Annotated in this window: 47 protein-coding genes (2 of these 47 only partly in view); 22 read left to right on the top strand and 25 right to left on the bottom strand. The window is 66.4% G+C overall.

The features are described 5' to 3' along the window. The 5 genes in view from K3A84_RS00700 to fdhD are tightly spaced (each overlapping or abutting the next) and all read left to right on the top strand, a layout consistent with a single transcriptional unit that may run on beyond the window. A protein-coding gene (locus tag K3A84_RS00700) for an NADH-ubiquinone oxidoreductase-F iron-sulfur binding region domain-containing protein (protein ID WP_225007145.1) crosses the window boundary here: on the top strand, positions 1-1,494 show its 3' portion. It extends 36 nt beyond the left edge of the window; only the last 1,494 of its 1,530 coding nucleotides appear in the window; its start codon lies off the left edge, out of view; the stop codon is at positions 1,492-1,494. Further along, positions 1,491-2,021, top strand: coding sequence for a molybdenum cofactor guanylyltransferase (gene mobA / locus K3A84_RS00705; RefSeq protein ID WP_225007146.1), 531 nt, complete (start codon positions 1,491-1,493; stop codon positions 2,019-2,021). Before K3A84_RS00700 ends, mobA begins: the two co-directional genes overlap by 4 nt. Further along, positions 2,011-4,842 carry a formate dehydrogenase subunit alpha gene (gene fdhF / locus K3A84_RS00710; protein WP_225008103.1) on the top strand — a complete coding sequence of 944 codons (2,832 nt, stop codon included), beginning with the start codon at positions 2,011-2,013 and terminating at the stop codon, positions 4,840-4,842. The genes mobA and fdhF overlap by 11 nt, the downstream gene beginning before the upstream one ends. Continuing rightward, positions 4,839-5,039, top strand: coding sequence for a formate dehydrogenase subunit delta (locus K3A84_RS00715; RefSeq protein WP_225007147.1), 201 nt, complete (start codon positions 4,839-4,841; stop codon positions 5,037-5,039). Before fdhF ends, K3A84_RS00715 begins: the two co-directional genes overlap by 4 nt. Next, positions 5,032-5,808 carry a formate dehydrogenase accessory sulfurtransferase FdhD gene (gene fdhD, locus K3A84_RS00720; RefSeq protein ID WP_225007148.1) on the top strand — a complete coding sequence of 259 codons (777 nt, stop codon included), beginning with the start codon at positions 5,032-5,034 and terminating at the stop codon, positions 5,806-5,808. The genes K3A84_RS00715 and fdhD overlap by 8 nt, the downstream gene beginning before the upstream one ends. A gap of 3 nt (positions 5,809-5,811) precedes the next feature. Here fdhD and K3A84_RS00725 read toward each other — a convergent pair whose 3' ends face one another. Then, entirely contained in the window at positions 5,812-6,234 is a 423-nt protein-coding gene (locus K3A84_RS00725) for a PilZ domain-containing protein (RefSeq protein WP_225007149.1), read from the bottom strand. 185 nt (positions 6,235-6,419) lie between these two features. Between K3A84_RS00725 and K3A84_RS00730 the strand changes: the two genes are divergently transcribed. Next, the gene (locus K3A84_RS00730; protein ID WP_225007150.1) at positions 6,420-6,653 is read left to right on the top strand and encodes a hypothetical protein; all 234 of its coding nucleotides are present in this window, start codon (positions 6,420-6,422) and stop codon (positions 6,651-6,653) included. 61 nt (positions 6,654-6,714) lie between these two features. Here the strand turns inward: K3A84_RS00730 and K3A84_RS00735 are convergent, their stop codons facing one another. Further along, positions 6,715-7,425: a pirin family protein gene (locus tag K3A84_RS00735; RefSeq protein ID WP_225007151.1), complete on the bottom strand. Its 711-nt coding sequence runs from the start codon at positions 7,423-7,425 to the stop codon at positions 6,715-6,717. Positions 7,426-7,557: 132 nt separating this feature from the next. Here K3A84_RS00735 and K3A84_RS00740 point away from each other — a divergent pair, with 132 nt between their 5' ends. After that, the gene (locus K3A84_RS00740) at positions 7,558-8,508 is read left to right on the top strand and encodes a LysR family transcriptional regulator (RefSeq protein ID WP_225008104.1); all 951 of its coding nucleotides are present in this window, start codon (positions 7,558-7,560) and stop codon (positions 8,506-8,508) included. A 71-nt stretch (positions 8,509-8,579) separates the two neighbouring features. Here K3A84_RS00740 and K3A84_RS00745 read toward each other — a convergent pair whose 3' ends face one another. Genes K3A84_RS00745 through K3A84_RS00770 form a run of 6 tightly spaced genes read right to left on the bottom strand, consistent with a single transcriptional unit; the run spans position 8,580 to position 15,611 of the window. Next, positions 8,580-9,425: a hypothetical protein gene (locus K3A84_RS00745; protein WP_225007152.1), complete on the bottom strand. Its 846-nt coding sequence runs from the start codon at positions 9,423-9,425 to the stop codon at positions 8,580-8,582. Positions 9,426-9,483: 58 nt separating this feature from the next. After that, on the bottom strand, positions 9,484-11,070 hold the full coding sequence (locus tag K3A84_RS00750; RefSeq protein WP_225007153.1) for an acyl-CoA dehydrogenase family protein: 1,587 nt from the start codon (positions 11,068-11,070) through the stop codon (positions 9,484-9,486). Further along, entirely contained in the window at positions 11,070-12,281 is a 1,212-nt protein-coding gene (locus K3A84_RS00755; protein WP_225007154.1) for an acetyl-CoA C-acetyltransferase, read from the bottom strand. The genes K3A84_RS00750 and K3A84_RS00755 overlap by 1 nt, the downstream gene beginning before the upstream one ends. Before the next feature lie 4 nt (positions 12,282-12,285). Beyond that, a complete protein-coding gene (locus K3A84_RS00760) occupies positions 12,286-13,494 on the bottom strand; it encodes a CoA transferase (RefSeq protein ID WP_225007155.1) in 1,209 nt (402 codons plus the stop codon). A gap of 5 nt (positions 13,495-13,499) precedes the next feature. Then, positions 13,500-14,681, bottom strand: a complete 1,182-nt coding sequence (locus K3A84_RS00765) for an acyl-CoA dehydrogenase family protein (protein ID WP_225007156.1) — start codon at positions 14,679-14,681, stop codon at positions 13,500-13,502. Positions 14,682-14,693: 12 nt separating this feature from the next. Further along, positions 14,694-15,611: an SDR family NAD(P)-dependent oxidoreductase gene (locus K3A84_RS00770; RefSeq protein ID WP_225007157.1), complete on the bottom strand. Its 918-nt coding sequence runs from the start codon at positions 15,609-15,611 to the stop codon at positions 14,694-14,696. 101 nt (positions 15,612-15,712) lie between these two features. Between K3A84_RS00770 and K3A84_RS00775 the strand changes: the two genes are divergently transcribed. After that, a complete protein-coding gene (locus K3A84_RS00775; RefSeq protein ID WP_225007158.1) occupies positions 15,713-16,465 on the top strand; it encodes an IclR family transcriptional regulator in 753 nt (250 codons plus the stop codon). Between the two features lie 91 nt (positions 16,466-16,556). Then, positions 16,557-17,861: an HD-GYP domain-containing protein gene (locus K3A84_RS00780; RefSeq protein WP_225007159.1), complete on the top strand. Its 1,305-nt coding sequence runs from the start codon at positions 16,557-16,559 to the stop codon at positions 17,859-17,861. A 202-nt stretch (positions 17,862-18,063) separates the two neighbouring features. On the opposite strand, the gene K3A84_RS00785 is transcribed toward K3A84_RS00780, so the two are convergent. From K3A84_RS00785 to K3A84_RS00795, 3 genes are all read right to left on the bottom strand, one after another. Continuing rightward, positions 18,064-19,716 carry an NAD(P)/FAD-dependent oxidoreductase gene (locus tag K3A84_RS00785; protein WP_225007160.1) on the bottom strand — a complete coding sequence of 551 codons (1,653 nt, stop codon included), beginning with the start codon at positions 19,714-19,716 and terminating at the stop codon, positions 18,064-18,066. 40 nt (positions 19,717-19,756) lie between these two features. Beyond that, positions 19,757-20,059 (bottom strand): PilZ domain-containing protein, encoded by a 303-nt coding sequence (locus K3A84_RS00790; RefSeq protein WP_225007161.1) that lies wholly within the window; start codon positions 20,057-20,059, stop codon positions 19,757-19,759. Between the two features lie 88 nt (positions 20,060-20,147). Then, positions 20,148-21,191, bottom strand: coding sequence for an aldo/keto reductase (locus K3A84_RS00795; protein WP_225007162.1), 1,044 nt, complete (start codon positions 21,189-21,191; stop codon positions 20,148-20,150). A gap of 139 nt (positions 21,192-21,330) precedes the next feature. Between K3A84_RS00795 and K3A84_RS00800 the strand changes: the two genes are divergently transcribed. Together K3A84_RS00800 and K3A84_RS00805 are read left to right on the top strand one after the other, a co-directional pair. Beyond that, positions 21,331-22,536, top strand: a complete 1,206-nt coding sequence (locus K3A84_RS00800) for a dipeptidase (protein WP_225007163.1) — start codon at positions 21,331-21,333, stop codon at positions 22,534-22,536. Between the two features lie 109 nt (positions 22,537-22,645). Then, a complete protein-coding gene (locus tag K3A84_RS00805; RefSeq protein ID WP_225007164.1) occupies positions 22,646-23,104 on the top strand; it encodes a hypothetical protein in 459 nt (152 codons plus the stop codon). Between the two features lie 259 nt (positions 23,105-23,363). On the opposite strand, the gene K3A84_RS00810 is transcribed toward K3A84_RS00805, so the two are convergent. Next, the gene (locus K3A84_RS00810; RefSeq protein ID WP_225007165.1) at positions 23,364-24,845 is read right to left on the bottom strand and encodes a Ppx/GppA family phosphatase; all 1,482 of its coding nucleotides are present in this window, start codon (positions 24,843-24,845) and stop codon (positions 23,364-23,366) included. Positions 24,846-24,865: 20 nt separating this feature from the next. Then, positions 24,866-27,049, bottom strand: coding sequence for an RNA degradosome polyphosphate kinase (locus K3A84_RS00815; protein WP_225007166.1), 2,184 nt, complete (start codon positions 27,047-27,049; stop codon positions 24,866-24,868). A 280-nt stretch (positions 27,050-27,329) separates the two neighbouring features. Between K3A84_RS00815 and K3A84_RS00820 the strand changes: the two genes are divergently transcribed. Beyond that, a complete protein-coding gene (locus K3A84_RS00820) occupies positions 27,330-28,787 on the top strand; it encodes a calcium-binding protein (protein ID WP_225007167.1) in 1,458 nt (485 codons plus the stop codon). Between the two features lie 169 nt (positions 28,788-28,956). Here K3A84_RS00820 and K3A84_RS00825 read toward each other — a convergent pair whose 3' ends face one another. Beyond that, entirely contained in the window at positions 28,957-30,351 is a 1,395-nt protein-coding gene (locus tag K3A84_RS00825) for a calcium-binding protein (RefSeq protein WP_225007168.1), read from the bottom strand. A 341-nt stretch (positions 30,352-30,692) separates the two neighbouring features. Here K3A84_RS00825 and K3A84_RS00830 point away from each other — a divergent pair, with 341 nt between their 5' ends. The 6 genes from K3A84_RS00830 (at position 30,693) to K3A84_RS00855 (ending at position 37,193) form a co-directional block, all read left to right on the top strand. Beyond that, entirely contained in the window at positions 30,693-31,727 is a 1,035-nt protein-coding gene (locus K3A84_RS00830) for a sulfate ABC transporter substrate-binding protein (RefSeq protein WP_225007169.1), read from the top strand. A 35-nt stretch (positions 31,728-31,762) separates the two neighbouring features. Next, the gene (gene cysT / locus K3A84_RS00835; RefSeq protein WP_225007170.1) at positions 31,763-32,626 is read left to right on the top strand and encodes a sulfate ABC transporter permease subunit CysT; all 864 of its coding nucleotides are present in this window, start codon (positions 31,763-31,765) and stop codon (positions 32,624-32,626) included. After that, complete coding sequence (cysW, locus tag K3A84_RS00840) at positions 32,623-33,459, top strand: sulfate ABC transporter permease subunit CysW (RefSeq protein ID WP_225007171.1); 837 nt, start codon at positions 32,623-32,625, stop codon at positions 33,457-33,459. The genes cysT and cysW overlap by 4 nt, the downstream gene beginning before the upstream one ends. Then, the gene (locus K3A84_RS00845) at positions 33,456-34,421 is read left to right on the top strand and encodes a sulfate/molybdate ABC transporter ATP-binding protein (RefSeq protein ID WP_225007172.1); all 966 of its coding nucleotides are present in this window, start codon (positions 33,456-33,458) and stop codon (positions 34,419-34,421) included. Before cysW ends, K3A84_RS00845 begins: the two co-directional genes overlap by 4 nt. 21 nt (positions 34,422-34,442) lie before the next feature. After that, the gene (locus K3A84_RS00850) at positions 34,443-34,619 is read left to right on the top strand and encodes a YezD family protein (protein ID WP_225007173.1); all 177 of its coding nucleotides are present in this window, start codon (positions 34,443-34,445) and stop codon (positions 34,617-34,619) included. A 93-nt stretch (positions 34,620-34,712) separates the two neighbouring features. Then, on the top strand, positions 34,713-37,193 hold the full coding sequence (locus tag K3A84_RS00855) for a TonB-dependent receptor (protein WP_225007174.1): 2,481 nt from the start codon (positions 34,713-34,715) through the stop codon (positions 37,191-37,193). A gap of 36 nt (positions 37,194-37,229) precedes the next feature. On the opposite strand, the gene K3A84_RS00860 is transcribed toward K3A84_RS00855, so the two are convergent. The 10 genes from K3A84_RS00860 to K3A84_RS00905 form a co-directional block, all read right to left on the bottom strand. Beyond that, positions 37,230-39,275 (bottom strand): MGH1-like glycoside hydrolase domain-containing protein, encoded by a 2,046-nt coding sequence (locus tag K3A84_RS00860; protein ID WP_225007175.1) that lies wholly within the window; start codon positions 39,273-39,275, stop codon positions 37,230-37,232. 146 nt (positions 39,276-39,421) lie between these two features. Continuing rightward, a complete protein-coding gene (locus K3A84_RS00865; RefSeq protein WP_225007176.1) occupies positions 39,422-42,217 on the bottom strand; it encodes a TonB-dependent receptor in 2,796 nt (931 codons plus the stop codon). A 197-nt stretch (positions 42,218-42,414) separates the two neighbouring features. Next, positions 42,415-43,812: a glycoside hydrolase family 43 protein gene (locus tag K3A84_RS00870; protein WP_225007177.1), complete on the bottom strand. Its 1,398-nt coding sequence runs from the start codon at positions 43,810-43,812 to the stop codon at positions 42,415-42,417. A gap of 27 nt (positions 43,813-43,839) precedes the next feature. Then, the gene (locus K3A84_RS00875; protein ID WP_225008105.1) at positions 43,840-44,787 is read right to left on the bottom strand and encodes an arabinan endo-1,5-alpha-L-arabinosidase; all 948 of its coding nucleotides are present in this window, start codon (positions 44,785-44,787) and stop codon (positions 43,840-43,842) included. 47 nt (positions 44,788-44,834) lie between these two features. After that, positions 44,835-45,467 carry a 2-dehydro-3-deoxy-6-phosphogalactonate aldolase gene (locus K3A84_RS00880; protein WP_225007178.1) on the bottom strand — a complete coding sequence of 211 codons (633 nt, stop codon included), beginning with the start codon at positions 45,465-45,467 and terminating at the stop codon, positions 44,835-44,837. Beyond that, entirely contained in the window at positions 45,464-46,360 is an 897-nt protein-coding gene (locus tag K3A84_RS00885) for a 2-dehydro-3-deoxygalactonokinase (RefSeq protein WP_225007179.1), read from the bottom strand. Before K3A84_RS00885 ends, K3A84_RS00880 begins: the two co-directional genes overlap by 4 nt. Next, positions 46,357-47,922 (bottom strand): alpha-N-arabinofuranosidase, encoded by a 1,566-nt coding sequence (locus K3A84_RS00890; RefSeq protein ID WP_225007180.1) that lies wholly within the window; start codon positions 47,920-47,922, stop codon positions 46,357-46,359. Before K3A84_RS00890 ends, K3A84_RS00885 begins: the two co-directional genes overlap by 4 nt. A 22-nt stretch (positions 47,923-47,944) precedes the next feature. Further along, positions 47,945-48,871, bottom strand: a complete 927-nt coding sequence (locus tag K3A84_RS00895; RefSeq protein ID WP_225007181.1) for a Gfo/Idh/MocA family protein — start codon at positions 48,869-48,871, stop codon at positions 47,945-47,947. Positions 48,872-48,876: 5 nt separating this feature from the next. After that, positions 48,877-49,875, bottom strand: coding sequence for an AraD1 family protein (gene araD1, locus K3A84_RS00900; protein ID WP_225007182.1), 999 nt, complete (start codon positions 49,873-49,875; stop codon positions 48,877-48,879). A gap of 14 nt (positions 49,876-49,889) precedes the next feature. Next, a complete protein-coding gene (locus tag K3A84_RS00905) occupies positions 49,890-51,416 on the bottom strand; it encodes an aldehyde dehydrogenase (NADP(+)) (RefSeq protein WP_225007183.1) in 1,527 nt (508 codons plus the stop codon). A 181-nt stretch (positions 51,417-51,597) separates the two neighbouring features. Here K3A84_RS00905 and K3A84_RS00910 point away from each other — a divergent pair, with 181 nt between their 5' ends. Next, the gene (locus K3A84_RS00910) at positions 51,598-52,335 is read left to right on the top strand and encodes a FadR/GntR family transcriptional regulator (RefSeq protein WP_225008106.1); all 738 of its coding nucleotides are present in this window, start codon (positions 51,598-51,600) and stop codon (positions 52,333-52,335) included. A 99-nt stretch (positions 52,336-52,434) separates the two neighbouring features. Here the strand turns inward: K3A84_RS00910 and K3A84_RS00915 are convergent, their stop codons facing one another. Continuing rightward, on the bottom strand, positions 52,435-53,739 hold the full coding sequence (locus K3A84_RS00915; protein WP_225007184.1) for a sugar MFS transporter: 1,305 nt from the start codon (positions 53,737-53,739) through the stop codon (positions 52,435-52,437). Between the two features lie 145 nt (positions 53,740-53,884). Here K3A84_RS00915 and K3A84_RS00920 point away from each other — a divergent pair, with 145 nt between their 5' ends. The 3 genes in view from K3A84_RS00920 to K3A84_RS00930 are tightly spaced (at most 21 nt apart) and all read left to right on the top strand, a layout consistent with a single transcriptional unit that may run on beyond the window. Then, complete coding sequence (locus K3A84_RS00920; RefSeq protein WP_225007185.1) at positions 53,885-55,036, top strand: aldose epimerase family protein; 1,152 nt, start codon at positions 53,885-53,887, stop codon at positions 55,034-55,036. A gap of 21 nt (positions 55,037-55,057) precedes the next feature. Further along, a complete protein-coding gene (locus K3A84_RS00925; RefSeq protein ID WP_225007186.1) occupies positions 55,058-56,854 on the top strand; it encodes an IlvD/Edd family dehydratase in 1,797 nt (598 codons plus the stop codon). After that, on the top strand, positions 56,854-57,671 hold the 5' portion of the coding sequence (locus K3A84_RS00930) for an SMP-30/gluconolactonase/LRE family protein (protein WP_225007187.1). 52 nt of this gene lie beyond the right edge of the window; the window shows 818 of its 870 coding nt (coding positions 1-818); the start codon lies at positions 56,854-56,856; its stop codon lies beyond the right edge, outside the window. Before K3A84_RS00925 ends, K3A84_RS00930 begins: the two co-directional genes overlap by 1 nt.

The raw sequence follows: 57,671 nt of genomic DNA on the forward strand, positions 1-57,671 counted from the left end.
ATCGCCTGCGGGGCAGACGCGGTCGCGGCCGCCTTCGCCGCCGCCGGTTGCGCGGTCGAGCGCGTTTCCAGCTGGGGAATGCACTGGCTCGAGCCGCTGGCGGAGATCGACGGGCAGGGCTTCGGCCCGCTGACGGCAGCCGATGTCGCGGCGGTGCTAGCAGGCTCCAGCGACAAGGCGATCGGTCCGGTTGCCGAACACCCCTTCCTCGCCCGCCAGCAGCGCTTCACCTTCAGTCGCGCTGGCAAGACCCGCCCGCTAAGCCTTGAAGACTATGCCCAATCAGGCGGCTGGTCGGGGCTGCGCGCGGCCGACCTGATGACGCCTGAAGCGATCATCGAGGCGGTGACCGCGTCGGGCCTACGCGGGCGTGGCGGGGCCGGATTTCCCACTGGCATCAAGTGGAAGACGGTCGCGGACGCCGCATCGAACCCCAAGTACATCGTCTGCAATGCCGATGAAGGCGATAGTGGCACCTTCGCCGATCGCATGGTGATGGAGGGCGACCCCTTCATGCTGATCGAGGGCCTCGCGATCGCAGGCCTCGCGGTCGGTGCAGGCAGGGGCTACGTCTATATCCGCAGCGAATATCCGCACGCCATCGCGAAGATGCAGGCGGCTATAGCCGCCAGCGCGGACCTGATCGCCCCGTTCGAGATCGAGGTGCGCGTCGGCGCGGGCGCCTATGTCTGCGGTGAGGAAACCTCGCTGCTCAACAGCCTGGAAGGAAAGCGCGGCGAAGTGCGCGCCAAGCCGCCGTTGCCCGCGCTCGAAGGCTTGTTCGGCAAGCCCACCGTCGTCAACAACGTGCTGACGCTGGCCGCCGTGCCGTTCATCCTCGCCAATGGTCCGCAGGCCTACGCCGATGTCGGCTTTGGCCGTTCGCGCGGCACTATGCCGGTCCAGCTGGCAGGCAACATCCGCCACGGTGGCCTGTTCGAAACCGGCTTCGGCATCACACTGGGCGAGCTTGTCAACGAAATCGGCGGCGGCACCGCTTCGGGCCGCCCTGTGCGCGCGGTGCAGGTGGGCGGGCCGCTCGGCGCGTACCATCCGCCCTCGGACTTCGCGGTGCCGATCGACTACGAAAGCTTCGCCGCCGCCGATGGTCTGATCGGCCACGCCGGGATCACCGTGTTCGACGACAGCGCCGACATGGCCATGCAGGCGCGGTTTGCCATGGCGTTCTGCGCAGCGGAAAGCTGCGGCAAGTGTACGCCCTGCCGCATCGGCTCTACGCGCGGGGTCGAATTGATCGACCGTATCCGCGCAGGGGCAGGCCGCGCAGCGGACGCCGTGGAAACGCTGCCGCAGATGCGCAACGCCCGCAAGGCACCGCGGACCGTGGCGGAGGACGTCGCGCTGCTCGAAGACCTGTGCGAGACGATGAAGTTTGGCTCGCTCTGCGCGCTGGGCGGCTTCACCCCCTATCCGGTGCTGTCGGCGTTGAAGCACTGGCCGGAACACTTCGGCGTCATGGAGGCGGCGGAATGATCTTGGGCGCAATTCTGGCGGGTGGCCAATCGCGCCGTTTCGGCAGGGACAAGGCCTTGGCCGAGCTTGGCGGACAGACCTTGCTGGCGCGGGCGGTGGATGCGTTGGCGCCGCTGTGCGATGCGGTCGTTGTGGTGGGCCGTTCCGTAGCGCCTGCCCCCACGCTGCCCGACTGGCCGGGTCCCGGCATGGGGCCGTTGGGCGGGATCGCCGCCGCGCTCCACCACGCAACCGATGCCGGTTACGACGCCGTGCTGACATGCGCGGTCGACAGCGTCGGAGTGGGTGAGGGGCTGCTGGCCGACCTTTCGCCAGCGCCTGCCTATAGTGCCGACCAGCCGGTCATCGGCTTGTGGCCTGCAAGTGCGACGGCCATTCTCGACGCGCTGCTGGAAGGCGACGGTCGCCGTTCGATGCGCGTCTTCGCCGAAGCCATTGGCGCGCGTGCCGTGACGCTTTCTTGCCCGCCCGCCAATATCAATACGCTCGAAGACCTTGCCGCAGCCGAGCGTCGCCATGGGCTATGAACCCCAAGCCGATTTCGGCACCCCCGAAAGCCGTTCGAGCGAGCAGGTCAGCCTGACCATCGACGGGCGCAGCGTGACCGTTCCCGCCGGCACCAGCGTGATGCGCGCGGCGGTGCAAAGCGGCGGCTCGATACCCAGGCTGTGCGCGACCGACAGCGTCAAGGCGTTCGGCTCGTGCCGCTTGTGCCTCGTCGAGATCGACGGGATGCGGGGCACGCCTGCCAGCTGCACCACCCCGGTCGCGCCGGGGATGCATGTCCGCACCCAGACGCCGCGCCTCGAAAAGCTGCGGCGCGAGGTGATGGAACTGTACATCTCCGACCACCCGCTCGATTGCCTGACGTGCAGCGCCAACAACGACTGCGAATTGCAGGATGCCGCCGCGCAGGTGGGCCTGCGCGACGTGCGCTTCGGCTATGAAGGCGCGAACCATCTTGCCGCCCCGGCCGATGCTTCCAACCCCTATTTCGACTTCGATCCGTCGAAGTGCATCGCCTGTTCGCGCTGCGTGCGCGCGTGCGACGAAGTGCAGGGCACGCTGGCGCTGACCATCGACGGTCGTGGCTTTGCCAGCAAGGTTAGCGCAGGCAGCGCCTCGGACGATTTTCTTGGCTCCGAATGCGTCTCTTGCGGGGCCTGCGTGCAGGCCTGCCCGACCGCCACCTTGCAGGAAAAGGCGGTCAAGGAGATCGGTAAGCCCGAACGCAGCGTGATCACCACTTGCGCCTATTGCGGCGTCGGCTGCACCTTCCGCGCCGAGATGCGCGGTGAACAGCTGGTGCGCATGGTGCCGTGGAAGGACGGCAAGGCCAATCGCGGCCACTCCTGCGTCAAAGGCCGCTTCGCCTGGGGCTACGCCAACCACGCCGACCGCATCACCACGCCGATGATCCGCGAACGCATCGACCAGCCATGGCGCGAGGCCAGCTGGGAAGAGGCGCTGGCCCACGCCGCTTCCGAACTGAAACGCATCGGCGCGAAGTACGGTCGCAATGCGCTGGGCGGCATCACCTCCAGCCGCTGCACCAACGAGGAGACGTTCCTCGTGCAGAAGCTGGTGCGCACCGGCTTTGGCACCAACAACGTCGATACCTGCGCCCGCGTCTGCCATTCGCCCACCGGCTACGGCCTGAAGCAGACCTTCGGCACCAGCGCGGGTACACAGGATTTCGACAGCGTCGAACACAGCGACGTGATCCTGGTTATCGGTGCGAATCCAACCGATGGGCACCCGGTCTTCGCAAGTCGCATGAAGAAACGCCTGCGTGAAGGGGGCAGGCTGATCGTCATCGACCCTCGCCGCATCGACCTCGTGCGCAGCCCGCACATCGAGGCCGCCCACCACCTGCCGCTGCGCCCTGGCACCAACGTTGCGGTGCTGACCGCGATGGCGCACGTGATCGTCACCGAAGGCCTCGCCGACGAAGGTTTCGTGCGCGAACGCTGCGACTTCGACGAATACCGACACTGGGCCGATTTCGTTGCCGACGAACGCCACAGCCCCGAAACGCTCGCACCCGTCACGGGCGTCGATCCGCAAGACCTGCGCGCTGCTGCGCGCCTGTTCGCCACCGGCGGCAACGGCGCGATCTACTATGGCCTTGGCGTTACGGAGCATAGCCAAGGCTCGTCCACGGTCATGGCCATCGCCAACCTTGCCATGGCGACAGGCAACATCGGCCGCGCCGGCGTCGGGGTGAATCCCTTGCGCGGGCAGAACAACGTGCAGGGCGCCTGCGACATGGGCAGCTTCCCGCACGAACTGTCGGGCTATCGCCACGTCTCGGACGCTGCCACCCGCGCGCTGTTCGAGGCTGAGTGGGGCACGCCCATCGATCCCGAGCCGGGCCTGCGTATCCCCAACATGCTGGATGCTGCCGTCGATGGCACGTTCAAGGCGATCTATATCCAAGGCGAGGACATCCTCCAGTCCGATCCCAACACCCGCCACGTCGCCGCCGGTCTCGCAGCGATGGAATGCGTCATCGTCCACGACCTTTTCCTAAACGAAACAGCGAATTACGCGCATATTTTCCTGCCCGGTAGCACCTTCCTCGAAAAGGATGGCACCTTCACCAATGCCGAACGGCGCATCCAACTGGTGCGCAAGGTGATGGAGCCGCTGAACGGCTATGCCGACTGGGAAGTGACGCAGGAGCTCGCCCGCGCGATGGGGCTCGACTGGAACTACAGCCATCCGGCCGAGGTCATGGACGAGATCGCGCGCCTCACGCCCACGTTCGCTGGCGTCAGCCACGCCCGCCTCGACGTGGAAGGGTCGCTGCAATGGCCGGTCAACGAAGCGGCCCCCCACGGCACCCCGATCATGCACGTCGACGGATTCGTGCGCGGTCGCGGCAAGTTCGTCGTTACCGAATACGTGCCTACCGATGAGCGCACCGGCCCGCGCTTTCCGCTGCTGCTGACCACGGGCCGCATCCTCAGCCAGTACAACGTCGGCGCACAGACACGTCGCACCGCGAACGTCGTTTGGCATGAGGAAGACCGGCTGGAGATCCACCCTTCCGATGCCGAGAACCGCGGCGTCGTGACCGGCGACTGGGTGCGCCTCGCCAGCCGCGCCGGGGAAACCACGCTGCGCGCGCTGGTGACCGACCGCGTTGCGCCGGGCGTGGTCTACACCACGTTCCACCACCCGTACACGCAAGCCAACGTCATCACCACCGACAATTCGGACTGGGCCACCAACTGCCCCGAATACAAGGTGACGGCGGTGCAGGTCACGCCCTCCAACGGCCCCAGCGAATGGCAGCGCGACTATGCCTTGCAGGCAAGCCGCGCGCGGCAGGTGGCGCCGTGAGTGGCACCGACCATCTCGTCCGCATGGCCGAGCAGATCGCCGCCAACCTTGCCACCGCGCCCGACCCGGCAGGCGAGACCGCGCAGCACATCGCCAAATTCTGGACTCCGGTCATGATCGCCGACCTCGCCGGCGCAAAGGCCCGCCTGGGCCCGGTCGCCGCCGCCGCGCTGGATCAGTTGCGCGCCCATGGGTGAAGGCGCGCGTCCGCATCGCTTCGTCGAACACTTTGCCGATGGCCGCGCGCCGGGCCTGCGCGAGCGTCCGCTCGCGATTGAAGCGCCCATTGCGCTCGACATCAATGGCGTCGCCTATGCGGTAATGATGGCTACGCCGACCGACCTTGATGACTACGCGCTTGGTTTCTGCCTGTCGGAACAGTTGGTACAACGCCCCGCGCAGTTCCGCTCGGTCGAACCCGTCGCGCTCGACAACGGCGGCTGGATTGCGCGCATCGACATCGAAACCGCCAGCTCCCTGCTCGAACGCGCCCGGCTGCGCCTGTCCGAAGGCAGTTGCGGCCTGTGCGGGATCGAGAGCCTGGAACAGGTGCTGCGTCCGCTTCCGCCGGTCACCGCCCGGCTCGACCTGACCGACGCCGCCCTGTTCCGCGCGGTGCAGGCGCTGCCCGATCACCAGAAGCTGGGGCGCGAGACCCGCGCGGTCCACGCCGCCGCCTTCTGCTCGCCCGATGGGGAGATCCTGACGCTGCGCGAGGACGTCGGCCGCCACAACGCCTTCGACAAGCTGATCGGCGCGCTCGCGCGGGAAGGGCGCTCGCCCGCCACCGGCTTCGTGCTGCTTTCCGCCCGGTGCAGCTATGAACTGGTGCAGAAGGCGGTGCTGGCGGGCGTCCCGGCGCTGGTGACGCTCTCGGCGGCCTCGACGCTGGCGGTGGACCGCGCCCGCGCGCACGGCCTTGCGTTGTTCACGCTGGCCCGCGACGACAGCGTGCTGGAAAGCTAGAGCCTAGACCCGGCGCAGCGTGGTCGGATCGACGCGCGGCGTGTAGACCTTGTGCCGCGCTTCGACTTCCCACGAGGAGTCGGTCGAAGGGGTCGTGATACGGCGCTGCAACGCGCCTTCGATCACTGCGATGTCGAGATCCTGATCCAGCGCGACTCCGAACGCCTGGCCCTTCACCCAACGGACGACGCCGTGCGCGGCAACCTCGCCGGGCAGGTGGATGGTGACATGCTCGCCCTTCATCGGCGCGAGGCTGCGGCAGGTTGCGCCAAGGCCGCAGGTCGAAAGGTTGCGTACGATCACGTCCCGCTGCTCGCCATCGGGCAGAGCCAGCATGGCACGAATGATGCGCGCACTGCGCACGGCGCGGGTTGCGCCGCCTTGAGGCGCCAAGCCATCCCCCGAGTCACCCATCGCCGTCGACATGTCCGATCCTCGCGCGGGAGCGTCCCGCCAGCTGTTGCAATAATCCACCGGAATGGACCTGAAAACAACAGAATATCATTAAGATACGGTAACTTGGGGAAAAAGCGCGTCGTTTCGGAACGTTGGACGGTCTGGATCGTTTGTGCGGCACAGCCGCTCATATGCCTCACCCGGAAAGAATACCCATGGCCTGGACCTATCGCATCGTCGACCACGGACAGCATTTCGTCCTTCACGAAGTCGAACTTGATGAAGACGGAGCGGTGCGAGGCTGGGTGCGCAAGGCGATCGATTTCGCCTGCGACCACGATCTTGGCGCGCGCGGCATTATCGCGTCGCTGGAAGAAGCCCTGGCCGAAGCCCGCCGCGCGCCCGTGCTGAAGCTGGGTGACGACGGCGCGCTCCTGCCCGCGGCCTGACGGCCCTTTCCCCTCCCGCAAGCGGGAAGGGGTGGGGGGCCTGGCAGGGCAGTGACCGGGCTCAGGCCGCGTCCACGAGCACGATCTCGCTTTCCTCCAGAGCCGTCACGCGCAACACGTCGAGGCCCTCGATCGCCACGCCATCGCGGGCATTGGCGGTCACGTCCTCGATCCGCACCTTGCCGGTAGCGGGGACGAGGTAGCCCTTGCGCGCCGCGCCCAGCGGATATTCCGCCGTGTCACCAGCCTTGAGCGTCGCCGCGACGACGCGGGCGTCGGTGCGGATCGGCAGGGCATCGCCATCGCCTTCGTAACCGGAAGCCAGGGTCACGAACTGGCCGGTGCGCTCGCCCTTGGGAAACGGGCGCGAGCCCCAGCTCGGTTCCTCTCCCTCGCGGGTGGGGATGATCCAGATCTGGAAGATCCGCGTGACGCTGTCTTCCATGTTGTATTCCGAATGGCGGATGCCGGTGCCTGCGCTCATCACCTGCACGTCGCCCGCTTGCGTGCGGCCCTTGTTACCCAGGCTGTCCTGATGCGTGATCGCGCCTTCGCGCACATAGGTGATGATCTCCATGTCGCGGTGGGGGTGCGGCGGAAAGCCGGTGCGGGGGGCGATGGTGTCGTCGTTCCACACGCGCAGGTTGCCCCAGTGCACGCGCGCCGGGTCATGATAACCTGCGAACGAGAAGTGGTGCTTGGCGTCGAGCCAGCCGTGGTTTTCACCGCCAAGGCTGGCGAAGGGGCGCAGTTCGATCCTGGGTTCGGTCATGGCTGTATCTCCTGTTGCAGCGCGGAGCGATTGCTTCCGCCGCTGCTGATGAACGCCAGATAGGGCTTGCGCACCTTTCTGTTCAGAGGGATAAATTGCACTGAAACGTTCGAATGAATGGAACGCATCCCCATGGCCAGTCCCGGCACACCGACCTTCGATCAACTCCGCATCTTCCTTGCCATCGTCGATACGGGCAGCTTCGCGGCGGCCGGTCGGAAGCTCAACCGTGCCGTATCGGTCATCAGCTACGGCGTGGCGAACCTTGAGGCGCAACTGGGGCTCAGCCTGTTCGATCGCGAAGGCACGCGCAAGCCTACGCTCACCGTCGCCGGCCGCGCGCTGCTCGCCGAGGCTCGCTCGATCGCCGAGGGGATGGATGGGTTGCGCGCCAAGGTGAAGGGCATGCTCGACGGGCTGGAGGCAGAGATCGACGTTGCCGTTGACGTGATGGTACCGCCAGATCGCCTGGGCAAGGTGCTGCGCGCCTTCGCGCAAGAATTCCCGACCGTTCAATTGCGCCTGCATGTCGAGGCATTGGGTGCGGTCACGGCTATGGTGCTCGACGGCAAGGCGATCGTGGGCGTGTCCGGCCCGATCACCGATGGGGTGGAGCGCGTGGCCGCAGGCTCGACGCTGATGGTGCCCGTCGCTGCGCCCGATCATCCGCTCGCGCGCATGGACCCGATCCCGCCCGGCGCGGGCCGCGATTACACCCAGCTCGTCCTGTCGGACCGTTCGCGCTTCACCGAGGGCCGAGACTTCGCCGTGGTCAGCCCCAAGACCTGGCGCCTGGCTGATCTTTCCGCCAAGCACGCGCTGCTCAGGGAAGGCATCGGTTGGGGCAACATGCCCTGGCCAATGATAGAGGGGGACCTGCAATCAGGCGCGCTCGTGCGGCTGGCGATGCCTGATAGCACCGAAGGGGTCTACGGCTTCTGGGGCATCTGGCGCCGCGATCAGCCACCTGGCCCCGCCGCGCAATGGCTGCTCGACCAGTTCGTTGCCTCGGCCGCGCTATGCCCGAAAGTGGGCGAAGCCGCCAATGTGCTGAATGCCATTCCGACGATCGGGGCAGGGTAACCTCTGCAAGCAACCGGATCGCCTCGGGGACCCACCACGATCGCGCACCACGCTGGCGTGCGCAGAGCCGCTCAGGCCACCTGAGCGCTTGCGTCCATCACCTGCCGCCCGTCGCGGGCGAAGGCCCCCAGCGCCAGCGTCTCGCCGTCATGCCGCAGCGCCAGATGCAGAGTCTCGCCACAGATCGCGGGTGACGTCCCGCGAAAGGCGAAGTGCGCCAGCGCGTTTTCGCCGAGCTCCCGCCGGGCCAGATCGAGCAGCAGCGTCGCCGTCAGCGGCCCATGCACCACCAGCCCGCGATAGCCTTCCTCGCCGGTGGCATAAGGCAGGTCGTAATGGATGCGGTGGCTGTTGAAGGTCAGCGCCGAAAAGCGGAACAGCAGCGGCGCCGATGGCGTCAGCGTGCGCACCGCGTCCCAGGCGCTCGCATCGAAATGCCCATCCCCCGGCGGTGGCGGGGCAGGGGGTGCATCGGCGGGCGCGGCTGCGCGATAGACCAGCGACTGTACCTCACGCACGGCTGCAATGCCGTTCGCCCGCGTCTCATGTTCCACGTCAACAAAGACCAGCAACCCGCTGCCGCCGGTCTTTTCCTTGATCGAAACCACCCGGCTGACGCGCTCGATCGCGGCATCACGCGGCAGGGGCTTGAGGAAATCGACCTTGCTCGAAGCCCACATCCGGCGCGGCAGCGGCACGGGCGGCAGGAAGCTGTCCGGGCTTTCATCGCGCAGGGGATGGCCATCTTCGCCCAGCCCGGATGTCGGCGCATCGGGCAGGCACAGGCACCAGTGCACACCCTGCGGCACGGCTTCGCCGAAAGGCCGATCCAGCGTCGCGCACCAGCGCGTAAGTAGCCCATCGGAAACTGCGTCAAACCGCCGCTCCTCGCGCCCGATCCACGCGTCGAAGCTCACCGGTTCCTCCCGTGAAAGCGGAGGAGGACAATGCGAAGCATGGTGGAGGGACAATGGTTCAATTCCGCCCTCCGACCAGTCCACGCGCGATCACTTGCGCCTGAATCTCCGCTGCGCCTTCGAAGATGTTGAGAATGCGCGCATCGCACAGCACGCGGCTGATCTCGTATTCCAGCGCATAGCCATTGCCGCCGTGGATCTGCAGCGCGGCATCGGCATTCGACCAAGCCACGCGTGCGGCCAGCAGCTTGGCCATGCCCGCTTCGATGTCGCAGCGCTTGCCCAGGTCCTTGGCGCGGGCCGCGTCATAGGTCAGCTCGCGCGCGACGACGAAATCGACGAGGCTCATCGCCAGCTTGTCCGCCACGCGCGGGAAGTGGACGATCGCCTTGCCGAACTGCTTGCGGTTCAGCGCGTAGTCGAGGCCCAGTTCCAGCGCGCGGCGCGCCACGCCCACCGCGCGCGCGGCGGTCTGGATGCGCGCGCCTTCGAAGGTGCGCATCAACTGCTTGAAACCCTGACCTTCTTCGCCGCCCAGCAGGGCGTCTTCGGGTGCGGTCATGCCATCGAACTGCAGCGCATATTCGCGCATTCCGCGATAGCCCAGCACCTCGATCTCGCTGCCAGTCATGCCGGATGCTGGGAACGGTTCGGCCTCTGTTCCGCGCGGCTTGGGTACCAGCAGCATCGAAAGGCCGGCATAGCCCCTGGCATCGGGTAGGGTGCGCGCCAGCAGCGTCATCAGGTCGCTGCGGCTGGCATGGGTGATCCAGGTCTTGGCCCCGTCGATCACCCACTGTCCGTTTTCGCGCCGAGCGCGGGTCTGGAGCGAGCCGAGGTCCGAGCCGACATCGGGTTCGGTGAACACGGCTGTCGGCAGGATCTCGCCGCTGGCGATTTTCGGCAGCCAGTACGCCTTCTGCGCCTCGGTCCCGCCGCCCGCAATCAGTTCGCCCGCGATTTCCGAGCGGGTGCCCAGCGATCCCGCGCCGATCCAGCCGCGCGACAGTTCCTCGGTGACAAGGCACATCACCAGCTTGTTGAGGCCAAGGCCGCCGTAGCCTTCGGGGATGCACACGCCGAAGGTGCCGAGGTCGGCCATCGCCTGCACCGTGGCGTCGGGGATCAGGTCATTGGCGAGGTGCCACTTGTGCGCATGGGGCAGGATCTCGCTGTCGGTGAAGCGGCGATACTGGTCGCGGATCGTATCGAGATCAGCGTCGTGGAAGCTCTCGCTCGGCCAGTGCCCTTCGGCCAGCTTCTGCGCCAGTTCGGTGCGCGTTGCGGCATGGTCGGTGTCGTTCAGGTGCCTGTAGGTGTCGTTCAGGTCACGCGCGGCATCGGCCAGATCGAGGTCGCCGGGACGGAAAATCTCGTTCTGTCCCATGGGTATACCGCCAAGAAGCTGCGCCCCCAGCTCGGCAAATGCAAGTTTCGCCACGAGCGCATCGACCGGGTCGGAACCGCCGTTGCGCGCCGCCCAGCCGGCGACGGCTTCCAGCGCCGCTACAGTCGTGGCGACCCACGCGAAACCGTGGCCTGCGCGCTGTTCCTCGTCGATCTTGCGGCTTTCCAGCCGCTTGCCCAGCGCGGCCTGTGCAGCGGCGCGATAGGCGCGGGCGGCTTCGAGTTCCTTCGTGTACATCACGCCCTCTCGAACACCGCGGCGATGCCCTGACCGCCACCAATGCACATGGTTTCAATGCCATAGCGGCCATTCCTGCGAACCAGCTCGCGGGTCAGGTTGGCCAGGATACGCCCGCCGGTCGCCCCGATCGGGTGGCCGAGCGAAATGCCCGAACCGTTGACGTTGAGGATGTCGTGGCGGCTGTCGTCCTTCGACCAGCCCCAACCCTTGAGGCAGGCGAGGACTTGCGGTGCAAACGCTTCATTAAGTTCGACCAAGTCGATGTCTTTCCACGACAATCGGGTGCGCGCGAACAGGCGCTCGACCGCTGGCACGGGGCCGATGCCCATGCGGCTCGGCTCGCAACCTGCGGCTGCCCACGAATGGAACCACGCGATCGGTTCGAGGCCCAGTTCCTCCAGCTTGTCCTCGGCGACGAGCAGGCAGGCTGCCGCGGCGTCGTTCTGCTGGCTGGCGTTGCCCGCCGTGACGACACCGCCTTCGAGCGCCTTCAGCGCGCCGAGAGATTCCATCGTTGCATCAGGGCGATAGCCTTCGTCGTGATCAAACAGCTTGGGGTCGCCCTTGCGCTGCGGGACGGGCACGGCGACGAGTTCGTCGGCGAACAGGCCCTTTTCCCACGCGGCGGTGGCGCGCTGGTGCGAACGCACGGCGTAGGCGTCGGCATCCTCGCGCGTGATGTCGTAATCCTTGGCAAGGTTTTCAGCGGTTTCGATCATGCCTGTGATGACGCCGAAGCGTTCGACCGGCTGCGACATCACGCGGCCACGCGTCAGGCGGTCGTGGATGGTGAGATTGCCCATGCGCACGCCCTTGCGCAGATCGGTGGTGTAGTGTTCGACGTTGGACATCGATTCCACGCCGCCCGCGACCACCACGTCGGCAGCCCCGGTCTGGATCATCATCGCGGCGTTGACCACGGCTTGCAGGCCCGAGCCGCAGCGGCGGTCGACCAGATAGCCCGGCACTTCGAGCGGCAGCCCGGCAGCGAGCCAGGCCCAGTGGCCGATGGCGGGCGCTTCGCCGCTGCCGTAGCCTTGGGCGAAGATCACGTCGTCGACACGGGCGGGGTCGATCTTGGTGCGCTCCATCAGCGCCTTGAGGATCACGGCGCCGAGCTGTCCGGCGTTCATGCTGGAAAGCGAGCCGCCGAACTTGCCGACGGCGGTGCGGATGGGGGCGACGATGGCGACGCGGCGCAGGGTCATGGACTTATTCTCCGGTTCGTCCGACGCCGACAATGCCGGTGTCGATCAGGCGGGCGATCTCGCCCGAGGACAGCTTGAGGCGGGTGCTGAGGATTTCCTCGCTGTGCTGGCCGTTCAATGGGGCAGGGCGAGGTTCGCCCCGTTCCAGGCCCGGCAGCGTGGCAAAGGCTCCGGCGGCGGGATAGGCGCAGCCGCTGGGGTTGGCGCTCTGGCCGAAGATCGGGTTGTCATCGACCAGAGCCGGATCGCGCGCGGCATCGAGCATCGTGCGATACGCCGAATGGACGATTCCGGCTGCGTCGAACGCAGCGGAAAGGTCGGCGTGACTGCGCGCGCCGATGGCGGCTTCAAACAGCGGGAACAGCGCGTCGCGGTGATCGAAGCGCAACCCGTCATCCTTGGCGAACGAGACGCCGCGCTGGGCTTCGATCGCGGCGACGGCGGATTCCATCCCCAAGGTTTTCAACAGGTTTGCCCACTGGCGGTGGGTGACGACGACGATCATCGTGCGCACGCCATCGGCGGTGACGAAATCGCGCCCGAACAGGCCGTAAACGGTGTTGCCCATGCGCGGGCGGTTCTGGCCGCCGACGAGCACTTCGGCCAGACTGCCGAGATTGGCGACGGTGCCGATGGCGATGTCGGACAGCGGCAGGCGCACTTCGCCGCCCTGTCCGGTGGCATCGCGGCGGCGCAGCGCGGCGAGCAGCGCGAAAGCGGCATAGGCGCCGGTGAGCAGGTCCCACGCGGGCAGGACGTGGTTGACCGGCTCCGGGCCCGGCCCGGTCAGCATGGGATAGCCGACCGCGTTGTTGACGGTGTAGTCAAGCGCAGGGCTGCCATCGGCCCAGCCCATGACGCGCACGGTGATCAGGTCGGCACGTTCGCGGGCGAGCAGGTCATGCGCCAGGAAGCCCTCGGCGGGGAAGTTGGTGATGAACTGGCCGGTCGCCCGCACCAACGCCTGCAGCAGTTCGCGCCCTTCCGGCTTGCCGAGATCGAGCGCGACCGACTTCTTGGCGCGGTTGAGGTTCTCCCAGTAGAGCGAATCTCCCGAAGGCCCCAATGGCCAGCGCTTGAAGTCCGGCCCGCCGCCGATCTGGTCGACGCGGATCACTTCTGCACCCATCTGCGCGCAGTAAAGTCCGGCGGTGGGCGAGGCGACGAACGACGACGCCTCGACCACCGACAATCCGTTCAGGAGATCGTACAAGGGCTTTAGCCTTCCACGCCGGCGGCGAAGTTGCGCAGCATCTGCTTGGCGATCACCAGCTGCATGATCTGCGTGGTGCCTTCGTAGATGCGGTAGATGCGGCTGTCGCGGAAGAAGCGCTCGGCCTCGTATTCGGCCAGATAGCCCGCGCCGCCGTGGATCTGCACGCAGCGGTCGGTGACGCGGCCACACATTTCCGAGGCGAACATCTTGAAGGAAGCGGCTTCCATCAGGACCTTCTGCCCCGCGTCCGCCTTGGCGATGGCATCGCGCATCATGCACTGCGCGGCGTAGATCTCGGCCTGGCTGTCGGCAAGCATCGCCTGGATCAGCTGGAAGTTCGCGATCGGCTCGCCGAACGCCTTGCGTTCATTGGCATAGCGCACGGCTGTATCGAGCGCGCGCTTGGCATAGGCGGTCGCCGCCGCGCCGACCGACAGGCGCCCGTTGTCGAGGCTCTGCATGGCGACGGCAAAGCCCTTGCCCTCTTCGCCGCCGAGCAGCGCCTCACCGGGGACATAGACGTCCTCCATGATGATGTCGGCGATGTGGCTGCCGCCCTGGCCCATCTTCTTGTCGCTCTTGCCCACGGTGATGCCGGGGGTGTCCATTGGGACGATGAAGGCTGAAACGTGCGCGTTCTTGGGCAGCGATTCCTTGTTGGTGCGGGCCATGATCAGCGCCACCTTCGCGAACGGCGCGTTGGTGATGTAGCGCTTGGTGCCGTTGAGCACATAGCCGTTACCCGAGCGGACGGCCGTGGTCTGAAGGCCAGCGGAGTCTGAACCCGAGCCAGGTTCGGTGAGGCCGAACGAGGCGATTTCACCGGCGGCGAGGCGCGGGAGCCATTCGGACTTCTGCTCCGCCGTGCCGTTCAGCTTGATCGCCGAGCACACCATGCCGAGGTTGATCGAGGTGATCGAGCGGTAGGCGGGCAGCGCGTAGCTCAATGTGTGGATCGTTTCGACGTACTGGCTGATGTTCATGCCCGCACCGCCGTATTCGACCGGCATGGTCAGGCCGAACAGGCCCATGTCGCGCATCTCTGCCAGGATGTCGTCGGGGATCTTGTCCTCGGCGATGACCTGCGCTTCGGCGGGGATTAGGCGTTCGCGGACGTAGCGCTTGAGCTGTTCGTGGAACTGCTCGAAGACTTCGGGGTCCATGCCCGTGTTCAGGGTGCTCATCGGGGCCTCTCCTCAGACCGGATCGTAGGGGAAAACGTGGGCCGAAACTTCGTCGGCGCGCGCCATCGCGGGCTTGAACGCAGGGATCAGTTCATCGGCAATGGCTTGCGGCGTCCAGCCCTCAAGCTTGACCATCGAACGCACCGGGCGCGGCTTGTTGAACAGCAGGATCTCGTTCTTGCGTACGGCGAAGATCTGGTTGTTGACGTCTTGCGCCGCATCCGAGGCGAGGAAGGCGACAAGCGGGGCGATCTTGTCCGCGCTCATCGTCTTCATGCGTTCGACGCGCAGCTTCTGTTCCGGCGTTTCGGCGGGGATCGAAGCGGTCATGCGGCTCCACGCGAAGGGCGCGATGCAGTTCGAGCGCACGCCCCAGCGCGCCATGTCGAGCGCTATCGAGTGCGACAGGGCGACCAGGCCCAGCTTGGCGGCGGAGTAGTTCGCTTGCCCCACATTGCCGATCAGGCCGCTGGTCGAGGTGAAGTGGATGAAGCTGCCCGAGCCCTGCTCGCGGAAATAGGGGGTAGCCGCTTTCGACACGTTGAAGGCGCCGGTCAGGTTCACGTCGATGACGCTGGTCCAGTCCTCGTAGCTCATCTTGTGCCAGATGGTGTCGCGCAGGATGCCCGCATTGTTCACGACCGCGTCGATGCGACCGAAGCGCTGCACGGCGTCTTCGATGATGGAGGCGGCGGCAGCCGGGTCGGCGACATTGGCGAAGTTGGCATGGGCCCGCCCGCCCGCCGCCACGATGTCGGCCACGGTGGTGTCGGCCGGGCTCGCATCGCCGCCATCGCCGCCTTGCGCCACGCCCGGATCGTTGACCACCACGGCAGCGCCTTCGCGCGCGCAGAGCAACGCGATTTCACGGCCTATGCCACGGCCCGCGCCGGTGATCGCGACGACTTTGCCTTCGAGAATGCCGGGCATTTCGAGTCTCTCCTCTTCCTCGGGCAAAGGGCTAACCGCTCGATTAAATAACTTCAACATGGAGAATTGCTTTTCACCACAGTGAAAATTATGAGCAGGCCATGCCCGGTCCCGTCCGCTCCGTTTCACAGGCTTTCGCCATCCTGCGCCTGCTGGCAGAGCGCGGGCCGCTGACGCTGTCCGAAGTGGGGCGCGAGACCGGCCTGTCGCCTTCCAGCGGGCTGAACCTGCTGCGTACGCTGGTGGCCGAAGGTGCGCTGGAGCGCGAGGCGACCGGCAAGCGCTATCGTCTGGCGGAAGGCTGGGCGCGGGCCAGCGTGCTCGACGGTGGCGGTCTTGCGCAGCGCATCGCGCGGGTGCGTCCGGTACTGGCACGGTTCGCGCGCGAACACGATACCACGACCGGGCTGTGGCAGGTTGTTTCGGGCGAGCGGTTGGAACTGGTCGCGCTGGGCGAAAGCGGCGAGGCGACCCGCATCCACATGGTCGAAGGGCAGCGCCAGCCGATCGGCGGGGGCTCCACGGGGCGAGCGCTGGCAGCGGCGGAACAACTCGATCACGCAGAGCTGGAGCGGCGCTTTTCCAAGGTGCGCTGGCGGCGATCGATCGACCGTGCGGCATGGATCGAGCAGGTCGCGCGCGCAGCCAGCCTCGGCTACGCGGTGGACGACGGGTTCAATCACCCCGGCATCTGTTCGATCAGCGCCGCTGTGCCCGTGGTGCCGGGCGAGGGGCGGCGACCGCGCTTCTGTCTTTCGGCATCGCTGTTCGCAGGCGCGCGGGGCGAGCGCGAGATCGAGGCGCTTGGCCGGGCGCTGGTGGCGTTGGCGCGCGAGCCTGCGTTCGCCGAGTGAGCGCGCGCTAGGGGTTTATGCGGATGGCACTCCTCAAAGGAGCGGAAGCTGCGACCGTGTAAGCCGTCGGTTCTGCTGATTCCGGGCTGCCATGCTGAAACGCGTCGATACCAACGACATCCAACTCGGTATGTTCATCCACAAGCTGGAGGGGAGTTGGTTCAAGCACCCTTTCTGGAAGTCGAGCTTCCTGCTGGAAGACAAGCGCACGCTGGACAGCCTGCTCGACAGTGACGTGCCTTCGGTCATCATCGACACCTCGAAGGGTCGGGACGTGTTGCGCAAGGGGCCTGAACTGGTGGTCGCCAAGGCCCCGCCGGCGACGGCTTCGGGCGGGCGGCCAGCGTTCGGGCAGGCACGGCGCTCGCCGATCACGGGCGATCGCCTGCCGAGCGAGACTGTGCGGCGTGCGGCGCTGATGCAGGCAGGCGGCAGCGGCGCTGGGCGGGAGTTCGGCGAAGCGCGCAAGGCGGTGGCGCGCGCGGGTAAGGTGATCAGCCGGGTATTCCTCGAAGCGCGGCTGGGCAAGGTCGTGGCGGCCAGTGACGTGGAGCCGGTGATCGAGGACATCTACGCCTCGGTTCAGCGCAACCTCTATGCTTTCAACGGGCTGCTGCGGTGCCAGCAGGACAGTGAATACGTCTATCGCCACTCGCTGGCGGTCAGCGCGCTAATGATCGCGCTGGCACGGACGATGCGGCTGACCCCGCTCGACATGCGCGAGGCGGGGATGGCCGGGCTGCTGATGGACATCGGGGTGGGGCAATTGCCCGCCGAGGCGCTGGTGGACGGGGACTATCGTGGCCTTTCGCCGGACATGCTGCATCGTCATGTGCTGCTGGGGCACGCGCTGCTGAAGGCGGCAGGAGACATGCCCGACCAGGTGTTGCGGGTGTGCCTGCGCCATCACGAGCGGATCGACGGCAGCGGCTATCCGCAAGGGCTGGTGGGCGATGACATCGATGTGCTGTCGCGTATGGCGGCGGTGTGCGACCTTTACGACAACCTCGTTTCGGGCGGCGCGGGTGAGCCTGCGATGGACCCAGCCGAGGCGATCCGCACGCTGGATGCGATGGGCCCGACGATCGACCGCGAGGTGTTGCGCTATTTCGTCGACACCGTGGGCGTCTATCCGATCGGTGCGTTCGTCCAGTTGCGCTCGGAGCGGTTGGCGATGGTCGTCGATGAGGACCCGACGGACAACGCCCGGCCGACGGTGCGGGTGTTCCATTCGCTGCGGACCGGCGGACCGGTGCGGCCCGACACGATCGTGTTGTCGCAATGCTATGGCGAGGACGAGATCGTGGGCAGTGCGGACCCGGCGGCACTGGGGCTGGGCGACGCCGCCGGCTTGCGCGAAAGGCTTCTACGCGCGGTGGAGCAGGCTGCGCGCTAGGTGCGCTGCCCTCAAGCCAAAAAAAGGGCCGCCCGGTTGCCCTGGCGGCCCTGGAAGTTTTGGGAGAGGATGCCTGAAAGGCCCGTCCTATGTGCCTCCGACTCGGTGTTTGTGCAAGTGCGAACAAAGCAAGTGGCGTTGCATTTTTTGCACTCATACGATTTCGCGGCGGTTTTTCTGACCTTTGCGCCTGGCCAAACGATCAGGTCTTCGCGCTCGTGTCCAAATTTGTGCGCTGCAGCAGGTCGAGGGCCAGCGCCTCGGCGACCTTGATCCCATCGACCGCCGCTGAAAGAATGCCACCCGCATAGCCCGCGCCTTCGCCCGCCGGGTAGAGACCGGGGGTATTGAGGCTCTGCAGGTCGTGCCCGCGCGTGATGCGCACGGGCGACGACGTGCGCGTCTCCACCCCGGTCAGGATCACGTCGGGGTGATCGTATCCCGGTACCTGCCGTCCAAACACCGGCAGCGCCTCGCGGAAGGACTGCAGCACGTAGTCGGGCAGGCACCGGGCGAGGTCGGTCAGGTGGACGCCCGGCTGGTAGCTGGGGATCACCGCGCCGAAATCGCCGCTCGATGCGCGGTTTTCCAGCAGGTCGCCCAGCTTCTGGCCGGGCGCCTTGTAGTTGGAACCGCCCGCCGTGAAGGCGAGGCTTTCCCACTTGCGCTGGAAGGCGATGCCCGCCAGCGGCCCGCCGGGGTAGTCGCGCGACGGGTCGATATCGACGACCAGACCCGAATTGGCGTTGAACTCGGCGCGCGAATACTGGCTCATGCCATTGGTGACGACGCGGCCTTCCTCGCTCGTGGCGGCAACCACGCGCCCGCCGGGGCACATGCAGAAGCTGTAGACGGTGCGGCCCGTCGATTTGGCCTGATGCGACAGCGCATAGGCGGCGGGGCCGAGGATCTGGTTGCCCGCGAAGGGGCCATAGCGCGCCTTGTCGATCCAGCTTTGCGGGTGTTCGATGCGCACGCCGATGGCAAAGGGCTTGGCTTCGATGTGAACGCCGCGATCGTGCAGGACGTGGAAGGTGTCGCGCGCGGAATGGCCCACCGCCATGATCACGTGGCTGGCGGGCAGGAACTCGCCGGTGGACAGGTGCAGGCCCTTCAGCGTTCGCTGGCCGTCCTTCTCCTCGATCTCGAAGTCTTCGACTCGGGTCTGGAAGCGGTATTCGCCGCCCAACTTCTCGATCGTCTCGCGTATCGACATGACCATGGTGACGAGGCGGAAGGTGCCGATGTGGGGGTGCGCCTCGGTCAGGATGTCGTCGGGGGCGCCGGCCTTGACGAATTCGACCAGCACCTTGCGCCCGAGATGCCGGGGATCCTTGATGCGGCTGTAGAGCTTGCCGTCGGAGAAAGTGCCTGCCCCGCCTTCGCCGAACTGGACGTTGGATTCGGGCGTGAGGACCGAGCGGCGCCACAGGCCCCAGGTGTCCTTGGTGCGTTCGCGCACGGCCTTGCCGCGTTCGACGATGATCGGCTTGAGCCCCATCTGCGCGAGGATCAGCGCGGCGAGCAGCCCGCACGGCCCTGCACCGATCACGACCGGGCGCTGTCCGCACCAGCCATCGGGCGCCATGACCGGAAAGCGGTAGGCGGTGTCGGGCGAGGGGCGCACGTGCTGATCGCCTGCATGGCGCGCCAGCACGGCGGCTTCGTCGGCCACGGTGGCGTCGATGGCATAGACCAGCTTGATCGCGGTCTTCTTGCGCGCATCGTTACCGCGCTTGGCCACCGCATAGCGGACCAGTTCGCCCGGCTCGATCTCCAGCCGTTCGCAGATCGCGCGGTCGAGATCTTCTGGCGAGTGGTCGAGCGGAAGCTTCAGGTCGGTCAGGCGCAGCATCGGCCCGCCCTACCGGTTGTGTCGCGCGATGAAAAGCGCCTCAGCCGCCGCAGCGTTCGACGACGGCGTCGAACACCGCCGGATGGAGCGGTTCAGGGAACGAACAGCCCGCGATGAAGCCCTCGGACCACATTACCACGGCGCGGCGAGGTTCGAGCCCGGGGAGGGTAACCCACACGATTTCGCCCACGGCGAGCCGGTCGGAGCTTTGCAGCCGCAGGCCATGCTCCGACAGGTCGACCACTTCTGCACCAAGCCGCGCGACGCGACGTCGGTATTGCGCGCGCACGTTGACGACGCGACGTGGCGAACGACGCTCGATCATCGGTCGTGAAGGTTCCATCCGCGCACTCCCGAAACCAGCGGCGGGCTGCTGGCCCGCCCGCCGCGATCGACCTTAGCACAAGCGCGTATGAAAAGCGCTTAACCGCTCAGGGGCAGGGGTCGGGGAAGGCGCGATAGGCCGCCTCGATGGCGTCGAGCACGTCCTTCGACAACTGCAAGTCCTTGCTGCCCAAGGCGATCTTGAGCTGATCCATCGACGTGGCGCCGATGATGTTGGAGGTGACGAAGGGCTGCGCCGTCACCCACGCGATGGCCATGGCCGAGGGATCGAGCCCGAAAGCGTGCGCGATGCCGACATAGCGGGCGACCGCACCATCGCGATTCGGGGTTTCGTAGCGGGTGAACTGGCTGGCCACGTCCATGCGCGAACCCTTGGGGATCACCCCGCCCAGGTACTTGCCCGAAAGGTAGCCCGAGGCGAGCGGCGAATAGGCGAGCAGGCCCACATGCTCGCGCAGCGCGAATTCGGACAGGCCGATTTCGAACTGGCGGTTGAGCAGGTTGTAGGCGTTCTGGATCGAGACCGGGCGCGGCTGGGCCTTTTCGCGCGAGACGCGCAGGAATTCCGAAACGCCCCACGGTGTTTCGTTCGACAGGCCGAAGCTGCGGATCTTGCCCGCCTTGACCAGATCGTCGAGCACGGCGACCGTTTCCTCGATCGGCGTCGTATCGGCCGCATCGTTCAACCGGCGCAGGCCGCGCCCGCCGAACATCGGCACGGTGCGATCGGGCCAGTGCAACTGGTAGAGATCGAGATAGTCGGTGCGAAGCTTCTTCAGGCTCTCGTCCAGCGCCAGCTCGATGTTCCGGCGGTCGAGGTGGTTGTTGCCGCCACGCAGCGCTTCATAGCGCGAGGGGCCGGAGACCTTGCTCGCCAGCACGATCTTGTCGCGCTGGCCCCGGCTGGCGATCCATGTGCCAAGGTACTGCTCGGTGCGCCCGCGCGTTTCGGCGGTGTTGGGGGTGACCGGATACATCTCGGCGGTGTCGAGGAAGTTCACGCCCTGATCGAGCGCGTAGTCGATCTGTTCGTGGGCTTCGGCTTCGGTGTTCTGCGAGCCCCAGGTCATCGTGCCGAGGCAGATCGCGCTGACGCTGATGTCCGTGCGGCCAAGCTTGCGGTATTCCATCGGTGGCTTCCATCCCTTCGCATCTGGTTTGCGCGCGGGTGGTATGGAGCGGCCCGGCCTTACGCAACCGCGAAAAGGACGACTACGCTTTGGTACAACGCATTTGACAGAACCGCGGGGGGCGGCTGCATTGGCAATCATGATCACACGCCTTCGCCCGCTGCTCGCCGGGATCGCCTGCCTTGCCCTCGCGTCCGTCGCCGTGGCGAAGCCCGCGCCCTCGTTGCACGAGCGCGTGCTGACGCTCGACACGCACCTCGATACGCCCGCCTCGCTCGACCTGCCGGGCTGGTCGATCATGGATGCGCACGAGGGTGATTACACGCAGGTCGATCTGCCGCGCATGAAGAAGGGCGGGCTGGATGGCGGGTTCTGGGCGATCTACACCGCGCAAGGACCGCTTGACCCGGACTCGACGCGTAAGGCCCGCGATTTCGCCTTCCGCCGCGCGGCGCAGATCCGCGAGATGGTGGCGGCGCACCCCGATGCGTTCGTGCTGGCCGACAAGGCTGCCGATGCCGCGCCGATCAAGGCGACGGGCAAGCGCGTGGTCTATCTCTCGATCGAGAACGCCTGGCCGCTGGGCGACGATCCTTCGCTGCTGGAGGTGTTCCACACGCTTGGCGTGCGCATTTCAGGCTTCACGCATTTCCGCACGAACCAGTTCGCCGACAGCGCGACCGACAAGCCGAAGTGGGACGGCCTCAGCCCGCTGGGCGTACAACTGCTGGCCGAAATGAACCGGCTGGGCGTGGTGCCCGACCTGTCGCACAGTTCGGACGCGGCGCTTGCCGATGCGCTGCGCCTGTCGAAGACGCCGGTGATCCTGTCGCATTCGGGCTGCCGCGCGATCTACGACCATCCCCGCAACGTCAGCGACGACCAGTTGCGCGCGCTGGCGGCGCAGGGTGGGGTCATCCAGATCAATTCGGTCTATCTCAAGAAGGGCGAGCCGAACCCGGAGCGGGAAGCGGCGATGAAGGCGCTGGAGGCGAAGTACCCCGAAGGCACGCGGCTGACGGGCGAGCAACGCGCGGCGATGCTGGCGGAACGGCGCGCAATCGACCGGCTCCATCCGGAGACGGGCCGCGCGACGTTCGAGCTGTTCATGGCCAATGTGCTGCACGCGCTGAAGGTGGCGGGCGTGGACCATGTCGGCATCGGCGCAGACTGGGACGGTGGCGGCGGCGTTGCGGGCATGGAAGACGTGGCCGACCTGCCCAAGGTGACGGCGGCGCTGGTCGCGGCAGGCTACAGCGAGGCGGACGTGGGCAAGATCTGGTCCGGCAACGCGCTGCGCGTGCTGGCGGCGGCGGAAGCCGAAGCGGCGCGGGAGGCTGGGTAGGTTTTGGGGGCTATTAGGGCGTTGTGTGCAAAATCTGCCGTTCTGGATACGACGACATTGCCACCATACGAAGGTCGCGTAGAAGTCACGGTGATGGTCTGGAGGTCAAATGTCCAAGCCCCTGATGACGCTATTTCAGGAAGCGGAAGCCGCCCAAATCGACTGGGGTGGACAGCAACTGTTCGCTCTAGTCGAGACGCCTGCCCAGAGTGATTTTGAGCTTGTTTTCGTTCGTGCCAAAGAGTGCCCGGTTCAGGGCATTAATCTAAAATGTATGAACGGCACACTCGCGATCGAGGGTGTGGAGGCCACGGAAATGGTCCTTTGGAACGATACCGCGCCTGAGAAAATCCAAGTTCAGGTCAAGCCAAAGTCGACTGACGTACCACGCCTTAAGATATGGAACGTCTGGCGCGGCAAAGTGGGCGGGGTGGATGTGAAGCAAGCGTGGCTTGGTAATGCAGGAATGCGGATAGAGCAGGTATCAGAACAAACAAGAATCTGTTGCAGCGACGGAATGGGCGAGGTGGATTTCAGCGATCTCGTTGTTGACCTTCGGTTCCTTTAAACGTCAGCCTCCCCCGACATTTCTGCCGTTTGCAGCACATTGACCCACCATCAAAAACTCACGTCGCCCCGTGCTTGACACGGGGCTTGGCTAACCTCTGTCTGGGTTCCGCCTTCTCCATCTGCGTCCGATGCCGAACGACAGGCTGAGAGAAAAGCCCAGCCCCGTGTCAAGCACGGGGCGACGAAGGGGAGGGGGAGATCATGTCCGTTCCCCCGACCTGCCGGCGACTGATGGCAATAGCGGTCCTCTCGCCCTGCTACCCGATCCGCACTTCGCCTTTCAGCGCCATGTGCGTGGCGAGCGCCTTCAGGTCGCGTTCGGTGCCGTCGTTGACGAGGACGCCGAGGTCCTTGTCCACGGTCAGCACGAGCGTTTCGCCTTCGACGCGCAAGGCGCTGCCGGTCAGGCCTTGCGCGGTGCAGCCGCTGAAGCGGCGGCACAGGCGGGCGGCGAGGCCCCAGGCCACGGCTTCGCGCAATTGCGGCTCGGCGGCGATGCGCAACAGGTCGGGCGGCAGGTCGGTCTTGCCGGTGTTGGCGATCAGCGCGGCGGCGAGCATCGCGCGGTCGCGCGCACTGGCGCCGATCCAGCGCTTGCGCAGCGCCCAGTCGCGGGCAAGGTCTGGCCGCAGGTTGGGCTCGACCAGCGCCGAGGCGAGGCACAGCATGGTCGCGGACAGGCGCAGGCGCTCGCGGCGTTCGGAGCCATCGGCGAGCGAGGCGCTGGCGGTCCAGCCGGTGACCATGGTGGCGGTGCCGGGCGAAACGCCTTCGTCGCGCACGAAATCGGCCACGCCCGCGACGAGCGGGTCCTGCGAGCGGACGTGCGCGGGCATCGTCTCCCACAGCAGCCCTTCGCGCAGGCCCCAGGCTGAAAACACGAGGCGCGCGGGCTGGAGATTGCGCACCAGCACGCCGATCAACGCGGCGGCATCGGGCAACCCGGCGAGGCGCGAGGACGAGATGTTGGCGATGGGGGCGAGCGCTTCGGGCTTGATGCGGGCCAGCGTGCGCGCCAGCTTTTCGGCCTCGGCGGCGTCGATGGCGAAGGCGTGGGGATCGTCGATCGGCCAGTGCAGCTTGTCCATCGCATAGCGCGCGAAGGCGCGCAGCGAGCCGCCGACGAGGTAGAGCGTGCAGCCGGGCTCGGCTTTCCAGTCGGCCTTGGCCAGCGCCTTGCCCACCTTGCGTGCGAAGGCCGCGTCGCCTTCCGCGCGCAGGCCGGGCAGGCGCAGCGTGCCCAGCGGCATGGAAACGCCGTGGCGGCATTCGCCGTTGTCGATATCCACCAGTTCGAGGCTGCCGCCGCCAAGATCGCCCACCACGCCGCGGGCATAAGGGAAGGCGCCGATCACGCCATGCGCGCTGGTGACCGCTTCCTCTTCGCCGGACAGCAGGCGCGGGGCGAAGCCCAGCGCGCGTACGGCGTCGAGGAACTCCGCACCGTTGGCGGCATCGCGCGAGGCGGCCGTGGCGACGACATCGACCTGATCCACGCCCTTCAGCCGCAACAGCGCGCGATAGCGGCCGAGCGAGGCGAGGGCGGCGGCGCGCGCCTTGTCAGACAGCAGGCCGTTTTCGGCAACGCCCTTGCCGAGGCGGGCGGTGACCTTCTCGTTGTGGAGTACGGCAGGCGCGCGCAGCGGGCCGCCGTAGATGACGAGGCGGACAGTGTTCGATCCGATGTCGATGATCGCCCGAGGCGGGACGACGAGGGGTTTCTTGCGGTTGCTGGCCATGATCTCGAAATTTGCCGCCGTCAGTCGGGCTTGGCCGTTGCGCCACCACGCCGCAAGGCCAGCTTGGGCACCTTGCGGCCCTTGGTCAGCGCGGCGCCGCGGCCGGACAGCGATGGGTTGGTCATGAAGTAGCGGTGGACGTTGAAGGGCTTGGGCCCCGGGGCCGTGCGATGGTAGGTGCCATCGCTGTCGAGCTTCCAGCTCTGTTCGGTGTCGATCAGGTTTGCCAGCATCACCTGATCGAGAACCTGATCGTGGACGGTCCGGTTCCGGATCGGAACCAGAACTTCGACGCGCCGGTCAAGATTGCGGCTCATCCCGTCAGCCGAGGAAATGAACAACCGCGCGCGGCGGTTGGGCAGTGCGCCGCCGTTGCCGAACGCCCAGATGCGGCTGTGTTCGAGGAAGCGGCCGATGATCGACTTGACGCTGATGCGCTCGGACAGGCCCGGCACGCCGGGGCGCAGGCAGCAGATGCCGCGCACCACCAGCGAGATTTCCACGCCTGCCGCGCTCGCTTCATAGAGGCGGTTGATGAGTTGGCTGTCGGTCAGCGAATTGAGCTTGGCCCAGATCGCGCCGTGCTTCCCCGCCTTGGCGAAGGCGATCTCGCGATCGATGCATTCGTAGAGCTTGCGGCGCAGGCCGATGGGCGAGATCGCCAGCATCTCGGTGCCCTTCGGCTCGATGTAACCGGTGATGAAGTTGAACAACTGCCCGGCATCGCGCCCGAAACGCGGGTCGGCGGTGAAGAACGACAGGTCGGTATAGATGCGCGCGGTGACGGGATGGTAGTTGCCCGTGCCGAAGTGGCAATAGGTACGATAGCCTTCGCCTTCGCGGCGGACGACCATCGAAACCTTGGCGTGGGTCTTCCAGTCGAGGAAGCCGTAGATCACCTGGACGCCTGCGCGTTCGAGCTGGCTCGCCCACAGCAGGTTCTGTTCCTCGTCGAAGCGCGCCTTCAGTTCGACCACGGCGGTTACCGACTTGCCCGCTTCTGCGGCGGCGATCAGGGCGGCGATGACGGCGGACTGCTTGCCCGCGCGATAGAGCGTCTGCTTGATCGCGATGACGTCCGGGTCGGACGCGGCCTGTCGCAGGAAATCGATCACCACGTCGAAGCTTTCGAAGGGGTGATGGATGATGATGTCCTTCTCGCGGATGGCGGCGAAGCAATCGCCGTCATGTTCGAGAATGCGTTCGGGATAGCGCGGGGTGTAGGGTTCGAACTTCAGCTCGGGCCGTTCCTCCTCGACCACGGCGGCAAGGCCGGTCATCGAGAGCAGGCCGGGCGACTTCAGCACCAGCGCATGATCAAGCCGCAACTGCTCGCGCAGCAGTTCCTCGGCGGCGGGGTCGAAGTCTTCCTGCAATTGCAGCAGGATCACCTTGCCGCGGCGGCGGCGCTGGATCGCGGTGCGGAAATAGCGGACGAGGTCTTCGGCGTCCTCCTCGATTTCCATGTCGCTGTCGCGCAGCACGCGGAACACGCCGCTGCCGTTGATGCGAAAGCCGGGGAACAGACGCGCCGCCTTGCGCCGGATCAAGTTCTCGATCGAGATCCACAGCGCCTTGTCCGGACCCGGAAGGCGCACGAAGCGCGGGAAGGCGGGGGGCACGAGGATCATTTCGCGGACCTGCGCACCGTCTGCCACGCGCGTCAGCGAGAACAGGATGCCGGTGCCCTGGTTGGCGATGAAGGGGAAGGGGTGCGCAGGATCAATCGCCTGCGGGGTCAGCGCGGGCAGGACGTGCTGCTCGAAATAGTCGCTGAGCCATTCGGCCTCGGCCTTTTCGAGCTTGCGATCGCCGATGATGGCGATCCCGGCCTCCTTCTCAAGCTTGCGGGCAAGCGTGGCAAGGATGGCGTGTTGTTCGTGGACAAGATCGGACACGGCGCGGTTGAGGGCCTGCAACTGCTTGCCCGCGCTCCAGCCATCGATCGAGGTTTCGACGACCTGTTCGCGCACCTGACCGGCAAGCCCGGCCACGCGGACCATCACGAATTCGTCAAGGTTGCTGCCGGAGATCGACAGGAAGCGCAGCCGTTCGAGCAGCGGGTAGTTTTCGTTCTGCGCCTCGGCCAGCACGCGGCGGTTGAATTGGAGCCAGCTCAACTCGCGATTGAAATAGCGCTCGGCAGGGGGCGGGCCATCCACGCTGGGGGCTGCTGACGCTCCCGCGCTGCCATTCGTCCGCATCTAGCCTGTCCTTGCCTGTCGTTAACCCTGCCCGGGGCCATGGTGTTGGTATGTTGCAATCGGATTGCAAGGCGCCCTGAGTGCCAGCGCGCGGGGGGCCTTGGCAAGCCCTGACGGCGATCGGTGCACAACAACGAAGGTTGGGAAGGTGGCTTCCGGTTGGCCGACGAGCGATTGCCCGCATCATGATTATCTTATGAAATCGTGCAGCTGTGAGATTTGTCATGCTTTTTCGTCAATGAATAAGGTATTCCGTATTGCAGGTGGTTGGAGAAACGCGATGACGTTGCAAGTTGCGGGGAATTTTGTTGGCGGCGGTTTTCGTCACGATCTGGGGGCGACCGACAACCTTTACGTCCCGGCGGGAGTGGTTTCGATTTCGACCGACACGAGCGCCGTACACGGCGTTGGTCGGGGGCGCAGCGTGGACGTTTTCGGGGCCGTTCATGGTGAAACCAGCGGCATCTCGCTCGAAACAGACCGTTCCGACAATACACTGGGCGGAGCCAGGATCTATATCGGCCGACAAGGCACCGTGACGGCCAATGGTAACGGGCTCTATTTGACAGGCGACGGCAACAATGTCGTCAACTACGGCGAGATCCAGAGTGAGACCTTGTATGGCATAGCGATTGAAGCCGATCGCGACAGCACCAGCGCCAGCGTCATCCGCAATTATGGTGCGATCACGGGTTACTATGCCGGAGTTTCAGGCGGACAGAGCTTGATGACGATCTATAACCACGGCACGATCACCGGGCTGTACGGCAGCGCGATCGTCGGCGGGGTCGGCGATGATACCGTGTTCAACTATGGCACGATCGAAGGCTCGGTGAACCTGTTCGACGGCAGCGACTGCGTGGTCAACCGCGGGCTGATCATCGGCGATTATTATGGCGGCGATAACAGCGACACGTTCGACAACCGCAGCGGCACGATCGACGGCCTGGTCGATCTCGGCAATGGCTCGGACACGTTCGTTGCGGGATCGTCCGACGAATATGTCTCCGGGGGCGGCGGCCTCGATACGCTCGACTTCACGCGCTCGTCAGGGGTGCAGATCGCGCTCGATCTCAGCCTCGATGGCACCGGCTGGGCTGCTGGGGATACCTTCTCGCTGTTCGAGAACGTCCGGGGGTCGGCCACCGGCGCCGATGTGCTGGTGGGTGACGTTGGGGACAACGTTCTGTCGGGGCTGGGCGGCAACGATCAGCTGTTCGGGCAGGACGGGGCGGATCTGCTCTATGGCGGGCGGGGCAACGATACGCTCGACGGCGGCAGCGGTGAGGACGTGCTGAACGGCGATGTCGGCAACGACATCCTGCGCGGCGGCGCGGGGAGCGATACGCTCGACGGCGGCGCTGGCAACGACACCCTCACCGGCGGCGCGGGCAAGGATTACGCGACCGGCGGCGCGGGCGCGGACCGGTTCGTTTTCGCCAAGGGCGATCTGTTCGGCGTGACGATCAGCGATGCGGACGTCATCAACGATTTCCAGTCGTCCCAGGGCGACAGGATCGATCTTTCCCTGCTCGATGCCAGCACCAAGGCGACAGGCGATCAGGCATTCCAGTTTATCGGGACGGCCGCGTTCCACAATGTCGCGGGGGAACTGCGCATTTCGCAGAGTGACGGCGCCACATATGTCCTGGGCGATACCAATGGCGATGGAACAGCCGATTTCAGGATCGCATTGACGGGTCTGCTGACGCTCAAGGCGGCGGACTTCGTGCTGTAATACGTGTCCAAACCGCCAATTGACGATATGTGCGACAGGGCCGAGACGGGTTGACGTTCCGGCCCTGTCTGACGTTGGGCGAAGGGGCCTTCGACGACCGTACGAATTGACATAGCGCCAACCGCGCAAGCGGAGCCACGGCGCGCTGTGCCGGCGCGACCCTTGCGCATCACAGCACGAAGTCGCCCTTCACAAGCGTGATCGCGCCGGTCAGCACGATCCAGAAGTCGGCGATGGCGTTACCGTCGGTGTCGCCCAGGACGTAGGTCTTGCCATTGCCGGTTTCGCTGCGGAGCTGCCCGGCAACGCCGGTGAACGCCTTGGACCCGATGTAGGTGAAGGCATCGTCGGCGGTCGTGGCGGTCTTTGCGTCGACCAGGGAGAGGTGAATGCGATCACCCTCGGCGTGGCTGAAATCCGCGATCAGGTCGGCGACCGTTTCATTGGTGCCCCCGAAGTCCGCATCGTCGAAGCGAAACTGATCGGCGCCTGACTCGCCGCGTAGAACGTCGGTGCCAACCCCGCCGACCAGGATGTCGTTCCCGGTACCAGCTTCCAGCGTATCGCTCCCGCTGCCCCCATTGAGCGTGTCGGCGCCGCTGCCGCCGTCGATATCGTCGTTCCCGCCAAGGCCGTTGATGCTGTCGGCACCACGCATGCCGTTCAGCGTGTTGGCTCCGTCGTCTCCGGTCAGCGTATCGCCCAGGTTGCTGCCGATGACGTTCTCGAAACCCGCAAAATCGTCACCGGCCGCCCAGCCGGCCGAGTTCACGCTCGCGTCCAGCGCCATGGTGACGGCAGCTGTAGCGGCGCGAAAGTCCAGCCAATCGGTGCCGTCGCCCCCGTCGACGGTTTCGGCGCTGGCCCCCGGAAGGTAGATGTCGTCCCCCGCGCCGAGGGTGATGTCGCCCTCGATGACTCCGCCGCGGTTGTCGACACGATCCGCGCCTTCTCCCATGCTCACCGGGCCGGCAATCGTGCCGCGATTGATGACGACGTCGTCGCTGGAAAAGGTTCCGATGCTGCCATCGATCAACCCGCGATTGGTGATATGGTCGACGGCATAGCCGCCCTGAATGGCAGAGTTCGTTTCACCGCCTGCGATACGGCCATGGTTGATCAAGCGCATCGCGCCGCCTGCCACCATAATGCCGGTTGTCACTCCCTGAATGGTACCGGTGTTGCGGATGGTGACGGCGTTCGTGTATTCGTTGTTCGAAACCCAGATGCCCGCTTCGCCTGTCCCGCGGATCAGCCCGGCATTGTCGATCACCGCAAACTTTCCAACGGTCCGCACCCCTGCGGAATATCCCGAGGCGATGCTGTCCGCCGTCATGGTCAGCGTGTTGCGGGCGTCGACGTCTGCATTCGATCCCATCTCGATGCCGTACGTCTGGCCGAACACCTTGCCCATGATCAGCAGGTCACTGTCCGATGCCGACGCCCGGATGCCGCTACCCATTGCGGTGGAGATGACGACGCCATCGGGAAGAATCAGATCTTCGCCCGACCCTGCGTTCATGGTGCTGCCGTCCACGCTGGTGGTGCCGATAACAATGGTCATGATCGTTCGCCCCCCGCTTGATCGCGCCCCCACGTGCCCAAAACTGCCATCTTTGGGCTGGAGCGTCCACCGGAAGTGCAATGTCTACTCATTTCATCGACATTTGCGCTCGCTTCGTCGCTGCGGCATTATCTACTTATCAGGTTGAGTTAATCTGGCTGCACCGTGCCGAGGGAAGTTGATTCGGTGCAGGCGCGCAACGACTGCGGGAACAAGACATGCGCATGTGTCTTGGCCTTATGCCGGTGCGATGAAGCTGCGCTTTGGGGGGCTACAGAACTTCTGTAATGTCTACCTTTCGAATTGAGATTATCCCGACGGCACAACAGGGAGTACCGACAATGAATCGCCGCGCTTTTGTCACCGCCAGCCTTAGCCTGGGTCTTGTCCTCGCACCGGCGCTGGCGGGCTGCTCGTCGAAGTCGAACAACCCCAACGCGGTCGAGCTGACCAACGTCTCGTACGACCCCACGCGCGAGTTGTACCAGGCCATCAACCCGGCGTTTGCCGCCTACTGGAAGCAGAAGACCGGCAAGGACGTGACCTTCCGCATGAGCCACGGCGGATCGGGCAAGCAGAGCCGCGCGGTGATCGATGGGCTTGAGGCCGATGTCGCCACGTTGGCGCTCGCCTACGACATCGACGCCATCGCGAAGAAGGGCAAGCTGCTGCCCGCCGACTGGCAGAAGGCGCTGCCCGACAATTCCTCGCCCTATACCTCGACCATCGTGCTGCTGGTGCGTCAGGGCAATCCCAAGGGGATCAAGGACTGGTCGGACCTGGTGAAGCCGGGCGTGCAGGTCATCACGCCCAATCCCAAGACCAGCGGCGGCGCGCGGTGGAACTTCCTTGCGGCCTGGGCCTATGGCAAGAAGGCGGGCGGCGGATCGGATGCGGCGGCGGAAGCCTTCGTCCGGAAGCTTTACGCCAACGTGCCGGTGCTGGATAGCGGCGCGCGTGGCGCGACCACCACGTTCGTCGAACGCGGCATTGGTGACGTGCTGATCTCGTGGGAGAACGAGGCGTTCCTTGCCGAGAAGGAACTGGGCAAGGGCAAGTTCCAGATCGTCGCGCCGTCGCTTTCGATCCTTGCCGAACCGCCGGTGGCCGTCGTCAGCGAGAACGCCAAGAAGCACGGCACCACCGAGGTTGCCGACGCTTACCTGCGCTATCTCTATACGGCCGAGGCGCAGACGGCGATCGCCCACGCTTTCTACCGCCCGCGCGACCCCAAGATCGCCGAGCAGTTCAAGTCGCAGTTCCCGCAGATCCCGATGGTCACGGTGGACAAGGACTTCGGCGGCTGGGCGCGCGCGCAGAAGCAGTTCTTCGATGATGGCGGCGTGTTCGACCGCATCTACACGGCCAAGAAGTAACCCCGCGTATCCTCTGATCGAGCAGGCCACTGCAGATGCAATCCAAGTTTCCCCCACGGACGGGGCGCGCCCGAGCATGGCGCAAACCCTCGGTCCTGCCCGGTTTCGGGCTGACGTTCGGGACGACGATCGGTTGGCTGTCGCTGATCGTGCTGATCCCGATCGCCACGATCTTCCTGAAGGCTGCCGGCATGGGCTGGCATCACTTCGTCGAGGTGGGCTTCAGTGATCGCGCGCTCGCCGCCTATCGCCTGAGCTTCGGCACGGCGGCGGCGGCAGGGCTGGTCAACGCCGTGTTCGGCCTGCTCGTCGCCTGGGTGCTGGTGCGCTATGCCTTTCCCGGCAAGCAGGTGGTGTCGGCGCTGGTCGATCTGCCCTTCGCGCTGCCGACGGCGGTGGCGGGCATTGCGCTGACCGCGCTCTATTCCCCCAATGGCTGGGTCGGGCAGTTCCTCGACCCGCTGGGGATCAAGGTGGCCTTCACGCCGCTGGGCATCACCATTGCGCTGGTGTTCATCGGCTTGCCCTTCGTCGTGCGCTCGGTGGAGCCGGTGCTGGCCGATTTGGGCAAGGACGTCGAGGAAGCCGCCGCCACGCTCGGCGCCAACCGTTCGCAGACGTTCGCCCACGTGATCTTTCCCGCCATCGCTCCTGCGCTGCTCACCGGCTTTGCCATGGCCTTCGCCCGCGGGGTGGGGGAATATGGCTCGGTGATCTTCATTTCGGGCAACATGCCCGGCAAGACCGAGATCGCACCCTTGCTCATCGTTACCCAGCTTGAACAGTACGCCTATGAAGGTGCGACCGCGATTGCGGTGGTTATGATGCTGGTGTCCTTCGGCATCCTGCTCGCCATCAACGCGCTGCAGGCCGCCGGTCGCCGGAGGATGGGGGCATGAAGCTGCGCGCCACCACCGAAGGCCGCTTCACGCAAGGTCTGCTGATCGGCATCGCGCTCGCCTTCCTCGGCTTCTTCCTGCTGCTGCCGCTCGTCGCGGTGTTCAGCGAGGCCTTGAAGGCTGGCATCGGCGGTTTCATCTACGCCATCCAAACGCCCGACGCCTGGGCCGCGATCAAGCTGACCCTGCTGATTGCCGCGATCAGCGTGCCGCTCAACGTCGTGTTCGGCCTCGCGGCCAGCTGGGCGATCACCAAGTTCAGCTTTCCGGGCAAGAGCCTGCTGATCACGCTGATCGACCTGCCGTTCTCGGTTTCGCCGGTCGTGTCGGGCCTCATCTTCGTGCTGCTGTTCGGCGCCAACGGCCTGTTCGGCGCGTGGCTGGCCGAGCATGACCTCAAGATCATCTTCGCGGTGCCCGGCATCGTGCTGGCGACGGTGTTCATCACGTTCCCGTTCGTGGCGCGCGAGCTGATCCCCCTGATGATGGAGCAGGGCAAGGACGACGAGGAAGCCGCGCTCTCGCTGGGTGCCAATGGCTGGCAGACGTTCTGGCACGTCACGCTGCCCAACATCCGCTGGGGCCTGCTTTATGGCGTGCTGTTGTGCAACGCGCGGGCCATGGGGGAATTCGGCGCGGTCTCGGTCGTCTCGGGCCACATCCGGGGCGAGACCAACACGATGCCGCTGCATGTCGAGATCCTCTACAACGAATACGACTTTGTCGGAGCCTTCGCCGTCGCCTCGCTGCTGGCCGGCCTCGCGCTGGTGACGCTCGTCGCCAAGAGCGTGCTGGAATGGCGCTTCGACCTCCATTCGGGAGCCAAGCATTGATCAAGGTCCAGAACATCACCAAGCGCTTCGGCGATTTCGCGGCGCTGCATGGGATCGATCTCGAAATCCAGCAGGGCGAGTTCGTCGCGCTGCTGGGGCCGTCCGGCTCGGGCAAGACAACGCTGTTGCGGATTATCGCCGGGCTGGAATTCCAGGACACGGGTGAAGTGTTGTTCAACGGCGAGGACGTCTCGCAGCTGAAGGTCGCGGATCGCCATGTGGGCTTCGTGTTCCAGCAATACGCGCTGTTCCGCCACATGACCGTGGCCGAGAACGTCGCGTTCGGGCTCTCGGTCAAGAAGCGCCGCGAGCGGCCGTCGAAGGCCGAAATCAAGGCGCGGGCCGAGGAATTGCTGCGCCTTGTCCAGCTCGAAGGGCTGGGCCAGCGCTATCCGGGCCAGCTTTCGGGCGGCCAGCGCCAGCGCGTGGCGCTCGCCCGGGCCCTCGCGATCGAACCCAAACTGCTGTTGCTCGACGAACCGTTCGGCGCGCTTGACGCCAAGGTGCGCAAGGATCTGCGCCGCTGGCTGCGCGACCTGCACAAGCAGATGGGGCTGACCTCGATCTTCGTCACGCACGACCAGGAGGAGGCGCTCGAACTCGCCGATCGCGTGGTGGTCATGGACCACGGGCGGATCGAGCAGGTCGGCACGCCCGAAGAAATCTACATGAACCCGCAGACGCCGTTCGTTTCGCACTTCGTGGGCGAAACCAATCGCGTGGCGGGGCAGGGCGGTGAAGTCCACTTCCGCCCGCATGATGTCGATGTCGTTGCCGATGGCGGCGAAGTCGTCCGCGTCGACAACGTCTTCCGCAAGGGCGGCGCCTGGCGTGTCGAAGGTCTGCTCGTCGAGACCGACCTGCTGGTCGAATTCGACATGGACGCCGCCCTGCCGCAACCCGCCGCCGGGGATCACGTGCGCATCGTTCCGCGCCGTTCCCGCCTGTTCAACCCTGCCTGACCCACCAAAAGGAGCACAGCCATGAATACGCCCCCCGCTGCGCCCCGCAACGATGCCGAGCGCCACCTGGACGAATCGATCGCCAGCGTGCGCGAAGCCCTTGCTGGCCTGCGCTACGGCAATGTTTCGCTGACCATTCACGAAGGCCGCGTCGTTCAGATCGACGTGACCGAGAAGAAGCGTTTCAAGCCGAACTGATTTCCTGAACCCAACCGATTTTCATCAAGCGTTACCGACTGCCAACCGGACCACTGGAGGCATCGTGACCCTGACCAACAAGGATCACCAACGATGTCCCGTGTTCTCCTGTTCGCAGGGGCCGCGCCCCTCGCGCTGCTCGCCGTAAACGCCCCCGCCTTTGCCGCCGACGAGGCTGCTGCCGCCGATGCGCCCGTCACCGAGCGTACCTCTGCCGGCACCGGCCAGTCCGATGCCGACACCATCGTCGTCACGGCTCGCCGCCGGCAGGAAACCGCGCAGGATGTGCCGCTGGCCATCTCTGTCGTGGGTGGCGACCACATCGATTCCACCGGCAGCTTCAACGTCGGCCGCTTGCAGCAGCTGACGCCGACGCTGCAGTTCACCAGCTCCAACCCGCGCAACACCTCGGTCAACATCCGTGGTCTTGGTGCGCCGCTGGGCCTGACCAACGACGGCATCGAACAGGGCGTGGGCATCTACGTAGACGACGTCTACATGGCGCGTGTCGCGTCGAGCACGTTCGACTTCCTCGACGTGAAGCAGATCGAAGTGCTGCGCGGGCCACAGGGCACGCTTTATGGCAAGAACACCACGGCGGGCGCGATCAATATCACCACCCGCCAGCCGACCTTCACCCCCGAAGGGCGCGCCGAGATCAGCGTTGGCAATCTCGGCTTCCTGCAGGCCAAGGCCGCGCTTTCCGGTCCGATCAGCGACACGCTGGCCGCGCGCATTGCCGTGTCGAGCACGCACCGTGACGGCACCATCCTGAACGTTGCCACCGGCCAGAAGATCAACGAGCAGGACAACCTCGGCATCCGGGGCCAGCTGCTGTTCCAGCCGTCCGACAGCGTTGCGTTCACGCTGGCGGGCGACTTCAGCCGCCAGAACCCGCGCTGCTGCGCGCAGATCTACGTGCGCACCGGCACCACGCAGCGCTCGCTCGACCGGCAGTACGCCGCGCTTGCCGCGCTTCAGGGCTATGGCGTGCCGAGCACCGACGCCTTTGATCGCGTGACCGACGTCGACGTGCCGCTTCAGGCCAAGAACAAGATCGGCGGCGTGTCCCTGCGCGGCAAGATCGACACCGGCATTGGCACGATCACCTCGATCACGGCGTGGCGCCATTGGGACTGGGATCCGTCGAACGACCGCGACTTCCTCGGCCTGCCCATCACCACCAAGTCGAACAATCCCTCGAAGCAGGACCAGTATACGCAGGAACTGCGCCTGACGGGCGAAACGGGCCGCTTGGGCTATGTGCTTGGCGCGTTCGGGTTCTACCAGAAGATCCAGACCAACGGCGTGCAGCAGCAGGGGCCGGCGGCTTCGGCCTGGCTGATCAAGCCCTCCGATGCGCTGTCGAAGGATCCGACCGTGCTCGACGGGCTGACCGCCACCAACGACATCAGCCTGAAGAACACCAGCGCCGCCGTGTTCGGCCAGCTCAGCTTCAAGGTGACCGACGCCTTCACGATCCAGCCGGGCTTCCGCGTCAACTACGACAAGAAGGTCGGTGACTACAGCTCGATCGTGACCAACGGTGCGGGCCAGCTCGTGGTGTTCAAGACGGCGGCGCAGGGGGGCAATTCCTCGCGCGAAAAGGCGCAACTCGCGGTGCTCGCCCCGCAGCAGTTCAACGTGCGCTTTTCCGACTGGAACGTCTCGTACGACCTGACTGCGTCGTATGACGTGTCGCGCGATGTCCACGCCTATGCGACTTACGCGCACACCTTCAAGTCGGGTGGCGTCAACCTCAACGGTGTGCCGACCGACAGCGCGGGCGTGCCGCTGCTCGAACTGGCGACGGTGAAGCCCGAAACGGTCAATCACTTCGAAGCGGGCATCAAGACGCAGTTCTGGGATCGCAAGGCCACGTTCAACGTCTCGATCTTCCGCACCGAGATCGGCAATTACCAGGCGCAGGTCTCGAACTACACCGTGGGCGCGCTGCGCGGCTACCTCGCCAATGCCGACAAGGTGCGCACGCAGGGCGTCGAGTTCGATTTCTCGGCCCGCCCGAGCGAGCGCTTCAACATCTACACCAACGGCGCCTACACCGACGCGACCTATCGCAAGTTCACCAATGCGCCGTGCCCGCCCGAGCTTTCGGGTGGCAGCCAGCCGGTCGACGCCAGCGGCAACCTGACCGCCACCCCCAGCGCGCCGGGTACGCCGGGCGGGGTCAGCCCGCTGTCATGCAACATTTCGGGCCAGCGCCTGCCGGGCGTGTCGAAGTGGTCGTTCTCCTATGGCGCGGAAGGCAACGTGCCTGCGCACCTGTTCGGCACCGATGGGCAGGCTTACCTGGGCTTCGACGGCAACTACCGTTCGAACTTCTCGTCGAACCCGTCGCCGTCCGCCTATACGTGGATCGATGGCTATGCGCTGTCGAACTTCCGCCTGGGCTATCGTACCGACAACGGGTTCGACATCTATGGCTGGGTGCGCAACGCGTTCGACGTGAACTACTACGAACAGCTGGCGGTGGCGTCGGGCAACACCGGCCTGATCGTGGGCCAGCCGGGCGATCCGCGCACCTGGGGCGTGACCTTCAAGGCCAGCTTCTGATGCAACCGAGGCGTCCGGTCCATCGGGCCGGGCGCCTCAATCGCGCGGCGTTGCGAAGAGCTTGAATTCCACCAGACGCACTGCCCGCTTCGGCCGCGCCTCGAACGCCAGTCGATACCGCGCGGCCCTGACCACTGGCCAGGCAATGTGGGTCACACCGTTGGCGCGCGCGGTGTCGGCCCGGGCCGGCAGGGGCTGCCAGGCGCCCCCGATCATTGCCTCGATCCGGTAGCGGGCGGGCGAATCGAACGCCTTGCCGTCGGCGAAGAAGGCCAGTTCGGCGCGCGCCATTTCGGTCGGCTTGCCCAGATCAAGCGCGAACCATTGCTCCCCGCGCACGGCTGCCGAGGACCAGCCGTTGGCCTGCTCGGGAAAGAACCAGATGCGCCCGTCCACGGCATCGTGCAGCGCTTCGGCATCCGTATTGGTCGAAGCCGAGGGCAGGGGATATTCGCCGCGCACCAGCTGGACCGCGAGGTCGATGGCGCGGTCGGGCGCGGGAGCGGGCAAACGCGCGATCGGCACGGTGATCCGCCCCAGCGTGTCGCGGTGTGCGACGGGGCGGCCATCGACTTCCAGCGTCAGCCCCGACCCACGGCCATAGCGCCGTCCTTCGGCATCCCACGTCACCGCCAGCCGGTGCCCGTGATAGGGTACGTCCTCCACGCGAAACCAGCGCAGGCCCTGTGCATCGCCAAATGGCGGCAGCAGCGGATTGATCTCGACCATGTCATCGGCGCGCGGGCGGATACCGACAAGCCCGGTCAGGATCAGGTCGATGAAGCCCGAGTGGAAATAGTGGTGGCTGCGCGCCAGCCCGACGATAGGTCGCCCTGTCTCGGGGTCGTAGTCCTCTTCCAGATCGAGCCGCCCGTCCGCCTGCCGGTGCAGCGCCGCATACTGACGTAGCAGACGCAGGTAGTCGCGGCGCGTGACCGGGCCGGGATCGGCATAGTGATCGAGCAGGTTGGCCATGCCGAGCAGCACCTGTGTGCTCTGATAGGGCCAGATTGGCCCGTTCCACTGGCATTCGGGTGCATCGCCCAGATAGCGGTATTGCCGCAGGTAGTATTCGTATCCCGCCTCCACGGTGCGCGGCCCGGCCTTTCCAGCCAGCATCGCGGGATCGAGCAGGTGCGCCCAGGCGGCCGCGTGGACTGCGTCGTCGGGCGCTAGGTCGAACATCCACGGCACGAAGCCCACGAGCTCGCGCGCGCGGATCGGCTGCCAATACCGGACATGCGCGTTGGTCTGCTGGTGCCGGTCGATGAAGTGGCCGAGCGTCTGGCTCCACAGGTCCGTGACCATGCGCGCGCGCAAGTCGTCGGCCCGCGCCGCGTAGTCCCGCGCGGTGGCCTCGTCGCCCGCCAGCGCGGCGATGCGGGCGATGGCGCGCGCGTTCGCGGCCATGTAGCTGTTGATCGAGGGGCGGAAGGCATCGCCGCCGCGAAAGCCGTCCGCACCGCCCGAAGCGTCGATCGACGAGACGGTATATTCGGTCGCGTCGAGCAGCGGCTCGATGAAATAGAGCCCTTTGGCGAAGTCGAACTTCTCGTCCCACAGGCGGTAGATGTGGCGCATCACCGGCAGGTGGCGCGTCACGCCCACGCGGTCGCCATCAACGAGGTAGCGGTTCCACACCGCGTCGGCCATGTAGTCGCTGAAATGGCGGTCGTTGCCGCCTGCATACATGAAGGCGATGGTGTCGTCGGCATAGCGACGGTCGTTCAGCCAGCGCGCTTCGTTGATGTGGAATCCGCTCGCGTCGTTGAGGCTGGCGAACGGCTCGCGTTGCCAACTCACGTCGTCGAGGAACTCGGTCGAGACGAACCCTTGCGCGCCAAGGTCGCGCTGGTGGGCGCGCAGCAGCGCCCAGCGGTAGTAGTAGACCGCATCGAGGCCGGGATCGGCGGATTCGAAGAAGGGAATGCGGCCTTCGTACCAATCGGCATCGTTGCCGAAGCGGGTGTGGGCGATCGCTACGTGGTCAAGGCTGTGCGGCTCTGCGCAGGCCGGGAAGCCAAGCGAAAGGGCAGCAAGGACGCCTGCGAGCAAAGATTGCTGCCATCGCGTGCGTCTCATGCTGCCCATGCTCCGGGGTACGTCCAGATCGGTGGCGGTCGCCCTCGCGAGCAAGAGGGAGAGGATTGTCGCAAACGGGAGCGACCGCCAGCCCGAAGGCCCGTCCGCGCAAGGGAGCGCGGGAAACGGGACTTCGCATCATGCCATCAGTCGAACTTGAACCGCACGCCCAGCGCAAAGGTGCGCGCCAGCAGCGTCGTGCCAAGGTTGAACTGGTCGGCGTTGCCGACGTCGCCGAACTGATAGTAGTTCTGCTGCGTCGAGTTGGTGAGGTTCACCGCGTCGAAGGTCACGCCGATCTTGTCGGTGACGTTCCAGGTCAACTGGAGGTCGAGGCTCTTTTCGGGACGGAACCACACGCCGATCGGATTGGCGAACAGCCGCGCTTCGTTGTTGTGCAGGAACTGCTTGCGCCAGATGTAAGAAAGGCGGGCGTTGAACGGTCCCTTGTCGTAGGCGAGCGTGGCATTGTACGACAGCTTCGACACGCCGAAGAACTGCGACGTCGACTGGCCGACGATGTTGCCCGCGCTGTCGGATTCTGGGATGTTTTGCTTGGAATCCAGCACCGTCACGCTGCCCTGGAAGCCCAGGCCGTCGAGCGGGCCCGGCAGGTAGTGCGGGAAGTAGGTGAGGCCCACTTCGACGCCCTTCAGCACGCCGTTCGACGCGTTCACCGGGCGGGTGATGGCGAAGTAGTTGGTTGCGCCCGCTTGGATGCCGTTGTTGGGGATGTATTCGCGCACCGTCAGCGGCACCACCAACCCATCGATCTCGCGGCGGAAGCCCGTCACGTAGATCGCGCTGTCGCGGTCGAAGTACCATTCGAGCGCAAGGTCGAAGTTCTTCGAATGCGTCGGGCGCAGGTTGGCCGTGCCCGCCGAACCCGAACCATAGCCTACGTTGGTAAGGTCGCCGGTCAGGCTGTAGTTGGGGTTGATGTCGCTGAAGTTCGGACGGCGCAGCGTCTCGCCATAGTTGAAGCGCAGGCGCAGGTTGTCAGTCACTTCATAGCGCAGCGTGAACGCCGGCAGGAACTTGTTGGAACCGTTCGACGCCGCGGTTTCCGCGCCACCGTTGTAGCGGTCGAAGAACTTGCTGTCGGTGTCGACGTTGACGAAGCGCACGCCGCCTTCGATCTTGAGCGGACGTCCGAACAGGTCGATCTGCGCATCGGCCATCAGGTAGGCCGACATCGTCGTCTCGGTGATGTCGAACACGCGGTCGAGCGTCAGCTGGTCCGAGGTCTTGAGGCCATAGAGCGAGCGGACGGTGTCGGCGTTGGCGTTGATCCAGTAGCCGCTCGGCAGCACCCAGCTGGTCGGCACGTCGGCCCGGCCATCGAAGAAGCCGCTGTTGGTGAACAGCGCCTCGGCGGGCAGGGCGTCGCTCAGCGCCTTGTTCAGACGGCCGCCGTCCTGCGTGCGGACATAAGTCGCGGCGGTGCGGCGGTCGACGCGCAGGCCCGCCTTGATCGCGCGCAGGAAGCCGTCGTCCCAGGTGTAATAACCATCGAGCGTGCCGGTGATGGCGTCGCCCTTGGCCTTGCCCGCGTTGTCGTAGAATTCGGCGACGTTCCACAACGTCGGATCGGCAAGCTGGCTGTCGTCGTTGAAGTGGAACGACGGAATGCCGCCGCCTGCGTTGAAGTCGGTGACGATCTGGCCGGCCACGCGGTCGGTGCGCATGGCCTGGAACGTGTTCTGGTTGGTGCTGGTCTGGTAGGCGACGTCGGCGACGATCTTGCCGCGCGACCCAAGGTCCCACTTGCCGTTCAGCGCATAGACGTAGCTATCGGTGCGGTTGGTGGCGTAGTCGCCGCTGTTGAAGCCATAGACGTTGTCCACGGTGCGCGACTTGATGATGTTGGTGCCATCATACAGCGTGACCGGCCCGGGGTTGCCCCACCAGTCGACGAAGCTGAACTGCAGCGAATTGAAGGTGTTGCCACGGAACCCAGCGTAGAACACTTCGGCGGTATAGACCGAGCTGCCGTTGGGCGCCCACTGCAGCGCGACGTTGAACGACGGGCGTTCGCGCTCGCCATAAAGGTCCGAGCTGAACACGGCGTCGCGACCGAGGTAGTAGGGCACGTCCACGCCGTTGATGTGCAGCGTCGAACCGGCGGCGGTGGGCAGGCCGGCGTTGAGGCCCGGCTGCCAGTTCACGTTGTCCGGGCCGGGGAAGATGCGTTCCAGCCGGCTGAAGCCCGATCCTTCCGGCGGGTTCTCGGTGGCGAAGGGCACGAAGGCGCCAGCCGTCGTGCTCATGTTGCGATACTTGGTCTTGCTGTAGCTGGCATTCACCAGCAGGCCGATCTCGCCGACGCCGGTGTCCCAGCGGTCGCTGACCAGCAGTGCCACGTTGGGGTTATAGCTGTCGGCCTGCTGGTTGTAGATCCCGCGCGCCAGGCCCGAGATGGTGAAGCCGTTGAAATCGAAAGGACGACGCGTTTCGACGTCGATCTGCCCGGCAAGGCCGGTCTCGATCTGGTCGGCCGAGCGCGTCTTGTAGACGTTGACGCTCTTGACGAGGTTCGCCGAAATGTCCTGCAGCGCGAACGACTGGCCCGCTGCGGTAAAGATGTTGCGGCCGTTGAGCGTGGTCAGCGGGTCCGACAGGCCGCGAATGGTCACCGCGCCCGCTTCGCCACCCGCGCGGTCGGTGATCTGGATGCCGGTCACGCGCTGCAGCGCTTCGACCACGTTGTTGTCAGGCAGCTTGCCCACGTCCTCGGCCACGATCGAATCGACGATCTGGGTGGACTGCTTGCGCACGTTGAGCGCGCCGACGATCGAGGCGCGTACGCCGCTGACCACGATCTCGCCGCCGTCGGCGGGAGCTGCGGCAGGCGTGGTATCCGTCGTCTGTGCGTGGGCGACGGTCGACAGCGTGAGTGCGAGAATCGAGGTTGTACCGAATGCGAACGGCTTGAGCGCCATGAGATCACCCTCCCTGGAACGGGCCGGCCCCCTTGCCGTGCCCCAAATTTGTCGGACTAATTATTTGTCAGACATATTGCTGGCAAGCGAAAAATTAATCACGCAATTGTTCTGGATTTTGACAACGCTGCCAGTGATGCAGGCGTGCCACGGGTGCTGGTGAACGCGCGTGCATTGGTATGAACAACTCAGACTAATTAGTCGACTTTCCACGCTGTTGCGCGGCCAAGCGGAGCGAGGGCAACCGTGGCACCGGAGGCGATGGCAACGCCCCGGCGGGCCGCCGATTCGAGGCGGATCGACTGGCTGCCTGCACGCTGGACGAGGAAGCGCTGCGCCGCGCCATCGACTGCAGGGGCAAGCCCAAGGCTTCCGTCCTCGCCGATTGTCACGCGATCGTCGCGCCGGAGGATCGGTGCGATCGTGACCACACCGGGCGCATCCTCGATCAGCCGGAACTGCGTGGCCGCCAGCGTCGCCGCACCGGCGACCAGCCGTATTCCGTCGTGCGCCAACGCCACGCCATCGGCGGCCAGCAACCGCACCGGCATTGGCCCGTTGCCTACGGGCACGCCGAAATCGGGCGTGCCGTCCGCCTTGTAGTATAGCCGCTGCACGCGCGTATGGCGGTTGGGATCGAACAGCGGGTCGCCTTCGATCCGGTCGTAATCGCGCCCGTGATAGACCAGCACGTCGCGGCCCTGTTCGTCGACGGTGAAGCTGTTGTGACCCGGTCCGAACACGCCCGTTTCGGGGCAGGTGACGAACACCGGCTCTTGCGCCTTGGTCCAGACGCGCGGGTCCATGATGTCGGCGTCGTCGGGCGCGCTCAACAGGCCCAAGCAATAGCGCGCATCGGTCGCGCTGGCCGAATAGGTCATGAACAGCCGCCCGTTGCGGGCCAGCACGGCTGGTGCCTCGTTCACCTTGAAGCCGCGCACTTCCCAGTCGAGCGTCGGCACGCTCAGCCGCGTCGCCTGCCGCGCCAGGGTGAGCGGGCTGGCCAGCGGCGCGATGTAGAGGTTCGAATTGGTCTCGATCCCCGGCTCGCGCTGCGCCCACGCGAAATAGCGCGTGCCGCGATGCACGAAGCTGGTGGAATCGAGGCAGAAGCTGTCCCAGGGCGCCTGGAACTGGCCCAGAACCTGCCAGTTGCCGGTCATCGGGTCCGGCCCGTCGCAGGCCACCGCGAACGTGCGGATGCGGAAGACGTCCTCGCCGCCACCGCTGGGGCCTGCTGCAAAATACATGATCCAGCGTCCGTCGATCAGATGCAGTTCGGGCGCCCAGATGAAGCCCGACATCGGCCCCGTTGCCTGATGCCGCCACAGCACGCGCTCTTCCGCCGTGGCGAGGCCCGCGATGGTCTTCGAGCGGCGTAGCACCAGTCGGTCGTACTCGGGCACCGATCCGGTCAGGTAATAGAACCCGTCATCGTGCCGGAGCACCTGCGCATCGGCGCGTTGGCGCACCAGCGGATTGACCGGGCCGGGCTCTGTCTGCGACGCCGGCAGGGCTCGATTTAGGCCCGTGCAGGCCACCGGCAGTACCGCGCTGCCGGCAACGAAGGCGCGGCGCGAAAGCGAAAGGGTCATCGCGAAAGTCCTCTCAGGCTCGTTCTGTCAGTCGATCGGTTCGGCCACCGGCCAGCCGTCTGCATCCCAGCGCAGACGCGCCACGCGCAGCACGGGTGCGCCGTTCGCCTCGCGGTCATAGGCGTGCCACACGAGCCAGCTCGTGCCGTCCTTGTCGGTGAACGCGCCGGCGTGGCCTGGCCCGCGATAGCGCTGCTTTTCCTGCAGATCGGCGCGCAGCAGGATCGTGCCGCCGCCCTGTATCATCGCGCTGCCGTCGCGGCCCTTGTACGGCCCGGTGATCCTGTCCGCGCGCCCGACCACAGTGTAATAGGTGCTGTTCACGCCCTTGCAGCAATAGTCGTAGGACGCGATAAGGTAGTACGCGCCGCCGTGCGGCACGATGAACGGGGCTTCGATCGGCGCAGGCGCGTTTGCCGGAGCAGGACGGGAGGCGATGCTGTACGGTTCGGTTCCGGCCGCGGGCTTTCCCGTCTTCGGATCGAGGGGGAACAGCTTGATCCCGCTCCAGAAACTGCCCAGCGCCAGCCACTGTCGCCCTTGGGCATCGACCACGAAGTTCGGGTCGATGGCGTTGAAATCGTCCGCAGGCGTGGATTGGACGACAAGGCCCCGATCGGTCCAGCGGTAGGCTTTCGATTTCGGATCGAGCGTCGGGCTGGTGGCCAGGCCAATGGCCGAACGGTTTGATCCGAAGGTCGAGACCGAATAGTACAGCCGGTATTCGCCGTTCACGTACGATATGTCCGGCGCCCAGATGCCTTCGGTCCCCGGTACGGCCTGCTTCGCCCAGGCCGGGATCTCGGCAAAGACCGAGCCCGCGTCGGTCCAGTGGTGCAGGTCGGGCGAGGTCTTGATGCCCACGTACCTGCCAACGGTGCTGAACACGTACCACGTCGCGCCTTCGCGGATCAGCACCGGGTCGTGCACCGTCAGGTCGCCCGACAGCGGCGCGCCTTGCGCCACCGCAACCATCGGCGAAACGCTCAGGGCAAGCGCGAGCAGGGCGCGGCGCAGCACGGTCAGCCCTCGCTCGCGGCCCAGGCCTCGACCAGCGCGCGGGCCCTTGCGCCGACCATGGCCGCATCGTCGCCCGGCTTGTAGAGGCTGCCGCCCACGCCGATGCCGAACACGCCCGCCTTGCGGAACTCGGCCACGTTGGCAGGGCCGACGCCGCCCACGGCCCATACGCGCGTGCCGCGGGGCAGCACTTCACCGATCGCCTTCACATAGCCGCTGCCCAGCACCGAGCCGGGAAACAGCTTCAGGCTGGTCGCGCCCGCCTTGATCGCGGCAAAGGCTTCGGTCGGGGTGAGGAAGCCCGGCAGCACGTCCATGCCAAGGTCCAGCGACCGTGCGATCACCGCCGGGTCGACATTGGGCGAGACCATGAAGGTGCCGCCCGCCTGCGCCAGCGTTTCGGCAAGCGCGGGGCTCACAACCGTGCCGCCGCCGATTGCCGCACGGTCGCCCAGCGCCTGCGCCATCGCGGCGATCGAGCCTGCCGGATCGGGCGAGTTGAACGGCACCTCGATCAGCTTCACCCCGGCATCGACCAGCGCTTCGGCCACGGCCACGGCTTCCCGCGTTTCGATGCCGCGCAGGATCGCCACGATGGGCGGGGCGCCTGCGGCGAGAACGTCGTCGATGGTCATGGCTGCGAACTTTCCTGAAGCGTAAGGGTAAGGCCGGCGAGCACGGCGGCATCGCCATCGACCGCCGTGAAGGCAAGGCCGCGCGCCGTAAGGGCGCGGGCGTAGAGAGCGGCAAGCGCAGGCGCACCGACCACCACGACTGAGCCGGTATCGGGCGCGAACTGCGCCACTTCCGCGCCGATCAGCAGGCCGGAGAGATACCCCTGCGCCCACGCCCGCGACCGGCCATCGAGCAGCCGGGCCGCCCGCGCCTCGAACAGCGCGCCCGGCATCGGCTCGTCGGCGCGGGCAAGACCGCGCGCGAAGCCATCGTCGAAGCTGCCTTCGCCGGGGGCATCGTTGCCTGTTAGCGAGGACTGCCCCGCGATCAGCGCATAAAGCTCGCCAGTCGGCGCGGTGCGGAATCCGGTGATCGCACCATCGTCCAGCATGACCCACTTGCTGTGGGTGCCCGGCAGCACGATGACATGGCGACCGTGCGCCAGCGCGGGATCGAGCGCCATCGCGCCGAAGACCTGCGCTTCTTCGCCCCGCATCACGTCGGGCACGCCCTTGGCATCGCGCGCCGACAGGCCGGGCAGCACGGCCACGGGCACCCCCGCGACGGTGAGCGTGGCGGGGGCGGCCTGCCATTGCGCGGCGGTGGCGGGGCAGGGGGCATAGGGCGCGACCACCAACCCGGCGGGCGATCCCGCCATGCCGCATAGCGTCACCCCCGCGATCGGCCCTTCGGCCAGCCAGAGGGCCAGCCGTTCGGCCAGCACCTCGGCCGCATTGCCGGAAAGCGCGGTGGTCCCCGGCCCGTCGAGCCGCGCGGTCACGACCCCATCCTGCACCCGGAACAGGCGCAGGTTGGTGCCCCCCCAATCGCCAAGAACGCGTGCCGCGCTCATTGCAGCGTCAGCACCACGACCGACTTGGCGGGCAGCGTCACCGACAGCGTGTCGCCGCTCACGCTCGCGCCGCTGAACGGCGCGGGCTTCACCGCCTCGGGCGCATCGAAGGTGTTGTGCGCATTGATCGCGGGCGCGGTCAGCACGCGGCCCGAAACCCCGGTGGCGGAAAGCCCCGCCAGCTTGACCGTCACCGTGTTGGGCTGGTTCGGATCGAGGTTCGACAGCGCGACGTAGGTCTTGCCGTCCTTCGCCTTCACCGCCGATCCGCTCACCGCGGGCATCGTGAACTGGTCCTTGGCATACCACGGGGCGTCGATGTCGATGGGCAGCACCGTTCCGTCCTGCCACGGCTTGTACATCTCGAACACGTGATAGGTGGGGGTGAGGACCATCTTCGGCCCGTCGGTCAGGATCATCGCCTGCAACACGTTCACCATCTGCGCGATCGCGCTCATTCTCACGCGGTCGGCGTGGCGGGCGAAGATGTCGAGGTGGATCGAGGCGATCAGCGCATCGCGCAGCGTGTTCTGCTGGCGCAGGAAGCCCGGATGCGTGCCCGGATCCTGCGCGTACCACGCACCCCATTCGTCGACCGCGAGGAAGACGCGCTTCTTGGGATCGTACTTGTCCATGATCGCGGTGTGCTTCGCGATCAGGTCTTCCATGCGCCGGGCGCCTGCCAGCGCATCGGCCCAGCCGTGTTCGTCGAAATCGACCGCGGGCGCGCGTGGCGGCCAGCCGCCCGCCGGGTGGACGTAGTAATGCAGCGACACGCCGTCGAGCATATCGCCCGCCACGCGCATCATCGTCTCGGTCCAGGCGTAGTCGTCGACGTTGGCCCCGGCGGCGATCTTCATGATCCGTGTGCCCGCAGGCGCCTTGACGAACGTGGCATAGCGGCGCGTCACGTCCGCCGCGTATTCGGGCCGCATGTTGCCGCCGCAACCCCACAACTCGTTGCCCACGCCGAAATAGGGAACGGCCCAGGGCTGCTTGTGCCCGTTCTTCGCGCGCAGGTCGGCAAGGCTGCCGGCAGGCGCGGTCATGTATTCGACCCACTCGGCCATTTCCTGCGGCGTGCCGTTGCCGACGTTGCCCGCGATATAGGCTTCGGCGCCCACCTGCCGCAGCAGCTCGAAGAATTCGTGCGTGCCGACCGCGTTCGGCTCGGTCACGCCGCCCCAATGCGTGTTGACCTTGACCGGGCGCTGCGCCTTGGGGCCGATGCCTTCGCGCCAGTGGTATTCGTCGGCGAAGCAGCCGCCGGGCCAGCGGATCACCGGCACCGACAGGGCCTTCAGCGCGCCGACCACGTCGTTGCGAAAGCCGTTGGTCTGCGGGATGGACTTGTCGCCCGCCACCCACAGCCCGCCATAGATGCCGTTGCCCAGATGCTCGGCGAACTGCGTGAAGATGCGCTTGTCATAGACCGGCCCCGGCGTGTCGGCGTGCAGCGTGGCGCTGGTCGGCGTGCCGCCGGTATCGGCCTGTACGGGCGTGGCGAGCGCGCTGGCGGCCAGCAGCAGGGCGGCAGCAGCGCGGCGGAAAGTCGTTGTCATCGTGACCTCTCCCAAGAGGTGTTTAGTCGAGAAATGCGTCGGTGATCGCGCGCTTTCCGCGCAGGAAGGCATCGGCGACGAGCCGCAGCGGACCGACGTCGACGTCGCTGCGGCCGCTGCGGATCAGCGTGGCGAAGCGGGCGTAGAGGCCGGGGTATTCGTGATCTTCGGCGTGTTCGGTACCGCTCGGCAGCGACAGCACCGCGCCGCCGTGCGCCAGCTTTAGCGTCCCCGCGTCGGTTTCGACCACGATGTCCCAGCTCTGGGGGCCGGTCTGCCGCCAGTCGAGGTCCATATGGATCTTCGCGCCCGCCGTGTCGCAGAAATGCATGTCCGCTGCGATCGGCGCAGCGCGATTGGCCGGGATTTCCAGCGTCGCGCTCTTGAGGAAGAACGGGCGCGGCAGGATGTGGGTGACGATCGACAGCGCATTGATGCCCGGATCGAACACGCCGAGCCCGCCCGGTTCCCAGATCCACGCCTGCCCCGGATGCCAGACGCGCACGTCCTCGCGCCAGGTGATCTCGACGCTTTCGATGCGGCGCTCGGCCAGCCAGGCGCGGGCCGGGGCGACCCCTGCCGCAAAGCGCGAATGCCACGCTGCGAACAGTGTTGCGCCGACCTTGTCCGCGCGACTTTCCAGCGCGGCTACTTCAGCCAGCGTCGCGCCGGGAGGCTTTTCCAGGAACACGTGGATGCCGCGCTTCAGCGCCATCGCGGCCAGATCGTAGCGGACCTGCGGCGGGGTGCAGAGCGCGACAGCATCGACCGCCGGGCCTTCCTCCAGCAATGCCTCAAGGCTTTCGAGGTGCGGCACGTCCGGCACGCCCGGATCGTGCGGGCTGACCGTGGCGGCAAGGCTGAAAGCGCGGTTGCCGGCGATGGCGGGCAGGTGCTGGTCACGGGCGATCTTGCCCACGCCCACGACTGCGATACGGATCGGATCCATAACGATTACAGGACCTTGACCGCGACGGGCGCGTCGCTGCCGGCAGCGCGAGCCAGCGGATTGCGCAAGGGCAGGGTAAAGGGTGCGGCCTCGATCTCGAAGGTATCGCCGACCTGTGTGCGGATGCCATCACTGAACGAGAGCGTGGCGGTGCCGAAGAAGTGGACGTGGATATCGCCCGGACGGCGGAACAGGTCGTACTTGAAGTGGTGGTGCTCAAGGTTCGACAGGGCGTGGCTCATGTTGCCCTCGCCCGAAAGAAAAGGCTTTTCCCACACAACCTTGCCATCGCGCACGATGCGGCTGGCTCCGCGCACGTCGGCGGGCGTCTCGTCGATCAGCAGCTCCGCGCCGAGCGCGGCTTGCCGCAGCTTGGAGTGCGCCAGCCACAAGTAGTTGTGGCGCTCGGTCACATGGTCCGAGAACTCGTTGGCGAGCGCGAAGCCGAGGCGGAAGGGAGTGCCGTCCGCGCCGATCAGGTAGATGCCAGCAAGCTCCGGCTCCTCGCCACCGTCCTGCGCGAACGACGGCATTTCAAGCGCTTGGCCGGGGCCGAGGAGCTGCGAACCATCGCCTTTGTAGAACCATTCGGGCTGCTGGCCGACCGCGCCGGGGTCGGGCTTGCCGCCCTCCAGCCCTTCGAGGAACATGCGCATCGAGTCCGTCTGGTGCGCCGCAGCGGCGGCATCGCGGTGCATCTTGTCGCGCCCCTCAGCCGAGCCGAGGTGGGTGAGGCCGGTGCCGGTCATGAGCAGGTGCGCGGGGTCGTCGTGATCGATCGGGGCAAGGAAACGCCCAGCGGCAAGCTCTTGTTCCAGATCGATTTCTGCGCCCTTGGGGCAGGTGCGCGCGGTGGTGGCGAGGCTGGTTCCGGCGGCGATTGCACGCTCGGCCAATTCGCGCACGCTAGCGACACCTAACAGCACCTGAGCGACACCTAGGTCGGCCAGAACGACCGACCGCGTACCATCAACGGCACGGTGCTGGAGCAGACGAAGCGACATTGTGTTATCCTCTCTCAGATCGTCAGGACGCCATCGACCAGACGCGGCGCGCCATCGCCGAACGCGTCGTCGCGCAATGACGGCGGGAGCAGGTTGGCGGACAGATTCTGGTAGCTGACCGGGCGCAGGAAGCGATCGATCGCCATACTGCCGACCGAGGTGGTGCGCGCGTCGGACGTGGCGGGGAAGGGGCCGCCGTGAACCATCGCGTGGCACACTTCGACGCCGGTGGGCCAGCCGTTGGCGAGAATGCGCCCGGCCTTGACTTCCAGCACGGGGAGCAGGCGTTCCGCCAGCGCTTCGTCGGCGGCGTCCAGATGCAACGTGGCGGTCAGCTGGCCTTCGAGACCCTTGAGGACGGCAAGCAGTTCGGCCTCGTCCTTGCAGACGACGACGACCGAAGCCGCGCCGAATACTTCGTGGCCCATTGCTTTATCCGAAAGGAAGGCGGCGGCACCGGTGCGGAACAGCGCCGCGCCGCCTTGGGTGCCTTCGCCGGGCTGGCCCTTGGCCAGCGTTTCGACGCCCGCATTGCCTTCCAGCGCCGTGACGCCGCTGGCATAGGCCTGGCAGATGCCCGGGGTGAGCATGGTCTGCGCCGTTGCAGCCTGCACCGCGGACGTGGCCGCTGCGGTGAAGGCATCAAGCCCTTCGCCCTCGATCGCGAGGATCAGGCCGGGGTTGGTGCAGAACTGGCCCGCGCCCATCGTCAGCGAGGCGACGAAGGCCGTGCCCAGCGCTTCGCCGCGCGCCTTCAGCGCTTCGGGCAGGAGCAGGACGGGGTTGATGCTCGACATTTCGGCATAGACGGGGATCGGCACGCCGCGCGCCTGCGCCAGCTTTGCCAGCGCAAGGCCGCCGCTGCGCGATCCGGTGAAGCCGACGGCGGCGACGCGCGGATCCTGTACGAGCGCGGCGCCGAGATCGTTCGACGGGCCGACAAGGTGGCTGAACACGCCAGCGGGCAGCCCGCTGGCAGCAACGGCGCGCGCGATCGCGGCGGCGACGAGGGCGCCGGTCTGCGGATGGGCAGGGTGGCCCTTGACCACGACCGGGCATCCCGCCGCGAGCGCGGAGGCGGTGTCACCGCCCGCGGTGGAGAAGGCGAGCGGGAAGTTGGAGGCGCCGAACACCGCGACCGGGCCGAGCGGGATCATGCGCAGGCGGATGTCGGGGCGCGGCAGGGGCTGGCGCTCGGGCAGCGCGGGGTCGATGCGCAGTTGCTGCCACGCGCCCTTGCGCACGACATCGGCGAACAGGCGCAACTGGCCCACGGTGCGGCCGCGTTCGCCTTCGAGGCGGGGGCGCGGCAAGCCGGATTCGGTCATCGCAGCTTCGATCAGGTCGTCGCCGATGGCGAGGATTTCCTCGGCGATTCGTTCGAGAAACATGGCGCGCGCTTCAAGGCTGGTGGCGCGGTACGCATCGAAGGCATCAGCGGCGGCGGCGCAGGCAGCGGCGACATCCTGCGGGCCGTGAACGGCGAAGGCAGGTCCCTGCGGCTGGCCGGTGGCGGCGGCCACGGAGCGGAATTCGGTCATTGGAGTCTCCTGATTTACTCCGACATATTACGGCCGCAGGGGAAAGGCAACATGCGGCGGCGTTAAACGTTTTAATCGTATCGTCGCGCGGGGCGCACTGATAAGCGTGGATGCCAAGGAGGACCGCGAGACCGTGACGGAAGCTGCACCCAAGACCCTTTCCGACAAGCAGGACAAGGCGCTGGACGCCAAGGGCGGGGCGGCACGCGGGCCGGGGCGACGCTTGCATGGCGCGCTGGCGCACAAGCTGGGAACCGCGATCTTGTCGGGCCAATATGTGCCAGGCGACGTGTTGCCGGGCGAGGTTGCCTTCGCCGAGGAACTGAAGGTTTCGCGCAGCGCCTATCGCGAGGCGATCCAGGTGCTGACCGCCAAGGGCCTTGTCGCCAGCCGTCCGAAGGCGGGAACGCGGGTGCTGCCACGCGAGCGCTGGAACCTGCTCGATCCTGAAGTGCTGGCATGGGCCTTTGCCGGCGAGCCGGACGTCGCCTTCGTGCGCGACCTGTTCGAATTGCGCTCGATCATCGAGCCGGCGGCGGCACGGCTTGCGGCGCAGCGGCGGAGCAAGGACGACGTGCGGGTGATGCGCGATGCGCTGGCCGCGATGCGTCGTCACACGCTGACGACGGAGGCCGGGCGCGCGGCGGACCGCGATTTCCACGACGCGATCCTGCGCGCGACGGGCAACCAGGCGATGGTCGTGCTATCGGCCAGCATCGGCGCGGCGGTCCACTGGACCACGCAGTTCAAGCAGCGTTCGCGCGAGTTGCCGCGCAACCCGATCCCTGATCATGCGCGCGTGTTCGATGCGATTTCGGCGGGCGATGCCGATGCCGCGGCCGAGGCGATGGGCGTGCTGGTCGATCTGGCGCTGGAGGACACGCGCACGTCGATGGGGCAGGGCGCAGGCGCGGCCTGAGCCTGGCCTCCGCCTTCGCCTGACGGAGCGATTGCGGGCAAAATGAAGGGGCGGGAAGGCACGTGCCCTCCCGCCCGTTGCTCTTTCGCCTGAGCGGGATCAGCCGTCCACTTGCACGTCGGGCAGAGCGTGGGTGGGACGCGAACCCCACAGGGCGTAGAACAGGACGTAGAGTTCGCAGGCCGCCGTCAGCAGGAACGAAGTCTGCAGGCCATAGCTGTCGGCCAGCCAGCCTTGCACCACCACGAGCGCGCCGCCCGCGATGGCCATGATCAGCAGGCCCGAGCCTTCCTCGGTCAGCGGGCCGAGGCCCTTGATGCCGAGCGTGAAGATCGTCGGGAACATGATCGAGTGGAACAGGCCGACGAGGATTAGCGACCACATCGCGACCGGGCCGGTGGTGAACACGGTGACGAGCATGACCACGAAGGCGCCGACCGAGAACGCGGCGAGCACGAGTGCGGCGTCGATCTTCTGCATGATCGCGGACCCGGCGAAGCGGCCGACCATCATCCCGCCCCACAGGAACGAAAGGTACTTGCCCGCCTGTTCGTGCGTCAGGTTGGCGATATGCGGCTGGCTGACGAAATTGACGAAGAGGTTGGCGACGCCGATTTCCGCGATCAGGTAGATGAAGATCGCTGGCACGCCGAACACGAGGTTGCGGTGCTGCCAGAGCGAATGCTTCTTGCGCTCCTCTGCGGCGAGGCGCTGGGTGGCACCACCCATGGCGGGTAGCGGGAAACGGGCGATCACCACGGCGAGCACGACCAGCACCACCGCGACAAGCGCGTAGGGCAGGATCACCGACTGCGCGTCGGCGATGCGCTCGGCCTGCGTCAGCACGGTGCCTGCGGCGGCGGTGCCGCTCTTCGACCGGCCGAGGATCAGATAGGCGCCGAACATCGGCGCGAGCATGGTGCCCGCCGAGTTCATCGCCTGCACCAGATTGAGGCGCGAGGAGGCAGTCTCGGGCTTGCCGACGACCGCGACGTACGGGTTGGCTGCGACCTGCAGCAGCGTGATGCCGCTGGCGATCACGAACAGCATGGCGAGCGTGACGCCATAGGACGGGATCGAGGCGGCGAGCATCATGCCCAGCGCGCCCGCCGCCATGATCAGCAGGCCGGTGACGAGCGACTTCTGGTAGCCGATCTTTTCGATCAGCTTGGCCGCCGGGATCGAGGCCACGAAATAGGCGATGAACCACACGCTCTCGATCAGCGTGGTCTGGGTGTAGTTCAGGTCGAACACGGCGCGCAGGTGCGGCAGCAGCGTGTTGTTGATGACCGTGATGAAGCCCCACATGAAGAACAGGCTGGCCAGCAGCGTCAGCGCGGGGCCGTAGCGCACGGAACTGTCATGGGGGGCGGCGCTGGCGCCCGAAGATACCACTGGCGGCATTGGGTGAATGTCCTCTCGCTCCAGAAAGCGCTGTCGGGGCCTGATGGCATACCGGCTTGCGCTCCTTCCATTTGTCGGACTATATGTGTCGATGCATTACGTCAATGGCCGCGCTGCGCCTGCCGCGAGACGAAAGGACAAGGGAATGAGGGTTCGTCGCAAGTCGTCCACGATTCTGGCCGCCGCGCTGGGCGCGAGCGCACTGGGGGTGCCCGTGGCCAATGCTGCCGACGCCACGCAGGAATCGGCGGGCAAGCTGGCCGATGGTACGGCGGTCGCGGCGATCACGCTCAAGGCCGCCAACGGCGTTTCGGCCCGTATCCTGACGTATGGCGCGACGCTGCAATCGCTGGTCGCGCCGGGGCGCGACGGCACGCTGGCCGACGTGGTGCTGGGGTATGACGACCTGGCCGGCTACGTCGATCACCCCAACTATTTCGGCGTTACCGTGGGCCGTTATGCCAACCGCATCGCGGGCGGCGCGTTCACGCTCGATGGCAAGGCCTACCAGCTGCCGCTCAACGACAAGACCAACAGCCTGCACGGCGGGGGCAAGGGCTTCGACAAGCAGGTGTGGCAGGTCGTTTCGGTCAAGTCCGGAGCCGTCGCGAGCGTGGTGCTGTCGCACGTCAGCCCCGATGGCGATTCGGGCTATCCCGGCACGCTGGCGACGACGGTGACCTATTCGCTCGACGAAGCGGGCAACCTGACGATCGCGTTCGAGGCAAAGACCGACAAGCCCACCGTGGTCAACCTGACCAACCACGCGATCTTCGACCTGGCGGGCGAAGGCTCGCCGCGCGGCGCGATGGGGCAGGTGCTGACCATTCCGGCCTCGGCTTACACCCCGGTCGACGACAAGCTCATTCCCACGGGAGAGCTGCGCAAGGTCGAGGGCACGGTGTTTGATTTCCGCGCGCCCCGGCGCGTGGCCGAGGCCTTGCGCGATGGGCGCGATCCGCAGATCGTGTTCGGGCGCGGCTATGATCACAACTTCGCGCTCGACAAGGGCGTGACGGCGAAGCCCGAGCTGGCCGCGCGGCTGGAGGATGCCGCTTCGGGCCGCGTGCTGGAAGTGCTGACGACCGAGCCCGGCGTCCAGTTCTACTCCGGCAATTTCCTCGACGGCACGCTCGTCGGCAAACAAGGGCACCTCTACCGTATGGGCGACGGTATCGCGCTCGAGCCGCAGAAGTTCCCGAACGCGCCGAATCAGCCTTCGTTCGTTTCCGCCCGCGTCGATCCGGGCAAGCCCTATCGCCACACCATGATCTATCGCCTCAGCGTCGCGCGCTGACGGCTGCCTGAAAGCATACCCATGACCAAGACGCCTGAAATGAAGCTTCGCAGCCGCGCGTGGTTCGACAATCCCGCCAACATCGACATGACCTCGCTGTACCTCGAACGCTATCTCAACTTCGGGATCAGCCTCGAGGAGCTGCGGTCGGGCAGGCCGATCATCGGCATCGCGCAGACGGGCAGCGACCTGTCGCCGTGCAACCGCCACCATATCGTGCTGGCCGAACGCATTCGCGAAGGCATCCGTGAGGCAGGCGGCATCGCGCTGGAATTCCCGGTCCACCCGATCCAGGAAACGGGCAAGCGGCCGACCGCGGGGCTGGACCGCAACCTTGCTTATCTGGGGCTGGTAGAGGCGCTCTACGGCTATCCGCTCGATGGCGTGGTGCTGACCACGGGCTGCGACAAGACCACGCCCGCGCTGCTGATGGCGGCGGCGACCGTGAACATTCCGGCAATCGCGCTGTCGGTGGGACCGATGCTCAACGGCTGGCACAAGGGCGAGCGCACCGGATCGGGCACGATCGTCTGGAAGGGGCGCGAAATGATGGCCAAGGGCGAGCTGGACGCCGATGGCTTCATCAAGCTCGTCGCCAGTTCCGCGCCCTCGACCGGCTATTGCAACACGATGGGCACGGCGACGACGATGAATTCGCTGGCCGAGGCGCTGGGCATGATGCTGCCGGGTTCCGCCGCGATCCCCGCGCCGTATCGTGATCGGCAGGAATGCGCCTATCACACCGGCAAGCGCATCGTGGACATGGTGCGCGAGGACCTGAAGCCGTCGGACATCCTGACGCTGGAAGCCTTCCACAACGCCATCGTCGTCAATTCCGCCATCGGCGGGTCGACCAACGCGCCGATTCACCTCGCCGCGATCGCGCGTCACGTTGGCGTGGAGCTGCCGCTGACCGACTGGCAGGACAAGGGCCACAAGGTGCCGCTGCTGGTCAACCTGCAACCGGCGGGCGAGTATCTGGGCGAGGACTACTATCGTGCAGGCGGCGTTCCCGCCGTGGTCGCGCAGCTGATCGGGCAGGGACTGATCGCCGAGGACGCGATGACCGTGAACGGGCGCACGATAGGCGAGAACTGCCGCGATGCGACGATCGAGGACGAGAAGGTGATCCGCCCGTTCGCGCAGCCGCTGCGCGAGGAGGCGGGTTTCCTCGTGCTGACGGGCAACCTGTTCGACGCTGCTATCATGAAGACCAGCGTGATATCGGAGGAGTTCCGTGCACGCTACCTGTCGAACCCCGACGATCCGGATGCGTTCGAAGGCCCGGCCGTGGTGTTCGACGGGCCGGAGGACTACCACCACCGCATCGATGATCCGGCGCTGGGCATCACCGCGCAGACGCTGATGTTCATGCGCGGCGCGGGGCCGATCGGCTACCCGGGCGCGGCGGAAGTCGTCAATATGCGGCCGCCCGCCTACCTCATCACCGAAGGCGTCGGCGCGCTGCCGTGCATCGGCGACGGGCGCCAGTCGGGCACCAGCGGAAGTCCCTCGATCCTCAACGCCAGCCCCGAAGCGGCGGCGATGGGCGGTCTGGCGCTGCTCAAGACCGGGGACCGGGTGCGGCTCGATCTCAAGAAGGGGCGCGTCGACGTGCTGATCTCGGACGCGGAACTGGCCGAGCGCCGGGCCGCGCTCGAAGCGGCGGGGGGCTACCCCTATCCCGCCTCGCAGACGCCCTGGCAGGAAATCCAGCGCAGCATCGTCGGCCAGCTCGACACCGGGGCGATCCTGGAGGGCGCGGAGAAGTACCAGCGCATCGCCCAGACCATGGGCCTGCCGCGGGACAACCACTGATGTCGGCATGGCAGGTGATCGAGCGTGGCGGCCAGCGCGACACGCTGGGCGAGGGCGCGCTGTGGTGCCCGCGCGACGGTGCGTTCTATTGGGTGGACATCCTCGCGCCCGCACTCAACCGGCTGGTGCTGGAAACCGGCGCGGTGACGCGCTGGGCCATGCCCGAGCCGCTGGGTTGGGTGGTGAGCCATGCTGCGGGCGGGCTGGTCGGCGGGTTCCGCTCGGGCATCGCGCGCATCGGGCTCGATCCGCTGGCGGTCGGCCCGCGCAAGGCGGTCGAGGCGCACCTGCCGGGCAACCGCATGAACGATGGCAAGACCGACGCGACCGGCGCGATCTGGTGCGGCACGATGGACATGGGCGAGGCGCAGGCCAGCGGCTCGCTTTACCGCATCAGCCCGACCGGCGAACTGGCGGCGGTCGATATAGGTTATCTGGTGCCCAATGGCCCGGCGTTCTCGCCCTGCGGGCGCTGGCTCTACCATGCCGACAGCGGCCGACGGACGATCTACCGCTTCGCGCTGGACGATGGCCACGCGCGCAAGGACGGCGTGTTCGCGACTTTCGGCGAAGAGGATGGCTATCCCGACGGGATGAACGTCGATACCGAGGGCTTCCTGTGGGTGGCGCACTGGGACGGCGGGCGGATCAGCCGCTTTGCGCCCGATGGCACGCGGGAACGTTCGATCGCGCTGCCCGCGCGGCGGATCACCAACATCGCCTTCTGCGGCCAAGCGCACGACCGGATGTTCGTTACCTCGGCCTCGGTCGGGCTGGACGACGCCGGGGCTTTCGACGGCGCGTTATTCGAGGTGGA

Origin of the sequence: Novosphingobium percolationis, assembly GCF_020179425.1 — a bacterium.
In the GTDB taxonomy this organism is placed as follows: domain Bacteria; phylum Pseudomonadota; class Alphaproteobacteria; order Sphingomonadales; family Sphingomonadaceae; genus Novosphingobium; species Novosphingobium percolationis.

What these genes read in the sequence shown, in the direction of transcription:
- K3A84_RS00820 (WP_225007167.1), top strand. Translation starts at nt 27,330, where the DNA reads ATGACGTTGCAAGTTGCGGGGAATTTTGTTGGCGGCGGTTTTCGTCAC.
- K3A84_RS00905 (WP_225007183.1), bottom strand. Translation starts at nt 51,416, where the DNA reads ATGACCGAATTCCGCTCCGTGGCCGCCGCCACCGGCCAGCCGCAGGGA.
- K3A84_RS00755 (WP_225007154.1), bottom strand. Translation starts at nt 12,281, where the DNA reads ATGACCCTGCGCCGCGTCGCCATCGTCGCCCCCATCCGCACCGCCGTC.
- K3A84_RS00855 (WP_225007174.1), top strand. Translation starts at nt 34,713, where the DNA reads ATGTCCCGTGTTCTCCTGTTCGCAGGGGCCGCGCCCCTCGCGCTGCTC.
- fdhD (WP_225007148.1), top strand. Translation starts at nt 5,032, where the DNA reads ATGGGTGAAGGCGCGCGTCCGCATCGCTTCGTCGAACACTTTGCCGAT.
- K3A84_RS00825 (WP_225007168.1), bottom strand. Translation starts at nt 30,351, where the DNA reads ATGACCATTGTTATCGGCACCACCAGCGTGGACGGCAGCACCATGAAC.
- araD1 (WP_225007182.1), bottom strand. Translation starts at nt 49,875, where the DNA reads ATGTCGCTTCGTCTGCTCCAGCACCGTGCCGTTGATGGTACGCGGTCG.
- K3A84_RS00890 (WP_225007180.1), bottom strand. Translation starts at nt 47,922, where the DNA reads ATGACAACGACTTTCCGCCGCGCTGCTGCCGCCCTGCTGCTGGCCGCC.
- cysW (WP_225007171.1), top strand. Translation starts at nt 32,623, where the DNA reads ATGAAGCTGCGCGCCACCACCGAAGGCCGCTTCACGCAAGGTCTGCTG.
- K3A84_RS00880 (WP_225007178.1), bottom strand. Translation starts at nt 45,467, where the DNA reads ATGACCATCGACGACGTTCTCGCCGCAGGCGCCCCGCCCATCGTGGCG.
- K3A84_RS00785 (WP_225007160.1), bottom strand. Translation starts at nt 19,716, where the DNA reads ATGCTGCGCCTGACCGACCTGAAGCTTCCGCTCGACCACTCGCCAGAA.
- K3A84_RS00790 (WP_225007161.1), bottom strand. Translation starts at nt 20,059, where the DNA reads ATGGAACCTTCACGACCGATGATCGAGCGTCGTTCGCCACGTCGCGTC.
- mobA (WP_225007146.1), top strand. Translation starts at nt 1,491, where the DNA reads ATGATCTTGGGCGCAATTCTGGCGGGTGGCCAATCGCGCCGTTTCGGC.
- fdhF (WP_225008103.1), top strand. Translation starts at nt 2,011, where the DNA reads ATGGGCTATGAACCCCAAGCCGATTTCGGCACCCCCGAAAGCCGTTCG.
- K3A84_RS00775 (WP_225007158.1), top strand. Translation starts at nt 15,713, where the DNA reads ATGCCCGGTCCCGTCCGCTCCGTTTCACAGGCTTTCGCCATCCTGCGC.
- K3A84_RS00895 (WP_225007181.1), bottom strand. Translation starts at nt 48,871, where the DNA reads ATGGATCCGATCCGTATCGCAGTCGTGGGCGTGGGCAAGATCGCCCGT.
- K3A84_RS00915 (WP_225007184.1), bottom strand. Translation starts at nt 53,739, where the DNA reads ATGCCGCCAGTGGTATCTTCGGGCGCCAGCGCCGCCCCCCATGACAGT.
- K3A84_RS00730 (WP_225007150.1), top strand. Translation starts at nt 6,420, where the DNA reads ATGGCCTGGACCTATCGCATCGTCGACCACGGACAGCATTTCGTCCTT.
- K3A84_RS00815 (WP_225007166.1), bottom strand. Translation starts at nt 27,049, where the DNA reads ATGCGGACGAATGGCAGCGCGGGAGCGTCAGCAGCCCCCAGCGTGGAT.
- K3A84_RS00780 (WP_225007159.1), top strand. Translation starts at nt 16,557, where the DNA reads ATGCTGAAACGCGTCGATACCAACGACATCCAACTCGGTATGTTCATC.
- K3A84_RS00765 (WP_225007156.1), bottom strand. Translation starts at nt 14,681, where the DNA reads ATGAGCACCCTGAACACGGGCATGGACCCCGAAGTCTTCGAGCAGTTC.
- K3A84_RS00795 (WP_225007162.1), bottom strand. Translation starts at nt 21,191, where the DNA reads ATGGAATACCGCAAGCTTGGCCGCACGGACATCAGCGTCAGCGCGATC.
- K3A84_RS00740 (WP_225008104.1), top strand. Translation starts at nt 7,558, where the DNA reads ATGGCCAGTCCCGGCACACCGACCTTCGATCAACTCCGCATCTTCCTT.
- cysT (WP_225007170.1), top strand. Translation starts at nt 31,763, where the DNA reads ATGCAATCCAAGTTTCCCCCACGGACGGGGCGCGCCCGAGCATGGCGC.
- K3A84_RS00830 (WP_225007169.1), top strand. Translation starts at nt 30,693, where the DNA reads ATGAATCGCCGCGCTTTTGTCACCGCCAGCCTTAGCCTGGGTCTTGTC.
- K3A84_RS00920 (WP_225007185.1), top strand. Translation starts at nt 53,885, where the DNA reads ATGAGGGTTCGTCGCAAGTCGTCCACGATTCTGGCCGCCGCGCTGGGC.
- K3A84_RS00875 (WP_225008105.1), bottom strand. Translation starts at nt 44,787, where the DNA reads ATGGTTGCGGTGGCGCAAGGCGCGCCGCTGTCGGGCGACCTGACGGTG.
- K3A84_RS00750 (WP_225007153.1), bottom strand. Translation starts at nt 11,070, where the DNA reads ATGTACACGAAGGAACTCGAAGCCGCCCGCGCCTATCGCGCCGCTGCA.
- K3A84_RS00885 (WP_225007179.1), bottom strand. Translation starts at nt 46,360, where the DNA reads ATGAGCGCGGCACGCGTTCTTGGCGATTGGGGGGGCACCAACCTGCGC.
- K3A84_RS00870 (WP_225007177.1), bottom strand. Translation starts at nt 43,812, where the DNA reads ATGACCCTTTCGCTTTCGCGCCGCGCCTTCGTTGCCGGCAGCGCGGTA.
- K3A84_RS00860 (WP_225007175.1), bottom strand. Translation starts at nt 39,275, where the DNA reads ATGAGACGCACGCGATGGCAGCAATCTTTGCTCGCAGGCGTCCTTGCT.
- K3A84_RS00810 (WP_225007165.1), bottom strand. Translation starts at nt 24,845, where the DNA reads ATGGCCAGCAACCGCAAGAAACCCCTCGTCGTCCCGCCTCGGGCGATC.
- K3A84_RS00770 (WP_225007157.1), bottom strand. Translation starts at nt 15,611, where the DNA reads ATGCCCGGCATTCTCGAAGGCAAAGTCGTCGCGATCACCGGCGCGGGC.
- K3A84_RS00805 (WP_225007164.1), top strand. Translation starts at nt 22,646, where the DNA reads ATGTCCAAGCCCCTGATGACGCTATTTCAGGAAGCGGAAGCCGCCCAA.
- K3A84_RS00865 (WP_225007176.1), bottom strand. Translation starts at nt 42,217, where the DNA reads ATGGCGCTCAAGCCGTTCGCATTCGGTACAACCTCGATTCTCGCACTC.
- K3A84_RS00725 (WP_225007149.1), bottom strand. Translation starts at nt 6,234, where the DNA reads ATGTCGACGGCGATGGGTGACTCGGGGGATGGCTTGGCGCCTCAAGGC.
- K3A84_RS00925 (WP_225007186.1), top strand. Translation starts at nt 55,058, where the DNA reads ATGACCAAGACGCCTGAAATGAAGCTTCGCAGCCGCGCGTGGTTCGAC.
- K3A84_RS00735 (WP_225007151.1), bottom strand. Translation starts at nt 7,425, where the DNA reads ATGACCGAACCCAGGATCGAACTGCGCCCCTTCGCCAGCCTTGGCGGT.
- K3A84_RS00800 (WP_225007163.1), top strand. Translation starts at nt 21,331, where the DNA reads ATGATCACACGCCTTCGCCCGCTGCTCGCCGGGATCGCCTGCCTTGCC.
- K3A84_RS00850 (WP_225007173.1), top strand. Translation starts at nt 34,443, where the DNA reads ATGAATACGCCCCCCGCTGCGCCCCGCAACGATGCCGAGCGCCACCTG.